Annotated in this window: 59 protein-coding genes, 3 tRNA genes and 1 pseudogene (1 of these 63 only partly in view); 29 read left to right on the top strand and 34 right to left on the bottom strand. The window is 70.7% G+C overall.

The genetic code is table 11. The annotated features are described in order from the left end of the window. The 7 genes from ACFQUZ_RS08650 to ACFQUZ_RS08620 all read left to right on the top strand — a co-directional run. Positions 1-142 carry the 3' end of a MerR family transcriptional regulator gene (locus tag ACFQUZ_RS08650; protein WP_377439819.1) on the top strand. It extends 818 nt beyond the left edge of the window, so only the last 142 of its 960 coding nucleotides appear in the window; its start codon lies beyond the left edge, outside the window; its stop codon occupies positions 140-142. Positions 143-284: 142 nt separating this feature from the next. Then, positions 285-1,139: a polysaccharide deacetylase family protein gene (locus ACFQUZ_RS08645; protein WP_377439817.1), complete on the top strand. Its 855-nt coding sequence runs from the start codon at positions 285-287 to the stop codon at positions 1,137-1,139. A 188-nt stretch (positions 1,140-1,327) separates the two neighbouring features. After that, positions 1,328-1,400, top strand: a tRNA-Glu gene (locus ACFQUZ_RS08640). A 32-nt stretch (positions 1,401-1,432) separates the two neighbouring features. After that, positions 1,433-1,506 (top strand) — tRNA-Asp (locus tag ACFQUZ_RS08635). A 103-nt stretch (positions 1,507-1,609) separates the two neighbouring features. Further along, a tRNA-Phe gene (locus tag ACFQUZ_RS08630) sits at positions 1,610-1,683 on the top strand. A gap of 157 nt (positions 1,684-1,840) precedes the next feature. Next, a complete protein-coding gene (locus ACFQUZ_RS08625; RefSeq protein WP_377439814.1) occupies positions 1,841-2,419 on the top strand; it encodes an ArsR family transcriptional regulator in 579 nt (192 codons plus the stop codon). 58 nt (positions 2,420-2,477) lie between these two features. Beyond that, entirely contained in the window at positions 2,478-2,642 is a 165-nt protein-coding gene (locus ACFQUZ_RS08620; RefSeq protein ID WP_377439811.1) for a hypothetical protein, read from the top strand. Positions 2,643-2,698: 56 nt separating this feature from the next. Here ACFQUZ_RS08620 and ACFQUZ_RS08615 read toward each other — a convergent pair whose 3' ends face one another. Beyond that, on the bottom strand, positions 2,699-3,895 hold the full coding sequence (locus ACFQUZ_RS08615) for an RtcB family protein (RefSeq protein WP_377439808.1): 1,197 nt from the start codon (positions 3,893-3,895) through the stop codon (positions 2,699-2,701). A 576-nt stretch (positions 3,896-4,471) separates the two neighbouring features. On the opposite strand from ACFQUZ_RS08615, the gene ACFQUZ_RS08610 reads away from it, so the two are divergent. Beyond that, on the top strand, positions 4,472-4,996 hold the full coding sequence (locus tag ACFQUZ_RS08610; RefSeq protein ID WP_377439806.1) for an SRPBCC family protein: 525 nt from the start codon (positions 4,472-4,474) through the stop codon (positions 4,994-4,996). Positions 4,997-5,048: 52 nt separating this feature from the next. Here ACFQUZ_RS08610 and ACFQUZ_RS08605 read toward each other — a convergent pair whose 3' ends face one another. Continuing rightward, positions 5,049-5,756: a DUF2786 domain-containing protein gene (locus ACFQUZ_RS08605; RefSeq protein WP_377439804.1), complete on the bottom strand. Its 708-nt coding sequence runs from the start codon at positions 5,754-5,756 to the stop codon at positions 5,049-5,051. A gap of 159 nt (positions 5,757-5,915) precedes the next feature. Between ACFQUZ_RS08605 and ACFQUZ_RS08600 the strand changes: the two genes are divergently transcribed. Beyond that, entirely contained in the window at positions 5,916-6,365 is a 450-nt protein-coding gene (locus tag ACFQUZ_RS08600; protein WP_377439801.1) for a hypothetical protein, read from the top strand. Positions 6,366-6,434: 69 nt separating this feature from the next. On the opposite strand, the gene ACFQUZ_RS08595 is transcribed toward ACFQUZ_RS08600, so the two are convergent. After that, positions 6,435-6,824 carry a hypothetical protein gene (locus ACFQUZ_RS08595; protein WP_377439799.1) on the bottom strand — a complete coding sequence of 130 codons (390 nt, stop codon included), beginning with the start codon at positions 6,822-6,824 and terminating at the stop codon, positions 6,435-6,437. A 139-nt stretch (positions 6,825-6,963) separates the two neighbouring features. Here ACFQUZ_RS08595 and ACFQUZ_RS08590 point away from each other — a divergent pair, with 139 nt between their 5' ends. Then, positions 6,964-8,319, top strand: coding sequence for an ABC transporter substrate-binding protein (locus ACFQUZ_RS08590; RefSeq protein ID WP_377439796.1), 1,356 nt, complete (start codon positions 6,964-6,966; stop codon positions 8,317-8,319). Positions 8,320-8,388: 69 nt separating this feature from the next. Here the strand turns inward: ACFQUZ_RS08590 and ACFQUZ_RS08585 are convergent, their stop codons facing one another. Both ACFQUZ_RS08585 and ACFQUZ_RS08580 read right to left on the bottom strand, forming a co-directional pair. Beyond that, the gene (locus ACFQUZ_RS08585; protein ID WP_377439794.1) at positions 8,389-9,141 is read right to left on the bottom strand and encodes an enoyl-CoA hydratase/isomerase family protein; all 753 of its coding nucleotides are present in this window, start codon (positions 9,139-9,141) and stop codon (positions 8,389-8,391) included. Next, a complete protein-coding gene (locus ACFQUZ_RS08580) occupies positions 9,138-9,995 on the bottom strand; it encodes a 3-hydroxyacyl-CoA dehydrogenase family protein (RefSeq protein WP_377439791.1) in 858 nt (285 codons plus the stop codon). Before ACFQUZ_RS08580 ends, ACFQUZ_RS08585 begins: the two co-directional genes overlap by 4 nt. 198 nt (positions 9,996-10,193) lie before the next feature. Between ACFQUZ_RS08580 and ACFQUZ_RS08575 the strand changes: the two genes are divergently transcribed. Both ACFQUZ_RS08575 and ACFQUZ_RS08570 read left to right on the top strand, forming a co-directional pair. Further along, positions 10,194-10,472 (top strand): hypothetical protein, encoded by a 279-nt coding sequence (locus tag ACFQUZ_RS08575; RefSeq protein ID WP_377439789.1) that lies wholly within the window; start codon positions 10,194-10,196, stop codon positions 10,470-10,472. Between the two features lie 119 nt (positions 10,473-10,591). Continuing rightward, positions 10,592-11,248: a TetR family transcriptional regulator gene (locus ACFQUZ_RS08570; protein ID WP_377439786.1), complete on the top strand. Its 657-nt coding sequence runs from the start codon at positions 10,592-10,594 to the stop codon at positions 11,246-11,248. A 40-nt stretch (positions 11,249-11,288) separates the two neighbouring features. Here ACFQUZ_RS08570 and ACFQUZ_RS08565 read toward each other — a convergent pair whose 3' ends face one another. Continuing rightward, entirely contained in the window at positions 11,289-12,068 is a 780-nt protein-coding gene (locus ACFQUZ_RS08565; RefSeq protein ID WP_377439783.1) for a class I SAM-dependent methyltransferase, read from the bottom strand. A 92-nt stretch (positions 12,069-12,160) separates the two neighbouring features. On the opposite strand from ACFQUZ_RS08565, the gene ACFQUZ_RS08560 reads away from it, so the two are divergent. Further along, positions 12,161-12,541 (top strand): PPOX class F420-dependent oxidoreductase, encoded by a 381-nt coding sequence (locus tag ACFQUZ_RS08560; RefSeq protein WP_377439781.1) that lies wholly within the window; start codon positions 12,161-12,163, stop codon positions 12,539-12,541. A 150-nt stretch (positions 12,542-12,691) separates the two neighbouring features. Here the strand turns inward: ACFQUZ_RS08560 and ACFQUZ_RS08555 are convergent, their stop codons facing one another. Together ACFQUZ_RS08555 and ACFQUZ_RS08550 are read right to left on the bottom strand one after the other, a co-directional pair. After that, on the bottom strand, positions 12,692-12,901 hold the full coding sequence (locus ACFQUZ_RS08555) for a BldC family transcriptional regulator (protein WP_007073996.1): 210 nt from the start codon (positions 12,899-12,901) through the stop codon (positions 12,692-12,694). A 267-nt stretch (positions 12,902-13,168) separates the two neighbouring features. Continuing rightward, positions 13,169-14,008 carry a hypothetical protein gene (locus ACFQUZ_RS08550; protein WP_377439778.1) on the bottom strand — a complete coding sequence of 280 codons (840 nt, stop codon included), beginning with the start codon at positions 14,006-14,008 and terminating at the stop codon, positions 13,169-13,171. A 233-nt stretch (positions 14,009-14,241) separates the two neighbouring features. Here ACFQUZ_RS08550 and ACFQUZ_RS08545 point away from each other — a divergent pair, with 233 nt between their 5' ends. Next, a complete protein-coding gene (locus tag ACFQUZ_RS08545; protein WP_377439776.1) occupies positions 14,242-15,330 on the top strand; it encodes a Glu/Leu/Phe/Val dehydrogenase in 1,089 nt (362 codons plus the stop codon). A gap of 313 nt (positions 15,331-15,643) precedes the next feature. Then, positions 15,644-15,859, top strand: coding sequence for a DUF3073 domain-containing protein (locus ACFQUZ_RS08540; protein ID WP_377439773.1), 216 nt, complete (start codon positions 15,644-15,646; stop codon positions 15,857-15,859). A gap of 376 nt (positions 15,860-16,235) precedes the next feature. Here ACFQUZ_RS08540 and amcA read toward each other — a convergent pair whose 3' ends face one another. The 5 genes from amcA to ACFQUZ_RS08515 form a co-directional block, all read right to left on the bottom strand. After that, a complete protein-coding gene (gene amcA / locus ACFQUZ_RS08535) occupies positions 16,236-16,463 on the bottom strand; it encodes a multiple cyclophane-containing RiPP AmcA (protein ID WP_377439770.1) in 228 nt (75 codons plus the stop codon). Next, positions 16,432-17,535 (bottom strand): cyclophane-forming radical SAM peptide maturase AmcB, encoded by a 1,104-nt coding sequence (amcB, locus tag ACFQUZ_RS08530; protein WP_377440077.1) that lies wholly within the window; start codon positions 17,533-17,535, stop codon positions 16,432-16,434. The genes amcA and amcB overlap by 32 nt, the downstream gene beginning before the upstream one ends. A 126-nt stretch (positions 17,536-17,661) precedes the next feature. Next, positions 17,662-18,816: a phosphoribosylformylglycinamidine cyclo-ligase gene (gene purM / locus ACFQUZ_RS08525; RefSeq protein WP_377439768.1), complete on the bottom strand. Its 1,155-nt coding sequence runs from the start codon at positions 18,814-18,816 to the stop codon at positions 17,662-17,664. Between the two features lie 90 nt (positions 18,817-18,906). Next, the gene (purF, locus tag ACFQUZ_RS08520; RefSeq protein WP_377439765.1) at positions 18,907-20,478 is read right to left on the bottom strand and encodes an amidophosphoribosyltransferase; all 1,572 of its coding nucleotides are present in this window, start codon (positions 20,476-20,478) and stop codon (positions 18,907-18,909) included. A 180-nt stretch (positions 20,479-20,658) separates the two neighbouring features. After that, positions 20,659-21,012: a sterol carrier family protein gene (locus ACFQUZ_RS08515; protein WP_377439762.1), complete on the bottom strand. Its 354-nt coding sequence runs from the start codon at positions 21,010-21,012 to the stop codon at positions 20,659-20,661. Positions 21,013-21,170: 158 nt separating this feature from the next. Here ACFQUZ_RS08515 and ACFQUZ_RS08510 point away from each other — a divergent pair, with 158 nt between their 5' ends. Beyond that, a complete protein-coding gene (locus ACFQUZ_RS08510; protein WP_377439760.1) occupies positions 21,171-23,153 on the top strand; it encodes a hypothetical protein in 1,983 nt (660 codons plus the stop codon). 52 nt (positions 23,154-23,205) lie between these two features. Here ACFQUZ_RS08510 and ACFQUZ_RS08505 read toward each other — a convergent pair whose 3' ends face one another. From ACFQUZ_RS08505 to ACFQUZ_RS08485, 5 genes are all read right to left on the bottom strand, one after another. Beyond that, positions 23,206-23,961, bottom strand: a complete 756-nt coding sequence (locus ACFQUZ_RS08505; protein WP_377439758.1) for a 2-phosphosulfolactate phosphatase — start codon at positions 23,959-23,961, stop codon at positions 23,206-23,208. Beyond that, a complete protein-coding gene (gene purL, locus ACFQUZ_RS08500; RefSeq protein ID WP_377440075.1) occupies positions 23,958-26,642 on the bottom strand; it encodes a phosphoribosylformylglycinamidine synthase subunit PurL in 2,685 nt (894 codons plus the stop codon). The genes ACFQUZ_RS08505 and purL overlap by 4 nt, the downstream gene beginning before the upstream one ends. Positions 26,643-26,683: 41 nt before the next feature. Next, positions 26,684-27,367, bottom strand: coding sequence for a phosphoribosylformylglycinamidine synthase subunit PurQ (purQ, locus tag ACFQUZ_RS08495; RefSeq protein ID WP_377439756.1), 684 nt, complete (start codon positions 27,365-27,367; stop codon positions 26,684-26,686). Continuing rightward, positions 27,364-27,627, bottom strand: coding sequence for a phosphoribosylformylglycinamidine synthase subunit PurS (gene purS / locus ACFQUZ_RS08490; RefSeq protein WP_377439753.1), 264 nt, complete (start codon positions 27,625-27,627; stop codon positions 27,364-27,366). Before purS ends, purQ begins: the two co-directional genes overlap by 4 nt. Before the next feature lie 162 nt (positions 27,628-27,789). After that, positions 27,790-28,395, bottom strand: a complete 606-nt coding sequence (locus tag ACFQUZ_RS08485) for a TMEM165/GDT1 family protein (RefSeq protein WP_377439749.1) — start codon at positions 28,393-28,395, stop codon at positions 27,790-27,792. A gap of 127 nt (positions 28,396-28,522) precedes the next feature. Here ACFQUZ_RS08485 and ACFQUZ_RS08480 point away from each other — a divergent pair, with 127 nt between their 5' ends. Next, positions 28,523-29,029 (top strand): YbjQ family protein, encoded by a 507-nt coding sequence (locus ACFQUZ_RS08480; RefSeq protein WP_377439746.1) that lies wholly within the window; start codon positions 28,523-28,525, stop codon positions 29,027-29,029. Between the two features lie 313 nt (positions 29,030-29,342). On the opposite strand, the gene ACFQUZ_RS08475 is transcribed toward ACFQUZ_RS08480, so the two are convergent. The 9 genes from ACFQUZ_RS08475 to ACFQUZ_RS08435 form a co-directional block, all read right to left on the bottom strand. Further along, positions 29,343-29,705: a cupin domain-containing protein gene (locus ACFQUZ_RS08475; protein WP_377439743.1), complete on the bottom strand. Its 363-nt coding sequence runs from the start codon at positions 29,703-29,705 to the stop codon at positions 29,343-29,345. A 221-nt stretch (positions 29,706-29,926) separates the two neighbouring features. After that, positions 29,927-30,688: an ABC transporter permease gene (locus tag ACFQUZ_RS08470; protein ID WP_377439740.1), complete on the bottom strand. Its 762-nt coding sequence runs from the start codon at positions 30,686-30,688 to the stop codon at positions 29,927-29,929. A gap of 13 nt (positions 30,689-30,701) precedes the next feature. Continuing rightward, positions 30,702-31,505, bottom strand: coding sequence for an ABC transporter ATP-binding protein (locus ACFQUZ_RS08465; protein ID WP_377439737.1), 804 nt, complete (start codon positions 31,503-31,505; stop codon positions 30,702-30,704). Positions 31,506-31,655: 150 nt separating this feature from the next. After that, positions 31,656-32,498 (bottom strand): DUF4097 domain-containing protein, encoded by an 843-nt coding sequence (locus tag ACFQUZ_RS08460; RefSeq protein WP_377439735.1) that lies wholly within the window; start codon positions 32,496-32,498, stop codon positions 31,656-31,658. A 108-nt stretch (positions 32,499-32,606) separates the two neighbouring features. After that, positions 32,607-33,128: a hypothetical protein gene (locus ACFQUZ_RS08455; protein WP_377439732.1), complete on the bottom strand. Its 522-nt coding sequence runs from the start codon at positions 33,126-33,128 to the stop codon at positions 32,607-32,609. A 124-nt stretch (positions 33,129-33,252) separates the two neighbouring features. Next, on the bottom strand, positions 33,253-34,677 hold the full coding sequence (purB, locus tag ACFQUZ_RS08450; protein ID WP_377439730.1) for an adenylosuccinate lyase: 1,425 nt from the start codon (positions 34,675-34,677) through the stop codon (positions 33,253-33,255). 110 nt (positions 34,678-34,787) lie between these two features. Then, positions 34,788-36,395, bottom strand: a complete 1,608-nt coding sequence (locus ACFQUZ_RS08445; protein ID WP_377439728.1) for a sugar ABC transporter permease — start codon at positions 36,393-36,395, stop codon at positions 34,788-34,790. Between the two features lie 232 nt (positions 36,396-36,627). After that, complete coding sequence (locus ACFQUZ_RS08440; RefSeq protein WP_377439726.1) at positions 36,628-37,875, bottom strand: MFS transporter; 1,248 nt, start codon at positions 37,873-37,875, stop codon at positions 36,628-36,630. After that, positions 37,876-38,457 carry an ArsR/SmtB family transcription factor gene (locus tag ACFQUZ_RS08435; protein ID WP_377439724.1) on the bottom strand — a complete coding sequence of 194 codons (582 nt, stop codon included), beginning with the start codon at positions 38,455-38,457 and terminating at the stop codon, positions 37,876-37,878. A 75-nt stretch (positions 38,458-38,532) separates the two neighbouring features. Between ACFQUZ_RS08435 and ACFQUZ_RS08430 the strand changes: the two genes are divergently transcribed. Both ACFQUZ_RS08430 and ACFQUZ_RS08425 read left to right on the top strand, forming a co-directional pair. Beyond that, the gene (locus ACFQUZ_RS08430) at positions 38,533-39,051 is read left to right on the top strand and encodes a GrpB family protein (RefSeq protein WP_377439721.1); all 519 of its coding nucleotides are present in this window, start codon (positions 38,533-38,535) and stop codon (positions 39,049-39,051) included. An 84-nt stretch (positions 39,052-39,135) separates the two neighbouring features. Beyond that, a complete protein-coding gene (locus ACFQUZ_RS08425; RefSeq protein WP_377439719.1) occupies positions 39,136-40,557 on the top strand; it encodes an ATP-binding protein in 1,422 nt (473 codons plus the stop codon). A gap of 20 nt (positions 40,558-40,577) precedes the next feature. Here ACFQUZ_RS08425 and ACFQUZ_RS08420 read toward each other — a convergent pair whose 3' ends face one another. Beyond that, positions 40,578-41,870, bottom strand: coding sequence for an acetyl-CoA C-acetyltransferase (locus ACFQUZ_RS08420; RefSeq protein WP_377439716.1), 1,293 nt, complete (start codon positions 41,868-41,870; stop codon positions 40,578-40,580). A gap of 61 nt (positions 41,871-41,931) precedes the next feature. On the opposite strand from ACFQUZ_RS08420, the gene ACFQUZ_RS08415 reads away from it, so the two are divergent. After that, the gene (locus tag ACFQUZ_RS08415) at positions 41,932-43,338 is read left to right on the top strand and encodes a 3-oxoacyl-ACP reductase (RefSeq protein ID WP_377439715.1); all 1,407 of its coding nucleotides are present in this window, start codon (positions 41,932-41,934) and stop codon (positions 43,336-43,338) included. A 2-nt stretch (positions 43,339-43,340) separates the two neighbouring features. Beyond that, positions 43,341-44,198: a MaoC/PaaZ C-terminal domain-containing protein gene (locus tag ACFQUZ_RS08410; protein ID WP_377440072.1), complete on the top strand. Its 858-nt coding sequence runs from the start codon at positions 43,341-43,343 to the stop codon at positions 44,196-44,198. Positions 44,199-44,204: 6 nt separating this feature from the next. Here the strand turns inward: ACFQUZ_RS08410 and ACFQUZ_RS08405 are convergent, their stop codons facing one another. Genes ACFQUZ_RS08405 through ACFQUZ_RS08395 form a run of 3 tightly spaced genes read right to left on the bottom strand, consistent with a single transcriptional unit; the run spans position 44,205 to position 45,540 of the window. Beyond that, positions 44,205-44,858 carry a response regulator gene (locus ACFQUZ_RS08405; RefSeq protein ID WP_377439712.1) on the bottom strand — a complete coding sequence of 218 codons (654 nt, stop codon included), beginning with the start codon at positions 44,856-44,858 and terminating at the stop codon, positions 44,205-44,207. Next, positions 44,855-45,160, bottom strand: a complete 306-nt coding sequence (locus ACFQUZ_RS08400) for a sensor histidine kinase (RefSeq protein ID WP_377439709.1) — start codon at positions 45,158-45,160, stop codon at positions 44,855-44,857. Before ACFQUZ_RS08400 ends, ACFQUZ_RS08405 begins: the two co-directional genes overlap by 4 nt. Next, complete coding sequence (locus ACFQUZ_RS08395; protein ID WP_377439706.1) at positions 45,157-45,540, bottom strand: hypothetical protein; 384 nt, start codon at positions 45,538-45,540, stop codon at positions 45,157-45,159. Before ACFQUZ_RS08395 ends, ACFQUZ_RS08400 begins: the two co-directional genes overlap by 4 nt. 124 nt (positions 45,541-45,664) lie before the next feature. Between ACFQUZ_RS08395 and ACFQUZ_RS08390 the strand changes: the two are divergent. Then, a pseudogene (locus ACFQUZ_RS08390) lies at positions 45,665-46,258 on the top strand (DedA family protein); the annotation flags it as partial. Here the strand turns inward: ACFQUZ_RS08390 and ACFQUZ_RS08385 are convergent. Further along, entirely contained in the window at positions 46,212-46,880 is a 669-nt protein-coding gene (locus tag ACFQUZ_RS08385; protein WP_377439703.1) for a TetR/AcrR family transcriptional regulator, read from the bottom strand. The pseudogene ACFQUZ_RS08390 and the gene ACFQUZ_RS08385 overlap by 47 nt on opposite strands. A 59-nt stretch (positions 46,881-46,939) precedes the next feature. Here ACFQUZ_RS08385 and ACFQUZ_RS08380 point away from each other — a divergent pair, with 59 nt between their 5' ends. Genes ACFQUZ_RS08380 through ACFQUZ_RS08370 form a run of 3 tightly spaced genes read left to right on the top strand, consistent with a single transcriptional unit; the run spans position 46,940 to position 50,190 of the window. Then, positions 46,940-47,392, top strand: a complete 453-nt coding sequence (locus ACFQUZ_RS08380) for an SCP2 sterol-binding domain-containing protein (RefSeq protein ID WP_377439701.1) — start codon at positions 46,940-46,942, stop codon at positions 47,390-47,392. Positions 47,393-47,394: 2 nt separating this feature from the next. Next, positions 47,395-48,606, top strand: coding sequence for an acyl-CoA dehydrogenase family protein (locus tag ACFQUZ_RS08375; RefSeq protein ID WP_377439698.1), 1,212 nt, complete (start codon positions 47,395-47,397; stop codon positions 48,604-48,606). A gap of 12 nt (positions 48,607-48,618) precedes the next feature. Beyond that, positions 48,619-50,190, top strand: coding sequence for an AMP-binding protein (locus tag ACFQUZ_RS08370; protein ID WP_377439696.1), 1,572 nt, complete (start codon positions 48,619-48,621; stop codon positions 50,188-50,190). 539 nt (positions 50,191-50,729) lie between these two features. Here ACFQUZ_RS08370 and soxR read toward each other — a convergent pair. Beyond that, positions 50,730-51,179: a redox-sensitive transcriptional activator SoxR gene (soxR, locus tag ACFQUZ_RS08365; RefSeq protein WP_377439693.1), complete on the bottom strand. Its 450-nt coding sequence runs from the start codon at positions 51,177-51,179 to the stop codon at positions 50,730-50,732. 96 nt (positions 51,180-51,275) lie between these two features. Here soxR and ACFQUZ_RS08360 point away from each other — a divergent pair, with 96 nt between their 5' ends. Genes ACFQUZ_RS08360 through ACFQUZ_RS08345 form a run of 4 tightly spaced genes read left to right on the top strand, consistent with a single transcriptional unit; the run spans position 51,276 to position 54,221 of the window. Continuing rightward, positions 51,276-51,914, top strand: a complete 639-nt coding sequence (locus tag ACFQUZ_RS08360) for a DsbA family protein (protein ID WP_377439690.1) — start codon at positions 51,276-51,278, stop codon at positions 51,912-51,914. Next, the gene (locus ACFQUZ_RS08355; protein ID WP_377439687.1) at positions 51,911-52,426 is read left to right on the top strand and encodes an alcohol dehydrogenase catalytic domain-containing protein; all 516 of its coding nucleotides are present in this window, start codon (positions 51,911-51,913) and stop codon (positions 52,424-52,426) included. The genes ACFQUZ_RS08360 and ACFQUZ_RS08355 overlap by 4 nt, the downstream gene beginning before the upstream one ends. Beyond that, positions 52,423-52,839 carry a zinc-binding dehydrogenase gene (locus tag ACFQUZ_RS08350; RefSeq protein WP_377439684.1) on the top strand — a complete coding sequence of 139 codons (417 nt, stop codon included), beginning with the start codon at positions 52,423-52,425 and terminating at the stop codon, positions 52,837-52,839. The genes ACFQUZ_RS08355 and ACFQUZ_RS08350 overlap by 4 nt, the downstream gene beginning before the upstream one ends. Continuing rightward, the gene (locus tag ACFQUZ_RS08345) at positions 52,836-54,221 is read left to right on the top strand and encodes an MFS transporter (protein WP_377439681.1); all 1,386 of its coding nucleotides are present in this window, start codon (positions 52,836-52,838) and stop codon (positions 54,219-54,221) included. The genes ACFQUZ_RS08350 and ACFQUZ_RS08345 overlap by 4 nt, the downstream gene beginning before the upstream one ends. Here the strand turns inward: ACFQUZ_RS08345 and ACFQUZ_RS08340 are convergent. Continuing rightward, the gene (locus tag ACFQUZ_RS08340) at positions 54,145-54,690 is read right to left on the bottom strand and encodes a GNAT family N-acetyltransferase (RefSeq protein WP_377439678.1); all 546 of its coding nucleotides are present in this window, start codon (positions 54,688-54,690) and stop codon (positions 54,145-54,147) included. The two genes, ACFQUZ_RS08345 and ACFQUZ_RS08340, sit on opposite strands and share 77 nt — an antisense overlap. Between the last annotated feature and the right edge of the window lie 17 nt (positions 54,691-54,707).

The raw sequence follows: 54,707 nt of genomic DNA, 5'->3' as shown, positions 1-54,707 counted from the left end.
GCTGGCCGCCGGGCCGGGCTGGGATCCGGCTGCGCTCCCGGCGGGGGTGATCCGCCCGCAGACGCTCGGCGAGGCCGTCTCGCTCTCGGTCGCGGTGTTCCAGTCGGTCGATCGGTCACCCGGCCGGCCGGCGGCCGGCTGACGATCCGCGGTCCGCGGCGACACCGGGTCTCGGCACCGTCACGGCCCGTGCCTGACAGTCGTATCGGTGGACGACATTGTCGTCGCGGTCCGCTAACGTGTGGCGCGGCCAAGTCCCGATATCCCCTCTCGGGAGTCTTGTCATGCGAACTCGCGTGCCAGTCGCGCTCACCCTGTCGCTGGTGCTGTTGTTCGGTGCCTGCACCGGCGACGATGGCTCCGCCTGGGTGATGCCGGTGGGCAGCGGCGTGCCGGCGGTTTCCCGGCTGACGTCGCCGGCGTCGGTCGCACCGACAACGCCACCGACCGCCACGCCGTCGACGGCCACGCCGGCACGTCCGGGCGGAGCCGGTGGTCCGACCCCTCCGGCGAAGCCCAGGCCGAAGCAGACCATTCCCGTCGGTGCGGCCGGTCTGCCGGTGAAACGCACCACCGGGGTACGTGCCGTCGCGCTCACCTTCGACGACGGGCCACACGCGACCTACACCCCGCAGGTGCTCGACGCACTGCGGGCGGCCGGCGTCAAGGCGACCTTCTGCGTGGTGGGCGTCAAGGCCCGGCAGTATCCGGCGCTGGTGGCCCGGATCGTCCGGGAGGGGCACAGCCTGTGCAACCACAGTTGGTCGCACGACCTGGACCTGGCATTGCGCTCGCCCGAGAAGATCCGGGCCGACCTGAGCCGCACCAACGCGGCGATTCGCCGGGCCGTGCCGGGGGCCGCCATCCCGTACTTCCGCCAGCCTGGCGGCCGGTGGACAGCGCCTGAGTTGACGGTGGTGAAGGAACTCGGGATGACCCCGCTGCACTGGACGGTCGACCCGCAGGACTGGCGCAAGCCCGGCGCACCGGCGATCATCAACGGCCTGGAGCGCCGGACCCGACCGGGTGCGGTGATTCTGTTGCACGACGGGGGTGGCGACCGCAGCGGCACGGTCGGCGCCTGCCCCAAGGTCATCCCGCGGCTCAAACAGCGGTACGGCGTGGTCCGGCTCGGCTGACCGGATGCGGAGGAGCCCCGCGTCCGGGCCCGGCGGCCACCCGAGATTGCCTGGTCAGCGGTCTGTTCCTGGACCGGGGGATACCGGTTTGTTGGTGCGCTGGGGGATCACGTATGCTTTCCAAGCCTCCGGCGGGGCCGGATGGGAGCACAGCCGCTGAAGTTGTCATGTGCAATGATGGCGGGGCCGCCCTCATCGTCTAGCGGCCCAGGACGCCGCCCTTTCAAGGCGGTAGCACGGGTTCGAATCCCGTTGGGGGCACGAGTTACACCCCGGCATCTGCCGGTCAGCAAGGTCCTGTGGAGCAGTTGGAGTGCTCGCCGCCCTGTCAAGGCGGAGGTCGCGGGTTCAAGTCCCGTCAGGACCGCAAGCGCTGATCGCCGCGCGAGTTCGCGCGGCGTTCTGCGTTGTCGGGCCAGGTCCCGGCCAGCGGTGCTTCCCGCCGGCCGGGTACGATGTCCCGAGCACCCGGCCAGGTAGCTCAGTTGGTACGAGCGTCCGACTGAAAATCGGAAGGTCGGCGGTTCGACCCCGCCCCTGGCCACATAGCCTTTCGCCGGGCTACATCAGCGCCGACCAGCCGAACCGCTGGTCGGCGCTGTCGTTTTCGCCACTCCTGCCGCAAGATCCACGGCGACACGCTGGACCTTCTCCCAGGCGGACCACTTGCCGATATTACGTATGTTCGTAACGATGGCACCGTGTCCCGTGAATCCGATCCCTGGGCGGACCTGGACGACCGACTGCGGGCCGTCGAGGCGCACCTCGGCATCCGTGCCGACGAGCCGGTGACCGACCGACCATCCCGGAACGTTCCCGCGCGCCGAGCAACGCCACCAAAGCCTTCGTCGGCCACTCCGAAGGACGGGGTGTTCTGGGTGGTTGACGGCCTGCGGGAGCAGCTCGCCGATGTCGCGGGTGGCGGCGTGGTGCTTGCCGGAATCGTCGAGACGGCCGGTGGCAGCGGCGTCTGGCAGTACGGCCAGACGACCGAGGCGCTGCTGGCCGTCGACGAGGGCGCGGCTGACGGCATAGCCAGCCGGCTGTCGGCACTCGGCCATCCGGTGCGTCTCCGACTGCTGCTCGCCGTGCTGCGCGGGGAGACCAGCACCGCCTCGCTCGGCAAGCTCGACGGCATGGGGACGACCGGCCAGGTCTATCACCACATCCGCATCCTGACCGCCGCCGGCTGGTTGCGTTCTGTCGGCCGCGGCAGCGTGCGGGTCCCTCCCGAGCGGGTGGTGCCGCTGCTGGTCACGCTCACCGCGGCGCTTGAATGATAGCTATTACGTAATTACGTAGTACACTGGTCACGAACACGAGCGAGAGGGGACGGCAATGAGCTACGCGACCGCGATTGTGATCGGCATCCTGGCCGGCGTCGTGCTCGGATTGTTGATCGACAATGTCGCCCTCGGCATCCCGATCGGCGTCGCCGGGGCGTTCGTCTACACCGTAAGCACCCGTGGTCGGCGGCGATCCCGGCCGACCGATCGGAACTGACCGTCGGCGGGCCGGTCTCGCGGCGCGAGCGCCGCGAGACCGGCCCGCCGCACGAGCTACCCCTTGACGCAGATGACCTGCTTGAGGTGCGCGACCACCTCGACCAGGTCCTGCTGCTGCGCCATCACCTGGTTGATGTCCTTGTAAGCCTCCGGGATCTCGTCCACCACCCCGGCGTCCTTGCGGCACTCCACCCCGGCGGTCTGGCGTGCGATATCCGCCGTGGTATATGTCCGCTTCGCCTGCCCCCGGGACATCCGCCGGCCTGCGCCGTGCGAGGCGGAGCAGTACGCGTCCGGATTGCCCTTGCCGCGCACGATGTACGAGCCGGTGCCCATCGAACCAGGGATGATGCCGAGGTCACCCCGGCCGGCCCGGATCGCGCCCTTGCGGGTCACCAGCACCTCCACCCCGTCGTAGGTCTCCTCCGCCACGTAGTTGTGGTGGCACGAGATCGGCTCGGCGAAGGTCACCGAGGGAACCGACTCGCGGACCACCGCGCAGAGCACGGCCAGCATGACCGCCCGGTTGCGACGCGCGTACTCCTGCGCCCACCACAGGTCCCGGCGGTACGCCGCCATCTCCGGCGTACCGGCCAGGAACACCGCCAGGTCCCGGTCCGGCAGGTCGGCGTTGTGCGGCAGCCCGCGAGCCACCGCCATGTGCCGCTCGGCCAGTTCCTTGCCGATGTTGCGCGACCCGGAGTGCAGCATCAGCCACACCCGACCGTCGTCGCCGCCCTGCTCGACGCAGACCTCGATGAAGTGGTTGCCACCGCCGAGCGTGCCGAGCTGACGCTGCGCCCGGGTCTCCAGCGCGGCGACGCCCCCGTGCAGGTCGCCGAACCGCCGCCAGAACGCGTCCCACCCACCCTGCTCCAGGCCGCGGATCCGGCGCGGGTCGACCGCGTCATCCCGCTGGGCGAAGCCGACCGGGATCCGGGCCTCGATGGCGGACCGCAGCGGGGCGAGGTCGTCCGGCAGGTCCGCCGCGGTGAGCGAGGTGCGCACCGCGGACATGCCGCAGCCGATGTCCACGCCGACCGCGGCCGGCGAGACGGCCTGCCGCATGGCGATAACCGAGCCGACGGTGGCACCCTTGCCGAAGTGCACGTCGGGCATCACCGCCACACCCTGCACCCAGGGCAGCGACCCGATGTTGCGCAGTTGGCGGGCGGCCTGCGATTCGATGGTGTACGGGTCGGTCCAGACGCGTACCGGGGCGCGGGTGCCCGGCAGCGGGATGAAACTCATGGCGTGCCTTCCGCTTGTCGATGGGGTCGCTGAGGTCCGGGGTCGGCGCGTGCCCGATCTGTACGCCGAGCAGGCCGACGCCGGCCAGCAGGGCGAGGTCGGTGTGGATGTCCCCCGGCCCGTCCGGAGACCGGGTGTCGGATACCCGGGACGAGCGACGATGTACCTGCGGGATCCGCCGATCGTTAACGGGAGCCGCGACCGCGCCCCGGGTGGCTGTCGGGAGCCATGGCCGCGCCCCCGGGTGGCTATCGGGAGCCTTGGCCGCGCCACCGCTCGGAGCGGCACGGTTCGGAGCGGCGGTGATAACACCGATCGGCGGCCGGCAGCAACGGACGGCCCTGCTGTCGGGGCCGCCTGCCTCCGCGTCTGCTCGCCATGTCCTGCTCCTCGAACGGGCTCGGTCGTTGTCGGGCCACGGTAGGACGGGTGGCACGGTCGCGACAAGACGATTACGCGGCGGCCCGGATCTCGGCCGCGGCGGCGGCGATCCGTGTCGTTCTCTCCGGCCCCGTTGTCGTACCGAAATGATCGCCAAGATGTGCTTACGGGGGGCAGCCGGTATGGTCCGGGCCTATGGGACACGGCGCTACCGACTCCACCGAAGTCCAGCAGGACATCGAGGGCTTTGCAGTGCGCAGCACGCTCCACGTGCCGGCGCCGCCCAGCGAGGCGTTCGAGGCGTTCACCGCCGGCCTCCCGCAGTGGTGGGTCAAGGAATACACCTGGTCCGGGCCGGCGGCGTTGAGCGAGATCGGCATCGAACCGCGCGAGGGAGGCATGGCGTACGAGATCGGCCCGCACGGCTTCCGGGCGGACTGGGGCCGGGTCATCGCCTGGCAGCCACCCCGCCGGCTCGTCTTCACCTGGCAGATCGGACCCGACCGGGCTCCGGTGCCGGACCCGGCCCAGGCCAGCGAGGTCGAGGTGCGGTTCGTCCCGCAGGACGGTGACCGGACCCGGGTCGAGGTCGAGCACCGCGCCTTCGACCGGCACGGCGACAACGCCGAGGGATACCTGCGGGCGCTGACCGCCGGTTGGCAGGAGCTGCTCACCCGGTATTCCGGCATGGTGCAGACGCGCGGGCACTCGTATCGCTGACCGGCCGTCACCACGGTAGCCCGCCGCAGCGGCGGGCCGCCGCGCCGGCCCGTCAGCCGCCGATGCCCTGCCGTGCCGCCCCCGCACCGGTGAGACGTTCGCCGCCGAGGTCCGCCCGCCGACCGGCCGCCGCGCCCAGGTACAGCCCGCCGCCGCTGAGCCGGCGCTGCCGCATCGGCTCCGCGTCGGGATAGGCCTCGTCCCGCCGTCGCTCCACCCGAACCGACCGGTCCGCCAGGACGAGGGTGGTCGACGGCTCGGCCGAGGCGGCGACGGCGGCTTCTTCGGCCCGCCTGAGCCGGTGGGCGACGGACTGGGCGAAGCCGATCAGCCAGGTCCGGCGAAACGCGGCCGGATGCTCCCAGGGCGGCACGGACGCGGCCGCCAGCCCGTGCGCCGCCTGCACCAGCAGCGAGGTGTAGAGCAACTCCACCCTGGCGAGGTCGCTGTCGAACCCGAAGACGTGAACGCTCGTCCGGTGACCGGTGCGCAGCCGTACGGTACGGCAGCGCAGCCCGCCGGCCACCGCGGCGAGCAGGCTCGCCTTCTCCGCCGCGTACGGCCTGGACACCTCGATCTTCCGATCGGTGACCGGGTCGGCGGCCGACCGACGAGCCGCCAGCAGCGCCTGGTCGACGCCGTACCGGGCGATCAGGTCCGTCGCCTTGGCGGTGAACGCCGCAGCCTCGGCCGGCGTACAGCCGGGATCTTCCGCCTTGGTCAGCAGCTTGCGCACCTTGTCGAGGATCGCGTCGGACATGGAACAGGGGTACCACGCCGCACCGACACCCGTCGCCATCCGCCGTCACCGCGCATGGCGGGCCACACGGGCACACATCGGCCAGCGACGATGAGTATGATCCTCACCATCCGGATCTCGTCCACTACGGACGGTCGACTTCCCCACCCGGAGGCGCGCATGTTCCGATGGAAACGTCCCCGACTCCTGCTCGCCACGGCGCTCACGCTTGTGGTCGCGGCAACCCTCAGTCCGTCCCCGGCACACGCCACGGCCCCCGACGCGGTCGCGAGCGAGCCCGGCAACCTGGCGGCCAGCACCCTGGCGTCGTGCTACTCCGGCGCGGTCTACCGGGTGTTCGACCGAGGCGGCTGGGGCGGTGAGGTGGGCACCTTCAAGACGTCCACCCGGTGCCGCGACATCAACGTCCGCAACGGCAGCGTCTTCGGCACCAACGCCTGCGTGGTCTTCGTGGACAAGACGAACAACTGCAACTACTGGACCTATGTGCCGGCCAAGTCCGGCTGGTTCGTCGTCGCCACAAACGTCAAGGACGGCACCAACTTCCGGGTCCGCTTCTCGAACAACTTCTACCAGTACGACCCACTGATCTCCTACACCGCGTACTGACCGGCCCTGGCGACCGGCGCTCCCGTCTCCCGGCGGGGGCGTCGGTCCCGCTACCGCGCGGGCCGCGCCTCAGTCGCCCCGTCTGCGCAGGGTCGCCACCGCGGAGCCGGCCAACGTCAACAGACAGTCCGGCAGTTGCCCGTCATCGAGTGCCGCGGTGAACAGCGCCTCGGCGGTGGGCACGTCACAGTTCGCGTACGCGCTGACGAACCGGGCCACCCAGCGGGCGTCGTACTCCGCTTGGTCGATCCCGGGAAAGTCCAGCGTCCACGCGCCGCTCGGGGCGCCGTCGGGCAACATCGCCGCGGCCAGGCACCAGGCCACGTCGTACGCCCCCACCACGCCGGAACGGTCCAACACCGCGTCGAACGCGCCGGCAACCGCCGCGCTGTCCCCGGCCAACGCGGAACGCAACACCGCCGCGGCGTCGGCGAGCGTCTCCTCGGGCAGATCGGTCACGTCGCGACAGTATGTCGCGGAGTCAAGACGCGCAGCGAAACTCGACGTTCGGGCCTGGCAAAGAATAGGCCGGCATCACACCCGGCCCGGTCGGCACGCTAAGGTGCGCACCGGACCATCGGGAGAAAGGATGGCGACCATGCTCGTTTCCCGTCGGGCGCGCAGCGTTGCGCTGGCCGCCTGCGCCCTTCTGGCGCTCACCATCGCCGGATGCGGGCAGGACGACGACCCCACCGACCAGGCGTCCGCCATCCGTCTCTACGGCACGGACGGCAACATGCAGAACTCCTTCGGCAAGGAGTTCGACGGCCAGGCCGGGATCCTCGACGGGATGAAGGGCACCACGCCTCTTACCCCTCTGCCGCCCGGCTTTCAGGACCGGTTGCGCGCCATCGATCCCAAGTTGAACGACTTCCTGTACGCGGCCGAGTCGTACGACGCCGTGGTGATCAGCGGGCTGGCCGCGCAGCTCGCCGGCTCCACCGAGCCCGCGGAGATCGCCCGGCAGATCAACGCGGTCACCAACACCGGTCAGCGGTGCGACAGCCCGGAGACCTGCCTCAAGCTGGCCCGGTCCGGCGTGGACATCGAGTACCGCGGGATCTCGCTCACCCGGGGTGGATTCACCTCCGCCGGTGAGCCGTCCACGGCCAGCTACGGCACCCTGCACTTCAACGAGTCGAGCCAGTTGGACGACGGTAAGACCGAGTTCGTGGGCGCCGGCGACGAGTCGACCGCCAGCAACACGCCGCCCCCACCGCCGAAGAAGCAGGTCGGTGGCAAGGACGATCCGCGCGACGGGTCGCCTCTCAAGATCGGTGGCCTGCTGCCCCGGACCGGTGACCTCGCCCTCGCCTATCCCCCGCTCGCGGCCGGCACCCAACTTGCCATCCGGGAGCTGAACGCCGCGGGTGGGGTGTTGGGGGACCCGGTGACGTGGATCGACGGGGACGACGGCACCGACCCGAAGACCGCGAAGGAGACAGTCGCCAAGCACGTCAGTGCCGGCGTACATGTGATCATCGGGGCCGGCGCGTCCGGAATCTCGCGGGCGGTGCTGCCCGACATCATCGCTGCCGGCGTGATCCTCTTCTCGCCGTGCAACACCGACGCCGGACTGACCACGGTGGAGGACGAGGGCCTCTACTTCCGCACCGCGCCCTCGGACATCCTGCAGGGCCGGGCGCTGGCCGATGTCATCCTGCGGGACGGACCGCAGAAGATCGCGCTGGTGGCCCGGAAGGACACCTACGGCGAAGGGCTGCAGAGCAACGTGCGCACCGAACTGGAGCGCACCGGCATCCGCCCCGACCAGATCAAGCTGCTGGCCTACGAGCCGCCGCCGGCCGGCAGCGGTGGCGCCACCGTGGACTTCGCGGCCGGGGCAAAGGAGATCAAGGACTTCGGCGCGGAAGCCGTACTGATAATCGGCTTCGGTGAGTCGGCCCAGGTGATCAAGGCGATCGCCGCGGCAGGCATCAAGATCAAACACTGACCCAGGCCCTGACGGCGCCCACCCGCCTCCGGATGGGCGCCGTTACCGTTCGTCCCGTGGCCCCCGGCGTCAGCGGTCCCGCCGCCGCTCCAGGAACTCGGTCATCCGGCGCCGTTTCTCCTCGTCCTCGAAGAGCACCGCCTGACTGACCAGGTCAAGCTGCGGGTGGGCGGCCGCCGGCGCGTCTACCGCGAGTTTCGTCAACCGCAGGGCGAGCGAGGATGCCCTGGCCATCTCGTCGAGCAGTTCGTGCGCCGCGCCGAGTAGCTCGGTGGGTTCGTCCACCACCCGGTTCACCAGGCCGATCCGCAGCGCCTCGGCGGCGTCCACCCGGCGCCCGGTGAACAGCAGCTCCTTCGCCCGAGCCTCACCCACGAGCGCGGGCAACCGGTGGGTCGCGCCAGCGCCGGCGATGATGCCCAGCCGCACCTCCGGCTGACCAAAGAACGCGCGGGCGGTGCACACCCGCAGATCGCAGGCGTACGACAGTTCGGCGCCCCCACCCAGCGCCGGTCCGTCCACCGCGGCGACGGTGGGCAGTGGCAGGGCCCGGATGCGGGCGAACAGGGCGGAATTGATCGCCGCGAGCGCGTCGGTCCGGTTCCGTTCCCGCAACTGCGCGATGTCGGCGCCGGCCGCGAAGATCCCGTCCGCGCCACCGGTGAGCAGCAGCAGTCGCGGCTCCCGCTCCACCGCGGCGCAGACCTCGTGCAGCTCCGCCACCATGTCGGCGTCCACCGCGTTCCGCTTGTCCGGCCGGTCCAGGGTCACCACCACCCGGTCCGGCCGCTCCTCGACCCGTACGCTGGCCCGCTCGCTCACTGCCGCTTCCCACCTTCCCAGCGATAGAACCCGTGACCGGTCTTCTTGCCCAGCCGTCCCTCGGCGACCATCGACTCCAACAGCGGCGGAGGCGCGAACCGGTCGCCGTACGCCCGGTGCAACGTCCGCGCGATGTCCAGCCGCACGTCGAGGCCGACCAGGTCGGTCAGCTCCAACGGTCCGACCGGATGCCGGTAGCCCAGCACCATCGCCTTGTCGATGTCGGCCGGACTGGCCACCCCGTCGGCGACCATCCGGATCGCCTCCAGGCCGAGCGTGACGCCGAGCCGGGAGGTGGCGAAGCCGGGCATGTCGCGTACCACGATGGGGTCCTTGCCCAGCCTGCCGGCCAGCGTGACGGCTGCCTCGGCGGCGGCCGGCGCGGTGGCCGGCCCGACCACCACCTCGATCAACGCCATGGCCCAGACGGGGTTGAAGAAGTGCAGCCCGAGGAACCGGTCCGGGGCCCGCAACCCGGTCGACAGCTCGCTGATCGGGATGCTGGAGGTGTTGGTGGCCAGCAGCGCGGGCCGCCGGGCCTCGGCCGCCGCGAGGACGTCGCGCTTGAGGTCCAGCCGTTCTGGTACGGCCTCGACGATGACCGCGGGCTCCTCGGCGACCTCGGCGACGTCCCCGCCGACGGTCAGCCGCGCCCGGCTGGCATCCGCGTCCGCCGCGGTCAGCTTCCCCCGCGCGACCGCCGCGTCCCACAGCCGGCGCAGCGCCGCCTCCGCTGCGCTGGCCCGACCGGCGTCCACCTCGACGAGGTCCACCCGAAAACCGGCTCCGGCGGCCACGTACGCGATGCCCAGGCCCATCGTGCCGGCGCCGATGACGACGAAGCGATCAGTCATGGGGGCGACCCTATGCACCCGGTGCCCGGTCCGCTCGGCCGGCCCACCATTCGAGCCGGGTGGCGGCCGGGTTCCTCGAATGTGACGGTGCGGGCCGGTCCGGTCCCGGGAGCGACAACACGGGTCCCTTCCGCCGCTTGTGATCGTCGGCGACTGGGTATCAGAGCGCACAACACACCCACCGACGAAGGGGTCGCCATGACCGAGGCCAACGGGACCGCAGCACAGGAAACCGTCGAGACGCGTGGCGACGAGCGCGTGGACCTGCTGCGCGCGGACGCCAACAACGACGGCCGGACCGACGTCTGGGTCGTCGACACGGACGGCGACGGCAAGGCCGACCTCTTCCAGTTCGACACCGACGGCGACGGCAAGGTCGACATCACAATGGTGGACATCGACGAGGACGGTACGCCGGACGAGGTGGTCGACGGCGACGGCGGACTGCCCCCGGCGCCATTGCCCCCCACCGCCTGACGAGGGCAGCCCCGGGCCACCTCCGCTGGGGAGCTGGCCGCCGCGCAGCCACACCGCCACGACGCACCTGCGAGCACGCCGGAGCTGACCAGGGCGGTTCGACGTGCCACCATGGGACGATGACCGCGTCCGATCTGTCCGTCCCGCCCGGCGTGCCCGCGGTGGGCCGACGCGAGCGCCGCAAGCGGGAGACCCGGGCGGCGCTTGAGCGGGCGGCACTGCGGTTGTTCGCCGAGAAGGGCTACGAGCAGACCACCGTCGAGGAGATCGCGGACGAGGCGGACGTGGCGGTCCGCACCTTCTTCCGCTACTTCGCCTCCAAGCAACACGTGCTCTTCGGTGACGTCGGTCACCAGCGGATCGGGGAGCTGCGGGCGGCGCTGGCCGCCAGTCCCGCCGACCTGCCACCGCTGGAGGCGGTCCGGACCGTGCTGGACGCCCTGGATCTGGACCGGGACGAGCAGGAGCAGATCCTGGTCCGGCTGCGGCTGATGGACCGGCAGCCGTCGTTGGTGGGCGTGTACCTGATGCTCAATCACGAGCTGCGGCAGATCCTTGTCGAGTTCGTGGCCGACCGCACCGGCCTTGCCCCGACCGACCCCTACCCTCTGCTGGTCGGCGGGGCGGCCGTCACGGCCTGGGACGCCGCGCTGTCCGCCTGGTCGGCCGGTGGCGGGACCACCTCACTCGCCGCGCTACGACGGGAACTGTTCGCGGCGCTCACCGCCGGGGTGCTGGCGGGTCCACCGGACCGGCCGCCCGACGGACCGGGCTGAGAGACGCGACAGGGTCGCCCAGGCCGGCCTGGATGCCAGGTCAGTCCGCCAGCCGCAGGGTGGCCAGATAGTACGGTGCGTCCGCGGTGTCAACGTCGGTCAGCCGCCACGGCGAGCCGTGCACGAGTTCCGCGAGTTCCTCGGGGGAGCAGACCAGGTAGTCGAACCACGGGGTGCCGAACTCCCGGTAACGCAACCGGAGCCGGAGCTGCCCGCCGAGCCTGCCCCGCGCCCGGTTGGCCCGGTGATACCCGGTGTGCAGCGGATCCGTGGTCCGGTACGGGTCGGAACCCTGCGCGATGATCTCAGCGCCGGGCCGGGCCAGCGCCCCGAGCGCGGCGAGGAAAGCGGGTGCCCGGTCCCGTCCCTCCAGCAGTCCGAGATTGTTGCCGAGCAGCACGAACGTGTCGTAGCGCGGTCCGATCGCGGCGTGCTCGTCCACGGTGGCCAGCACGAGGTCGCGTACCCCCCGACGGCGGCACATCTCGACGGCCCCGGCGGAGACGTCGAGACCGGTCACCGCGACGCCACGGCGCTGCAGCTCCAGCGCGATCCGGCCACCGCCGACGCCGATGTCCAGAACGGCGCCCCGCGCCCGGTCGACGGCCCTGTGGTCGTACGGCTGCCACTCGTCCGGTTCTGCCAGGTAGTGGTCGGCGGGCGCGCCGTAGATCAAGCCGTCGTCCCGTTCGATGACCTCGATGACCGGACGGGGCAGCCGGCCGCCGGCGAGCGGTCTCGGACCGGTCCCGCTCCGCACCGCGTACACGTCGCGTAGCAGTTCTCCGAAGACGTCCCCGACCCGCGGCTCACCCGGCATGACGCTGACGCTAACCAACCCGGGCGACCGCCGCGCACCGAGGCCCGCCGGGACCCGCCGCGCCGAGCGGGCGACCGGCCTACCCTTGACGGGTGGCCACGATCGACGACCTGGCAGCCGAGAAGTACATCTTGCTCACCACGTACCGCCGGGATGGCCGCGCGGTGCCCACGCCGGTCTGGGTGGTCCGGGACGGCGACGCCCTGGCGGCGTGGACCCCGACCGACTCCGGAAAGGCCAAGCGGATCCGGCGCAGCGCCACGGTGACGATCGCTCCCTGCGACGTGCGCGGCCGGCCCAGCGGTCCGGCGGTGCCCGCGCGGGCGTCCGTGGGCGACCGGGCCGCGCTGGACCGGGTACGCCGCGAACTGCGTCGCAAGTACGGGTTGACCGCCCGACTCACGCTGCTGGGCAGCCGGCTCCGGCGGGGCAGTTCCGGAACGGTGGCGGTGCGCATCGTCCCGTCAGACTGACCGGGGCCGCGCCGCCCTCCGCAGGCACGGATGGTCGTGGACACGCGTCAGGGGCGGAGGATGGTCTTCCTCCGCCCCTGACGTCAGGCACTTCGCTCGGCCACCTGGGGCGCTAGGGGGTGTCGCGCCGCCGGGACCGCTTCAATCCTCTCAGTCGCCCTGACGCTGCTGGGGAATCTGCCCCTGCAGCAAGGCCCGCACCTCCGACTCGCGGTAACGCCGGTGGCCACCCAGAGTGCGGATGGCGCTCAGCTTCCCCGCCTTCGCCCACCGGGTCACGGTCTTCGGGTCGACTCGGAACATCGACGCCACCTCGGCCGGTGTGAGTAGCGGCTCGGGTTCGTGCGTACGCGATGCCATCGGTCACTCCTCCACAGGTACCTATAGACATCGGCCGGGGTCCCGCCGGCCGACGCGTCTCCCATGGTCCGGCTAGTCCCCGATGTCCGACATGGGCCGAACGGCCGAAGGTCCCTGGATGGACGGATGAACCAAGACCGAATTATGCCCTTTTTCTTACCCACAATGGTTCTTATTCGGACTCATCTTTACAGGTAGCGACGTATCAGCTACGAGACTGATTCGTAAATGGCCACGCTTCTGGCGCGGGTTCGCGGGAATTTGGAGCTAATTGCACCTCTCGCGCAGCTGCACCGCCCGCCACCGGGCCACCAGCTTCTCGTACGCCGCCGTGGCGGCCTCCGCGTCGCCCCGGGACAGGCCGGCGAGGCCCTCGGCGACCAGTTCGGGTGAGTCGTCGGCGGCGAGCGTGTCGTCCGGCAGCAGGTCGACCAACCCTCCGTAGTCCAGCTCGACCATGGACCTCGGGTGGAACTCCTCGAGCCAGCGGGCGCTTTCCTCCACCGCCTCGGTGATCGGCGCGTCACCGACCGACTTCCGCAACACGGACAGTCCGCGGGAGGCCCGCCGGCGCGCCTTCGAGATCTCCGTGCGGTAGCGCAGCGTCCGGCGACCGGGCTCGATGGTGAACTCCCGCTCCTCGGGAGCGACGAACACGAACCAGCGCAACGGCACTCCCCAGGTGGCAATCTGCTCGTGGACCCGGGGCACCCCGTGCTCCAGCACCCGGGCACCGCTGCGCCAGTCGTCCACCACAGCCCGGGCCTGCCCGGCCAGGATCGGCGGCACGAACGCGTCGGCGAGCACTGACGGCACGCCGTCCCGGGCGCTGAGTGCGGCCTCAGCCACCCGAACCCGCAGATTCCACGGGCAGACCAGCAGATTGTCCTCCTCCTGGAGGACGTACGCCTCGTCCGGCAGGTCCGGCAGCCGGGTCCAACCAGCACCGAGGGCCTCGATCACAGCGGTGCGCTGGCGCCCCGGGCCGTCTTTGGGCGTCACCGCCCGGCCCTGCTGGACATACCGGCGCCAGAAGGTCTGGCGCTCCCGGTCGAAGGCGGTCAGCGGCTCATACACCCGAAGGTAGGAAGCGAAGAGCGACGGCACGGCGCGATCCTCCCACGAAAGTCCGGTTCCGCCCCGCTCGGTCGTCCCGACCCACCCATCGGGCCAACGAACAGCCGCCCGACAGCCCACCGCGCGGTGTCCACCCTTCGGACCGGCCACGACGCGACCGTCAGTTGCGCTCACCGAATACTAGGCTCGCACCACCGGCAGCACCCCACGCCGGTGACCCGGCAGGCCCGCCCCACAAGGGCGACCCCGACACAGGAGCAGTCATGGGTGTATTCAGCAGCACCGACGCCACCGCGACAGGACATGAGCAGGTCATCTTCTGCCAGGACAAGCACACCGGCCTGAAGGCCGTCATCGGCATCTACTCCACCGCCCTCGGGCCGGCCCTCGGCGGCACCCGCTTCTACCCGTACGCCAGCGAGGAGGACGCGGTACGCGACGTCCTCGACCTGTCCCGCGGAATGGCGTACAAGAACGCGCTCGCCGACCTGGACCTTGGCGGCGGCAAGGCGGTGATCTGGGGCGACCCGGAGCAGATCAAGACCGAGCCGCTGCTACGCGCCTACGGCCGCTTCGTGGAGTCGCTGGGCGGCCGCTACTACACCGCCTGCGATGTCGGCACCTATGTCTCCGACATGGACATCGTGGCCCGGGAGACCCGCTACGTCACCGGCCGCAGCGTCGAGCACGGTGGCGCCGGCGACTCCTCGGTGCTCACGGCCTGGGGCGTCTACCAGGGCATGCGGGCGGCGGCCGAGCACCAGTGGGGCACCCCCACGCTGGCCGGCCGACGGGTCGGCGTGGCCGGCCTCGGCAAGGTGGGCAAGCACCTGACCAAGCACCTGCTGGACGACGGCGCCAAGGTGGTGGCCACCGATGTCAGCCCGAAGGCACTCGACTGGGTGCGGAGCACCTACCCGCAGGTCGACCTGGTCCCCGACGGCACTGAATTGATCACTTCGGACATCGACGTGTACGCCCCCTGCGCGTTGGGCGGTGCGCTGAACGACGACACCGTGCCCGCGCTGCGCGCCACGGTCGTGGCGGGGGCGGCGAACAACCAGCTCGCCCATCCCGGGATCGAGAAGATGCTCGCCGACCGGGGGATCCTGTACGCGCCCGACTACGTGGTAAACGCCGGTGGCGTGATCCAGGTCGCTGACGAGATCGAGGGCTTCAACTTCGAGCGGGCGAAGCTGCGGGCCACCCGGATCTTCGACACCACCCGGGAGATCCTCACACTGGCGGACTCCGAGGGGGTGCCGCCCGCGGTGGCCGCCGACCGGCTCGCCGAGCGACGGATGGCCGAGGTCGGCCGGCTCCGCTCCATCCACCTGCGCCGACACTCGTAGGAGCAGGTCGTTCGGCCATTTCGGTGCTGCTGTCGCGTCCCCCGCCGGTTGGCGGGGGCGCGAGCTGTCGCCCGGAAAAGGTGATTTGCCCCGGCTGAGGTGTTTTGCTCGCCTAATGGCCAGCCCTCATTGCGCTCCTTACCGCCCAGAATCGGCGACCCGGCCACGGAAGGTGCGACGCGCGGGCGTGACGCAGGGAACCCGAGGTGCCGAACCGGGGCCCACCCATGTACCGTAAGAGCCACGAGAGATGCCTAACGTCATCGGGGCCCGCCTTCGGGCTGCCCCGAATTCTGTGCGAGGGGGTCGAGCCATGGGGCGCGGCCGTGCTAAGGCCAAGCAGACGAAGGTGGCCCGGGAGTTGAAGTACCACTCCCCGAACACCGATCTCGCCGCCTTGCAGCGGGAACTCGGCGGCGGCGGCAAGTCGGACCACGACTTCGACGACGACTACAAGCAGTACGTCGACGACGAGGACGAGGATCACGACGCGGACGACCAGGACTCCTGGCCGCCTCGCACCCGCTGACCCTCCGAAATCATGAGCACGCGGTAAGGCCCGCGTGCTCACGTATGTCGGTACAGGGTTCGTACGCATCGCCAACCAGCAGGTCACGTTTCACAAGTGCCGGCCGATCCGAGCCAGTCCAGCGACGCCCGGCAAGGCGGAGGTGCGTCCGGATACCGGCCGTATCCGGACGTGCCGACGCAGCCGGTCGTCGCCCGTGCCGGCCAGCACTTGTGAAACGCGGCCCAGAGGTCGGGCGCTGGGCTACGTCGCGACTCTGGCCAGCCATCGGGTGGCGCTATGCGTCGAGGACCGCTGTGCCCGCCCGAACGCCCCCGCTGCGGCGCGGCAGTCCGGTTCCCCGGGGGTCCTCGATCCGACCCACCACCCCTCGCTCCTACCGTGGCCTGTTGTTCCAGTTGTAGAACGTGGGGATGTTCTCGAAGTGGTTCCAGGCGCACACCGCGCCAGCCCCTTCGACGGCATCAACGACCTCGGCGCGCCGTCGACGCGCGGCCTCGGCCTCCCGCAGGAGTGCGTTCAGCCCCGCCCGCGCCCCGCGGACCCGGTCGGTGACACCACCAGCGGTGTCATCATGCCGCCGTCGGTTCGATTTCTCGGGCATGGTCCAACACTCCCTCCAGTAGGCGGATCTTGCTGTTGCGGCAGTGCTCGGTCTCCGTGCCATCGAACCGACCGTGCTCGAAGTACCTGTTCGCGGCATGGCCCCCACCGCAGAAACCGAAGTAGGGGCAACTCGACCGGCAGGACTCGACACCACGCAGAAACTCGGCCACCCAGGGCATCCCGGTGGCCCCGGCAAGGATCTCCGGTAGTGCCCGCGTCAGCACATTGCCACTGGTGAAGTCGCCGTACCGGGGGTCGGAGAAGCCAGCCAACTCCGGCGAGAGGAGCACCACAGCACCGTCGTGGCCGATTGTCGGGATCGGGTCCAGGCTGCGGGGCAACAGGTCCCCGTCCGTGCCGTCGAGGACCGCGGCGGCGTACCGCAGCGACCATTCCACCTCGCGCAGGTGGATCCGCGGATCCCGGCGCCAGGCCGCGACAAGCTCCGCCCAGAACTGCCGCACCCGCTCGGCGGAACGAGCATTGCTCCTGGTGTTGACCCCCTCCATCTCCTCGATATTGATCCCCAGCACCTCGCAGCCGAGATCCAGGAAGTAGTCGTACAGTTCGGCGGCCAGCCCCGGCGCCGGATCGGACACCACGCACAGCGCCGAGAACGGGATGCCATGCCGACGCAGCGTCTCGATCCCCCGCCGGATCTGCTGGTACGCCGGTCGACCGCCACGGCTGACCCGGTCACCGTTACGCCAGGCCGGACCGTCGACGCTCACGCTCACCCGGACCTGGTGCGCCACGAAGAAGTCGCACCACCGATCATCGATCAACGTGGCATTCGTCTGCACGTGCTGCTCGACCTGAGCATCGAAGGGCGCGAAGAGCGAGCCGAGATGATCACGGCCGGCCGTCAACGGCTCGCCGCCGTGCCACACCACGGAGAACCGGCCGGCGGACGCCCACCGGTTGGCGGGGCCGGCGACCGCCTCGGCCACCTCCACAGGCATGCGCCGATCCACCTGACGCAACGGTAGATAGCAGTAGGAACAGTCGAGATTACAGAGGGTGGTTGGCTGCATGACGACATACGCCGGCGTCCCGGCGATGCCTCGCATGCCGGAGGGCGCACGTCGCGCCACCTCCATCGGACCTCCCCCGTGCCTGAAGTGCCTCCAGGCTAGGTGCCGATGGCCAGTCGGGTGAACCCCTGATCAGGTAGAAGTATGATGCGCGGAGCGTGATCAACCGCGGGTGTGCTGGCCGATCATCTGCACCTGGCCGGTGCCCTCGATGACCTCGCCGACCTGCCACGCATCCACGCCCCGCCCGGCCAGGGTGGCAAGTGCCCGGTCCGCGTCCTCGGCCGACACGATCGCGAACATGCCGACGCCCATGTTGAAGGTCGCCTCCATCTCCGAGTCCTCGATCCGACCCTTCGCCTGCACCAGATCGAAGATCGGCTGTGGCCGCCAGGTCGACCGGTTGACCACGGCGTCAACGGTCTCGGGCAGGATCCGCACCAGATTGCCGGGAATGCCGCCGCCGGTGACATGCGCCAAGGCTCGGACCTCGGCCTCGGCGATCAGCTTCAGGCAGTCCTTCGCGTAGATCTTGGTTGGGGTCAGCAGTTCCTCCCCCAACGTCCGCTGCCGGCCGAACTCCTCGATTACCGTGTCCAGCCGCATCCGCCCGGCGCCCAGCAGCACGTGCCGCACCAGCGAGTATCCGTTGGAGTGCAGGCCGGACGACTTCATGGCGATGACGACGTCACCCACCTCGACCCGATCCGGTCCGAGGATCTCGCTCTCCTCCACCACACCGACCCCGGTGGCCGAGATGTCGTACTCATCCGGCCGCAGCACCCCGGGATGCTCCGCGGTCTCGCCCCCGAGCAGGGCGCAGCCGGCGTACCGGCAGCCGTCGGCGATCCCCGCGCCGATCTCGGCGACCTTGTCCGGCAGCACCTCGCCACAGGCGATGTAGTCCAGCAGGAACAGCGGCTCGGCCCCGCAGGCGACGAGGTCGTCCACGACCATCGCGACCAGGTCGATCCCCACCGTGTCGTGGATGTCGAGCTGCTGGGCTATGACGAGCTTGGTGCCCACCCCGTCCGTGGACGAGGCCAGGATCGGATGCCGATACCGGCCGGTGTCCAGCCGGAAGAGTCCCGCGAAGCCACCCAGGTCACCCATCACCTCGGGCCGACGGGTGTCCTTCACCTTCGACTTCAACAGCTCCACCGCCCGCTCGCCCGCGTCGATCGACACCCCCGCGTCCGCGTACGACGTGCGCTTGCGGACCGACCGACCGCCACTGCCCTTCCAGACCCGCCGCTCCTCACCCGACCCTCCGGTGGATTCGCCAGGTGCGCCGCCGCGCTCGGACACGTGCGTCACGATTTTCCCCTTTGTTGTCGCGGCCGGCCGGAAGCGCGATCGCCGAGGATTACTCGGCAGGGTGGCGGCCGGCGGCCGTACCGGTCGGTGCTATGGGCGATGCAGTGCGTCGGCGCCGCCGGGGCTGGCGACGAGTGATGCGACGCCGGCGGTGCGACGGTCGGTCGCCTCGCCCGGTGTCGCGGCGTCGGACGGACGGTCGGTGACCCGCCGTCCCACGCCCTCCAGGAGGTGTTTGCCGATCAGGTTGCCGGCCGGGAGGTCGATCGGATACTCGCCATCGAAGCACGCCCGGCACAATCGGGTCTTCGGCTGCTCGGTCGCCGCGATCAGGCCGTCAAGCGAGACGTACCCCAGGGTGTCGGCGCCTATGGACCGCCGGATGCCATCCGTGTCCAACCCGGTGGCCAGCAGCTCCGCGCGGGTGGGGAAGTCGATGCCGTAGAAGCATGGCCAGCTCACCGGCGGCGAGGAGATCCGGATATGCACCTCCAGCGCGCCCGCCTCGCGCAGCATCCGCACGATGGCGCGCTGGGTGTTGCCCCGGACGATCGAGTCGTCGACGACGACCAGCCGCTTGCCCCGCACGTTGTCGCGCAGCGGGTTGAGCTTGAGCCGGATGCCGAGTTGCCGCAGCGTCTGGGACGGTTGGATGAAGGTCCGGCCCACGTACGAGTTCTTGATCAATCCGGCGCCATAGGTGATTCCGGACGCCTCCGCGTAGCCAATAGCGCCGGGGATGCCGGATTCGGGCACCGGAATGACGAGGTCCGCCTCGACCGGGTGCTCCTTGGCGAGCTGCCGACCGATCTGCACCCGTGCCGCGTGCACGTTCCGGCCGGCGATGGTGGCGTCCGGCCGGGCGATGTAGACGTACTCGAAGACGCAGCCCTTGGGCTCGGGAGCGGCGAACCGGGCGGAGCGGAGACCGTCCTCGTCGATCGCGAGCAGCTCGCCCGGCTCCACCTCGCGCACCACGCTGGCACCCACGATGTCCAGCGCGGCGGTCTCGCTGGCCACCACCCAGCCCCGCTCCAACCGGCCCAGGACCAGCGGCCGGACGCCGTGTGGATCGCGAGCCGCGTACAGGGTCGACTCGTCCATGAAGACGAAGCTGAACGCCCCACGCAGCCGGGGGAGCACCTCCAGGGCGGCGGCCTCGACGGACAGGTCCGGCCGGTCCGCCAGCATCGCGGTGACGAGGGCGGTGTCGGAGGTGGAGGTGATCGGATCCGGGCCGGCGTCGGTCACCTGATCAGTCAGCTCCGCGGTGTTGACCAGGTTGCCGTTGTGGGCGAGCGCGATTGTGGTCCCCGCGTCGGTGGCCCGGATGGTGGGCTGAGCGTTCTCCCAGGTGGAGCCGCCGGTGGTGGAGTACCGCGCATGCCCGATGGCGACATGTCCGCGCAGGCTCGCGAGGGTCGGCTCATCGAAGACCTGGGCCACCAGGCCGATGTCCTTGTAGACCACGACGCTGGATCCGTCGCTTACTGCGATCCCGGCGGCCTCCTGACCGCGGTGCTGCAGGGCGTAGAGACCGAAATAGGTGAGCTTCGCCACATCCTCGCCCGGAGCCCACACTCCGAAGACGCCACACGCGTCCTGCGGGCCGGGCCGTTGGGGATCGAGGTCGTGGGTCAGCCGGCCGTCGCCTCGGGGCACCTGACGCTCCCTCTGTGGTCTGTTGGGATCCGGTCCGGGAACTACCGCCCACACAGTGTACGCGAGCAGGCGCGCCTCGGCGCCGGCCCAGCCGGCGCCGAGGCAAGGGCCGGGCCGCTGGTCATCGCCGTACAACGGTGCGGTGAGCAGGGGCATACCCACCAGGAGTGGTTGGGCTGCTCATAAAGGGAGGAATACCGACAAATCAGCGCGTATGCCGCTGGCGCGGATCCGGCCGTCCGCCACCGCCGTCGCCCATTCGAGCCGGCCGGTGGCAACCAGAACCCATGTCACCGGATCCATCTCGACGACGTTCGGCGGCGTCCCACGGGTGTGTCGTGGACCCGCGACCACCTGCACCGCACCATAGGGTGGAACGCGCACCTCGACCGATCGGCCAGGAGACCGACCGGACAGCTCCGCCAGCAGCACCCGCACCGCGTCCCGCAGGGCCGCCCGCTCCGGCGATCGACCGGCATCGAGCGCCGCCAACACGGCAGACACCGGTGAGGACTTATTGTGCGGAGAGGACACGACGGGACGATACGACCTGCCGCGGCGAGATTCGCGACCGCCCCTGGGTCGCGCCGATCCGGCTCGACAGGGCATAGTGGCCGACGGTGTACTCGAACTTGCGGTAACTCCTCCGGTCATTCGACACGATCGGCAGGTTGAGCGGGAAGGCGGTGGACGTGACAACACACCGACGAGCCTGGCGCCTACGGGCCGGTGTGGTTCTGGCGCTGGTCACCGGCGCGATGTTCACCCTCCCCGCCACACCCGCCCTGGCCGCCGCGCCGGACATCAACAACGTATCGGCCTCGCCCAACTCCGTCGAGTCCGGCGGAACGGTGCGGGTGACCTACACGCTCGAGTTCGACCCGGGCGACGGGCCCGCGGACGTCTCCGTCGCCTCGAGCAACGGCAGGCTCAACTGCGTCGACGGCTGCAACGCCGGGGCGGTCGCCTCGGGTGGCCAACGCACCGCGACCTTCCGCTACGGCAACGCCGGCAACTCGGACGAGCGGGCAACGATCACCGTCAAGGCCGTCTCCAGGGCCGACAACGACGAGAAAACAGAGTCCACCCAGGTCACGTTGGTGGGTAAGCCCGCCGCACCGCCGCCTCAGCAGACGCAGACGGTGAAGCAGGTGTGTGGCAAGGTCACCAACACCGCGTCGGGCGACGCCGTCCCGAACGCCAACGTGAGACTGGTCGACAGCAAGAACAACCAGCGCGACACCACCTCCAACGGCAGCGGCAACTTCTGCTTCAACGGCAGCTCGGACAACCCCATCGCCCCCGGCTCGCTGCAACTCGCCGCCTCGAAGGACGACATCACCACCACCAAGTCGCTGTCTGCCAACGCCGGCCAGTCGGTGAACGGTCAGCGCCTGGCGCTGGCCCTGGCGGAAGCCTCGCCCTCCGCCTCGGCCTCCGCCGAGCCGACGTCCAGTCTGGACGCGCTCCCGACGGGCGACCCCGAGGAGACCGCACCACCGACCCAGGCCGGTGCCCAGCCGGCATCCGACGAAGGCGCCGGTCTCGGCCAATGGCTGCTGATCATCGTCGGTGGTCTGCTCGTCGCCCTCGGCGTCGGTGCGATCGTGTTGCTCTGGATGCGCCGTAAGGAGAACGACGGCGACGAACCGGACGGCCAAGGTCCGGTGACCACCGGACCGATGGGAGCCGTACCGCCCAGCCGAGGCGCGTACCACGGCGCCGACGACCGCACCCAGCTACACCAGCCCGGCACCGACGCGACGATGGTCGCCGGTGGCGGCGCGCTCGCTGACGCACCGACCATGATGCACAATCGACCGCTGGTGGACGACGAGTTCCCTGACCCGTACGGCGCGCCATTGCCGAGCCAGCAGCCGGGATACGGCCAGCAGAACGACTGGGCGGGCGGCGGCTACCCCGATGCCACCCAGGTGGGCGGCTACAACGCCGGTTACGGCAACGCCCCCGGATCCGGCGCCGGTTACGGCAACGCCCCCGGATCCGGCGCCGGTTACGGCAACGCCCCCGGATCCGGCGCCGGCTACGGCAACGCCCCCGGATCCGGCGCCGGCTACGGCAACGCCCCCGGATCCGGCGCGGGTTACAGCAACGCCCCGGGATCCGGCGCCGGGTACGGCAACGAGCAGTACGGCGGGCAGACCGGACGGTATGACGGTGGCGGCGGCTACGGCGCCCCCGCTGACCCGTACGCGACCGGTGGTTACCAGCAGGGCGACTCGGGCTACGGATCCGGCCAGGCGGGGTACGACCAGCGGAACGCCGGGTACGACGGCGCCGGCTACGACCAGGGTGGCCAGGGCGGTGGGTACGGCGCCGAGGGCGGCTACGGGTATGGCCAGCAGCAGTCCGGGCCGGGCGGGTACGACGACCACGGCGGCTACGGCGGCGGCGGCTACGGTCAGGACCAGCACGGTGGTGGCTACGGTCAGGGCCAACACGGTGGTGGCTACGGCCAGGACCAGCACGGTGGTGGCTACGGCCAGGACCAGCACGGCGGCGGCTACGGCCAGGACCAGCGCGGCGGCGGCTACGGCCAGGACCAGCACGGCGGCGGCTACGGCCAGGACCAGCGCGGCTACTACGACCAGCCCGACGAACGGCAGGACCCGAACCGGGGCGGCCGGCGGTCCGTGGACTGGCTCGACAACTAGTACGGTGTCCAAGTCCTCGGTCGAGCCCCGGGAGCCTGACCGGATCTCGCGGTCAGGAAGCATCGGTGAAGGCATCGTGCCGCAGCACCGGGACGGTCGACGAACCCGTCCGAACGGCGATCTCGACGTCCTCGACGAAGCCGGCGGCAGCCAGTTCGCGGCCGGCGACCGAGCCGCGCACGGCGGCCGGCACATCGGGCACGCCCGACAGCGTCGCGAGCGCCACCGCTGCTTCCACTGACAGGCCGCCGGGGGCGGTGGACAGCGAGTCCAGAACGGCGGCGGAGCCGAGCTGATCCGCCACGCAGGGCCGGATGGTGCCGTCGCTCCAGCGCTCCCCCGCGGCGATGACTCCCACCGGGGCTTCGGACGCGCCGTACCCCTGGTGCAGTAGCCACCGTCCCACCGCGGCCGCGTTGCGCAGACCGGCGGCCACCACCGGTGCCCCGGTGGAGCCGGCAGCCGCGCATATCGCCGCACCGTGCGCTTCGGGCAGGACCAGCTCGTCCACCATGGGCGCCGACCGCAATGCGGCCGGGGACAGCGACCAGGGATGCTCCGGCCGTGCCGCTTCCCGGGGTACGGCGGCCACCGCGCCGATCCGCTCGGCGTAGTCAGCGGCCTGGTTGTGCCACGGGAATGGGTGTACCCGGATTCCCCGGCCCACCGCCACCTCGACGGCGGTGGAGAAGGACAGCACGTCCACAAGGACGAGCACGGCACACACCCGACTCAACTCGGCAGCCCCAGCCGGACCCCAGTCGAACCGCACACCGACCCCCGGTTGTCCGGAGGCGGGCTCGGTCATCGCGTGGCGTCGGGCGGTGCGGTGGGTCCGCCAGCGTCCTCGGTTCCGACCGGCGCGTCGGAGTCGTCGGCCGCCTCCAACTCAGCCGGCGCCGCATCAGCGACCTCCGGGCCCGGGGCACCAGCCGGCGCCGCATCAGCAACCTCCGGCGCCCGGGCAGCCGGCGCTTCGGCGACGTCCGCCTCGTCGGCAACGGCCGGGGCCGCCTCGTCAGCCGGGGCCTCGTCATCAGCCCGAGTCTCGTCGTCCTCGGTGGTCGGAGCCACCAAGGCGGCTCCGCCATCATCGGCGGCGGTCCGGCCGTCCTCGGGCTTACTGGTGGCGATGCCGGTGGGCACCGTCTCCGCGGATCGCAACTCCGCCTCGGTCGCGCCGAACAGACTCGGCAACGTCGCGGTGTGCGCCGCCCGCAGCTCGTCCAGGCCGATTCGGAACTGGCCGCGCACCTCCAGCGCCCGGCCGTTGGGGTCGGTCACGCCGATCGACGTGCAGGGCACCCCGCGCTCGGCACAGAGCGCGAGGAACGCCTTGTCCTGCCCCCTCGGCACGGTCACCAGCGCCCGGGCCGTCGACTCGCTGAACAGGAAGACGAACGGCATGGATCCGTCTGTGAACTCGGCCGGCGGCACGATCCGGGCGCCGACTCCGTATCGCAGGCAGGACTCGACAAGGGCCTGCGCCAGCCCGCCGTCGGAGAGGTCGTGTGCGGCGTGTACGTGGCCCACCCGGGCCGCCTCGGCCAGCAGGTCGGCCAGCGCGCGCTCGCGGGCCAGATCGACCACCGGCGGTACGCCGCCCAGGTGCCCGTGGGTCACCCACGCCCACTCCGAGCCCGACAGCTCGGTCGCGGTCTCGCCGAGCAGGAAGATCAGCTCGTCGGCACCGTGCTCCGGCCGGCGGAAGCCGATCGGCACCCGGTCGGCGACGTCGTCCAGGATGCCGAGCACGCCGACCACGGGGGTCGGGTGGATCGCGGCAGCACCGGTGGAGTTGTAGAAGCTCACGTTGCCACCGGTGACCGGGATGCCCAACTCCGCGCAACCGTCCGCCAACCCGCGCACCGCCTCGGCGAACTGCCACATCACCGCAGGGTCCTCGGGCGAACCGAAGTTGAGGCAGTTGGTCACGGCCACCGGTCGGGCACCGGTGACGGCCACGTTGCGGTACGACTCGGCGAGTGCCAGCCGCGCGCCCTCGTACGGGTCCAGCCGGGTGTAACGGCCGTTCCCGTCCACCGAGAGCGCCACCCCCAGGCCGGTCTGCTCGTCGATCCGGATTACTCCGGCGTCCTCGGGCTGGGCCAGCACCGTATTGCCGAGGACATACCGGTCGTACTGCTCGGTCACCCAGGTCTTGTCGCACAGGTTCGGCGAGGCGATCATCCGCAGCAGGGTTTCCCGCAGCTCGTCCGGCGTCCCCGGGCGGGGCAGCGTCTCGGCGCGGTCCGCCTGAAGCAGGATCCGGTCGGCAGGCTCGCGCAGCGGGCGGGCGTACACCGGCCCGTCGTCGACGAGCGTCGCCGGGGGCACGTCCACCACGGTCCGGTCGTACCAGGAGACCAGCAGCCGACCGGGTCCGTCCGATCCGGGCGGGGTGACCTCACCGATCGCGGTCGCCGGGACGCCCCACTTCTGGGCGGTGCCGAGCACCGCCGAGAGCTTGTCCGGCTCGACGATCAGCAGCATGCGCTCCTGCGACTCGCTGGCCAGGATCTCGTGTGGGGCCATCGACGGCTCGCGCAGCGGCACCCGCTCCAGCCAGACCCGCATGCCGGTCCCCGCGGCGGCGGCGGTCTCGGTGAGGGCGCAGGTCAGGCCGGCACCGCCGAGGTCCTGGATGCCCACCACGAGGTCGGCGTCGTACAGCTCGAGACACGCCTCGATCAGGAGCTTCTCCATGAACGGGTCGCCGACCTGCACGGACGGGCGGCGCGCCTGGCCGCCCTCGTCGAAGGTGGCGCTGGCCAGCACCGACACGCCGCCGATGCCGTCCCGCCCGGTCTTGGCGCCCAGCAGCACGACGACGTTGCCGGGGCCCGCGGCCGCCTTGTTCTGCAGGCGGTCGACCGGCAGGACACCCAGACACAGCGCGTTTACCAGCGGGTTGCCCTGGTAGCAGGGGTCGAAGACCACCTCGCCGCCGATGTTGGGCAGGCCCAGGCAGTTGCCGTAGCCGCCGATGCCGGCCACCACGCCGGGCAGCACCCGGGCGGTGTCCGGGTGGTCGGCCGCGCCGAACCGCAGCGGATCCATCACCGCCACCGGACGGGCGCCCATCGCGAGGATGTCCCGCACGATGCCGCCGACGCCGGTGGCCGCACCCTGGTACGGCTCCACGAAGCTCGGGTGGTTGTGCGATTCCACCTTGAAGGTCACCGCGAGCCGGTCGGAGATCCGCACGACCCCGGCGTTCTCTCCGATCCCGGCGAGCAGCCGGTCGGAGGGGGGCGCCTTCTCACCGAACTGCCGCAGGTGGACCTTGCTCGACTTGTACGAGCAGTGCTCGCTCCACATGATCGAGTACATCGCCAGCTCGGACTGGGTGGGCCGGCGGCCCAGCATCTGCCGGATCCGGTCGTACTCGTCGTCGGCGAGGCCGAGTTCGGGATACGGCTGCAACTCGTTCGGGGTGGCGGCGGCGCGCTCCACCGTGTCGGTGCCCTCGACGTCGACCGGCGGCATGACCGCCTCCCGACCCGGTGCCGCGTCGCCCAGCTGGATCGTCATGCCGGTGCTCCCGCCAGGTGCTTGAGGACGGAGGTGAACAAGCCCAGCCCGTCCAGGGACGGCCCGGTCAGCGCCTCCACGGCGTGTTCCGGGTGCGGCATGATCCCGACGACGTTGCCCGCCTCGTTGCTGATCGCGGCGATGTCCCGCAGCGAGCCGTTGGGGTTGCCGCCGAGGTAGCGGGCCACCACCCGGCCCTGCTCCTCCAACTCGTCGAGGGTGCGCCGGTCGGCGACGTAGCGGCCGTCCACGTTCTTGACCGGGATCAGCACCTCCTGCCGCTCGTGCATGGCGTTGGTCCAGGCGGTGCGGGTCGACTCGATCCGCAACACCTGGTCGCGGTTGCGGAAATGCAGGTGTTGGTTGCGGGTCAACGCGCCCGGCAGCAGATGTGCCTCGCAGAGGATCTGGAAGCCATTACAGATGCCGAGCACGGGGAGACCACCCCGGGCGGCGTCGACGAGGGTCCGCATCACCGGCGCGAACCGGGCGATCGCGCCGCACCGCAGGTAGTCGCCGTACGAGAAGCCGCCGGGCAGCACCACGCCGTCGACCCCGTGCAGGTCGGGGTCGGCATGCCAGAGCCGGACGGCCTCACCGCCGGCGATCCGGACGGCCCGCGCCGCGTCCCCGTCGTCCAGCGAGCCGGGGAAGGTCACCACGCCGATACGCGCGCTCATGATCCGCTGCTCACCGCCTCTTCAGGATCCTCGGACCGGATCCGGAAGTCCTCGATGACCGGGTTGGCCAGCAGCTTGTCGGCGAGTTCCCGGACCGTGTCCGGGTCCGGCCGCTCGGCGAACTCCAGCTCGATCCGGCGGCCGATGCGCACCGATTCAACGCCGCTGATACCCATGGTCGGCAGCGCGTTAGCGACGGCCTGGCCCTGGGGATCGAGGATCTCCGGCTTGAGCATGACGTCGACGACGACGCGAGGCACGAGGCACTCCTGACTGGGGACGCAGTGGGTGCCGGCCCTCCTACGGGGCGAGCGCCCCTGAGCCTACCTGGCAGAGCGGCCGGACCGGGAAACCCCCCGCCCGGCGGACCGCCGGTGGTCAGGGACGAATGGTGACGCTCTGCCTCGGCTACCTCAAGACCGTCAGCGGAGCGCGGTGACCGCGGTCAGCACCGCGAGCGCCACGCACACCGACGCCCCCAGGTAGCGGACCACCGTCAGCCGGATTCGGCGCAGCAGCCAACGGCCGAGCAGCACGGCACCACCGGACACCGTGACCAGAGCCAGCCAGGAACCGATCAGGACCGGCACGGCCGGCTGGCCGCTCGCCACCAGTCCGGCGGTGAGCAGTTGGGACAGATCCCCCCATTCGGCGGTGAACAGCACGAGGAAGCTCGCCCCGGCGGCCCGCCAGCCGCGCCGGCCGACCGCCACCTTGTCCGCGTACTGGCGCTCCTGCTCCTGCTGGGCGACGTCGGCCTGACGCGCCCCGCGGAGCAGGACCAGTGCGCCGATCGCGAACAGTCCGGCGGCGACCAGGGCGATCGGCTGGCGTGGCAACCGCGCGAGCAGGGTGCCAGCTCCCACGGCGACCGCCGACTGGACCGCGAAGGCGGCCGAGACCCCCAGCCACACCGGCAGGGCCGGATAACGTGTGGCCAGCACGAGCGTCGCCACGAACGTCTTGTCCGGCAGCTCCACCGTCACCACAAGGACGAACGCCGTCAACGCGACCAAGAGATAATCCATGGGAAACCGCACTCTACCGAGGCGATCGCGTCGATCCAGACGGATCGGGCTGTGTCGGACCTTCCGTCGCGGCCGTCCTGCACGGCGCTTGCCGTCCCCGTCGGGCGGTCTTGCATCATCCGGCGACGTGAACAAGCCTCGCGATCACCACGCCTCCGGGCCTGCGAGCATCAATCACGTGCTGGTCGTGACGATGGACCATCTTCCGGGGTACGAGATCCGCGAAGTCCTCGGCCAGGTCGTTTCCTCCCAGGCCCGGACCCGCAACGTCTATCGCGAGGGGGTGAAGAGCCTCCGTGGCGGCGCCTACGACCCCGCCGCGCCCGAGAACCTCACCCGGTGGCGAACCGACGCGGTGGCCCGGCTCGGCGAGGAGGCCCGCCGGCTCGGCGCGAACGCCGTGCTCGGCATGCGTTTCGAGCACCGTGAGGTGGGCGAGATGTGGATGGAGGTCTGCGCGTACGGCACCGCGGTGATCGCCTACCGCTCGCCGGTCGCGCCCACACCGGACCAGCCGCTGGTGGCCGCCGAAACGGCTCACCCCGCCGAACCGGTCGAATCCGGGGCGATCGCCGAAGCGCCGAGCGCCCCGAACCTGCGCACCGCGGGCGAAACCCCCACTCCGCCGGGCTGACGTCAGCGACGAGTACACCGTCATCGCCGCGCTCACGGCCATCCCCGCGATGGTCGCCACCCGGCGCCCGATCGTGGACACACTCGACTGACGCGGTTCAGTCAACCAGCTGACCGTTGTGCCGCGCCCAGTCGGCGGAAGCCTGGTGGAGATGCTCGAGAACGGCCCGGTTAGCGGGGTGACGCGCCGCGCCGGGTGACCGCGAAGATGTGCCGGTTGACGGGCGCGGCCAGCGGTCGCAGGGCGACTCCCGCGCGGAGGGCTTCCGTATGGATCTCGGAACTACACCGGTCCTGGTGTGATTCCGTGCACGTCAGTCCCCTTCCTGCAGCCAGTAGACGGAGACGGCAAGAAGCGGATCCGCTCCGTCGTTGCGAATCTGGTGCGGCACCCTGCTCTCGAACGCCGCGATATCCCCGGCACGGAGAACGTGCGTCCGGTCCGCACACGTCAGGGTGCCGGTTCCGGACGCGATGACCCAGATCTCTCGCGACCGGTGCACATCGAGGTCGTTGGACGTTCCCGGAGCGACTGACCAGCGGGCGACCTCGAACGGCGCGGGCGCCGTTGACGGGAACGGCAACAGCGCGCGATGAACCGGGCCGCCCTCGGTGAAGTCGTACCAGTGTTCGAAGCTGACGGGGCCGCTGGTCGTGCTGGAGTTCGTTTTCGACACGTATCCAGGTTGGCTGGCTGAAGCTGGTGCGTCTGGCGACAATCGGACGCGGCGTTGCCAAGATCGGACGCAACAGGACTGAAGCCACGACTCCGCACTCGGGTGCTCCCGTGATCCGCTTCAGCCAGCCGAAGCAATAGGTCGCGGCCTCCCCCGCGCCTCGGCCGGCCCACGACCGGGCGGGGCCGGCGAACGGCCGGCCCCGCCCGACGGCCGCCGCGCTACGTGATTTTCCGGCGGTAGGTGGCGGTGGCGAGGGCGTACGCGAGGATCAGGATGCCGACACACCAGGCGAGGGCGATCCAGATGTCGGTGCCGACCGGCTGCTGGGTGAACAGGTCGCGGATCGTATTGACGATGGCTGTTACCGGCTGGTGCTCGGCGAAGGCACGCACCGGGCCCGGCATGGTGTCGGTGGGCACGAAGGCCGAGCTGATGAACGGCAGGAAGATGAGCGGGTAGGAGAACGCGCTCGCCCCGTCCACGGATTTCGCGGTGAGACCCGGGATGACGGCGAGCCAGGTCAGCGCGAGGGTGAACAGGATCAGGATGCCGGCGACCGCGAGCCACGCCAGGACACCCGCGCCCGATCGGAATCCCATGGCGAGGGCGACGCCCACCACGACCAGAAGTGAGACGAGGTTGGCGACCAGCGAGGTCAACACGTGCGCCCACAGTACGGACGACCGGGCGATCGGCATGGACTGGAACCGCTCGAAGATGCCGCTCTTCATGTCCATGAACAACCGGAACGCGGTGTAGGCGATGCCCGAGGCGATCGTGATGAGCAGGATGCCGGGCAGCAGGTAATTCACGTACGAGTCCGATCCCGCGTCGATCGCGCCGCCGAGTACGTAGACGAACAGCAGCAGCATGGCGATCGGCGTGATCGCGGTCGTGATGATGGTGTCCACGCTGCGGGTGACGTGCGTCAGGGAGCGGCCCAGCAGGACGACGGTGTCGCCGAGGAAGTGCTTTGTCATCGTTGCTGTTCCTTTACTTGTCCGCGCCGATGGTGCGGTCACTGGCGATGCCGGTTGCGCCGACGATGGCGAAGAAGATCTCCTCCAGCGTCGGCTGTTTCTCGACGTACTCGGTCTTGGCGGGTGGGAGGAGCTGCTTGAGTTCGGCGAGGGTGCCGTTCACGATGATCCGGCCCTCGTGGAGGATCGCGATCCGGTCGGCGAGTTGCTCGGCCTCGTCCAGGTACTGCGTCGTGAGCAGCACCGTGGTGCCCTGACCGGCGAGTTCCTGCACGGCCTGCCACACCTCGATCCGCGCCTGCGGGTCGAGCCCGGTCGTCGGCTCGTCCAGGAAGATGACAGGTGGGTTCCCGATGAGGCTCATCGCGATGTCGAGACGGCGGCGCATGCCACCCGAGTACGTCGACACCCTCCGTGCGCCGGCGTCGGTGAGCGAGAAACGCCTCAGCAGGTCGTCCGCGATCCCGCCCGGGTCCCTGAGGTGCCGCAGCCGGGCGACCAGCACCAGATTCTCCCGCCCGCTGAGCACCTCGTCGACGGCCGCGAACTGCCCGGTGAGGCTGATCGACTCCCGCACCTGTGCCGCCTTCGTGGCGACATCGAAGTCATTGACGGTGGCCTCCCCGGCGTCGGCCTTGAGCAGCGTGGACAGGATCTTCACGACGGTGGTCTTGCCCGCCCCGTTCGAGCCGAGCAGGGCGAAGATGCTGCCTCGCGCCACGTCGAAGTCCACTCCGCGCAGGACCTTCAGCGCCTTGTACGACTTCTCCAGGCCCCGCACGTGGATCGCGGTTCCCTGGATCTCGCTGGATGTCATCTGGTCATCCGTTCTCTCGTTCGAGGTATCGGGTGGTCCCGGTGCGTCCCGGGGGCCTGCCGCGGCGGTGCCGGCACGGCTCGAAAATCGTGCGTGGCGCCGGACTTGCCGCGGTTTCACGCCGGTTTCAGCGCACCGGGTGGAACTGGATCAGGAACGGTGGATGGTGATGTCGCCGTAGGAAGTGCGACCGCGTACCTCGACGGTCTGGGCCGTGTCACCCGGTCCGGCGGCGTTCTCCAGCTCGTTGCGGACGCGCCCGAACCCGGTGTTCAGGTCCAGCCAGGCGGCGGTGCCCTGAGCGATGCCGATGTCCAGGTCGCCGGCCGCCGTTTCGAGCGTGGCCGAGCCTCGCGTGACCTCGCCGAGCCGGATGCTGCCGTTGGACGTCTTCGCGTCGACGCCGGCGCCGACGCGCTCGATGTCGATGGCGCCGTTGGCGTTGCGTACCCGCACGTCGTGGGTGACCAGCTCGATTGTGCTGTCGCCGTTGGAGTTCTTGACCGTCGCGGCGCCCTCGATCGCACCAACCTGGATCGTGCCGGAGCCCGTGGAGATCTCCTCAGCGTCGCCCGTGACGCTGTTGACGGTGACGTTCCCGAACCCGGTGTGCAGGCGCAGCGGGCCAGTCCGGTCGAGCCAGACGTTGCCGGTGGTCTTGAGCCGGCACACGCCGAGCGTGCCGGCACCGCGAATGTCGCCCATCAACAGGTGAGCGGAGACCGAGGAACCGCTTGGCAGCTCGATGGAAACGTCCACCGACCGGGTCTTCCTGGAGAAGTCGAACGTGCGCTTCGGGCCGGTGATCCGCAGCGTGCCGTCGCTGTGCTCGACCCGGACCTGCGCGGCGGCCTGGACGTCGGAGTCGTCGGACTCGTCACTCGGTCGAACCTCGACGACGGTGTTGGCCCGGTCGCTCGCGGCGACGCGGACGTGCGCGACGCCAAGTTCGATCATGACGGAGATCGGTCCCGGCGTTTCGTAAGCAGGCATGGTTGTCCCCTATTCATCGGTTGGTGAGTCGTCCCCGCAGGTCAGGGGGACGCGATGCGCGACGGCGCGGTGGTTGTCCGGCGCGTGGTCATGCGGTGTGCGGTGCGGTCAGTGCACCCAGCCGGTGAAGCCCTGCTTGGCGCGTTTCGAGCTGCCGCGCGGCTGGGGACGTTGCTCCCGGTCGGACCGCGCCAGGGCGGCGGTGGCCGCTCGGACCAGCCAGGCGTTGACCGAGCGTCCCTCCCTGGTCGCGGCCTCCTCGGCGGCCACCTTCAGCTGCTCGGGTAGCCGGACGTTGATCCGCACGGCCGGGCCGTCCTCGGCGATCAGCGGCTCTCCGTCGGCCGTCGCCGTGGCGTGCTCGGCGGCGCCCTCGACCGGTCCGGCGGGCGGTGACGTCACCACGAACTCCGGATCGCGCCCCCGCAGGCGCAGCTCCACGGAGCCCGGAGCCAGGTCGCGGGTTATCTCGTCGGCGGCGGCGGACAGTGCGTCCAGCAGGGTCATGCGGATGGCCGAATCGAGCGACCCGGCCAGGCGCTCGATCAACGCGCGCGCCTCGTCGCCGCCGGCCTCGGCAAGGGTGGCGAACTCGCGGCCGAGGCCGTGTACATACGACGTCAGTTCCATGGCACCACTATGGCACCAGGAAGGCGCCATGGCAACAGTATTTGGCTCAGAATGGCATCATCTTGGCTCAGGTTGGCTCAGTTGTGGCTCCGGCGTGCGCCTTCCATGGGTCCGCCCGAACCGGCTAGAGGATCGGTGCGGGGTGGTAGTCCGCCGCTCGGGGATGGGCGTCGACCACCGCCGCCATCCGCTCGACGACCGCCCGCACCTGGGCGGGGGCGGCGCCGACGAAGGCCGACCGGTCGGCCACCAGTTCGTCGATCTCAGCACGGCTCAGCCTCAGCCGGTCATCGGCCGCCAGCCGGTCGAACAGATCGTTGTCGGCGGCGCCCTTCTCCCGCATACCAAGCGCCACGGCGACCGCGTGCTCCTTGATCACCTCGTGCGCGACCTCCCGGCCGACCCCCCTCCGGACCGCCGCCACCAGGATCTTGGTGGTGGCCAGGAACGGCAGGTACCGGTCCAGCTCTCGCCCGATCACCGCCGGGTACGCCCCGAACTCGTCAAGCACGGTGAGGAAGGTCTGGAACAGGCCGTCGGCGGCGAAGAACGCGTCCGGCAGTGCCACCCGGCGAACCACCGAGCAGGAGACATCACCCTCGTTCCACTGGTCGCCGGCCAGCTCGCCGACCATCGACAGGTAACCCCGGATGACCACGGCAAGGCCGTTCACCCGCTCGCTGGACCGGGTGTTCATCTTGTGCGGCATGGCGCTGGACCCGACCTGACCCGGCTTGAAGCCCTCGGTGGCCAGCTCCTGACCCACCATCAGCCGGATGGTGGTGGCCAGCGACGACGGCGCGGCGGCGGCCTGGGCCAGCGCCGAAAGTACGTCGAAGTCCAGCGAGCGCGGGTAGACCTGCCCCACGCTGTCCAGCACCCGGGTGAAGCCGAGGTGACCGGCCACCCGCCGCTCCAACTCCGCGACCCTGCCGGCGTCGCCGTCGAACAGGTCGAGCTGGTCGGCCGCGGTCCCCACCGGACCCTTGATGCCGCGCAGCGGGTAGCGCTCGATCAGGCCCGCCAGTCGTTCGTACCCGATGAGCAGTTCCTCGGCGGTCGACGCGAACCGCTTGCCCAGCGTGGTCGCCTGGGCGGCGACGTTGTGCGACCGCCCGGTCATGACCAGGTCGGAATGCTCCACGGCGAGCCGCGCCAGCCGTGCGAGGGTGGCCACCACGCGGTCTCGGACCAGCTCCAGCGACCTGCGTACCTGGAGCTGTTCGACGTTCTCGGTCAGGTCGCGCGAGGTCATGCCCTTGTGGATCTGCTCGTGCCCGGCCAGCGCGCTGAACTCCTCGATCCGCGCCTTGACGTCGTGCCGGGTGACCCGCTCCCGCGCCGCGATCGAGTCCAGGTCGACGGTCTCCAGCACCCGCTCGTACGCCTCGACCACCCCGTCAGGCACCGGCACGCCCAGGTCCCGCTGCGCGCGGAGCACAGCGAGCCAGAGCCGGCGCTCCAGCCGAATCTTCTCCTCCGGCGACCAGAGCTGGGCGAGTTCGGCGGAGGCGTACCGGGCGGCGAGCACGTTCGGGATCGTCGTCACGACCACCATTGTCCGGCACCCCCGACCCGCCCGGCCCCCGGGCCGGAGGGTCCGCGCTCTCGGACCGGACAGGTCCGGACCGCTGGGCCCAGGGCAGGTCCGGGCCCCGGTCAGGCGTCGCGGTCGGTTCGGCCGGCTCGGATGGCCAGTCGGTCGAGGAGGAACACCTGCGCTGCCACGAATGCCACCAGGAAGAACAGCAACAGCGGAAGCGGCAGCACCTCGGCGATGAACGCGCGCATCCGCTCGGGCCGTTGGCCGAACTGGGCTATCCCCGCCATGAGCAGGTTGCTCGCCGGGGCGCGGTCCATGTCGGTAACGACCAGTTGCGACCAGAGCCAGCCCTGGGCATTGACCAGCCACGTGAGCAGCCCGGCGGCGGCCACCAGCGGCAGTGCCGGCACCAGCATGGTGGATGCGAACCGACCACCGGCCGTCCATCGTTCGTGCTGCCCACGGAAGAAGAGCGTGAACACCACAAGCGCGGGGATGCACAACCAGCCCGGTGACACCAGACCGGCGAAGGTGCTGATCTGGTCGGCCTCCTGCGTCCGCTGGAAGTGGGCGAGAGCGAGCGGGCCATCGCCCACGAAGAGCCACGGCGCGAACGGCAACAGGAGGAGTTCGCTGGCCCGGCCGAGCGGACGCAGGCCGCCGATGCCGAATCCCGCCAGGACGGCGAGGGACACCCCGACCACCGTCGAGACCAGCGGCGGAAGCCAGGTGTTGGCCCGGATCTCGCCGGTGGACAGCCCGGAAGGCAGTTCCGAATCGCCGAACAGGTCGCCCAACCAGGGCGAAAACACGTACGCCAGCACCCCGACGAACGCCAGCAGCCCGACGGCGGTCAGCGCGAGCGCCCCCGGGCTCCGGTCCTCGCCAGCCGGCTCGTCCGACCGGTCCCGCCATCCGGTGAAGGTGATCCGGGTCCGGGTGAGCAACAGCAGAGCGACCGCCGCGAGGCCGAGCACCGCCAGCAGCGCGAGGAGCAGCGTGCTTCCGGCCGCCCCGACGCCCATCCCCAGGCCGCGAACACCGCCGAGGATGGCCGTCGGCATCGGGCCGGTGTGGTCCGATCCGCCGGCGAGCATGGGGAGTTGCAAGGACCAGGACTGCACCGTCACGGCGACGACGGCGAGGCCGAGCACGCCTCCGACAGCCGCCAGGGCCGGCCCCTTCCGGCCGGGACGGCGCAGCACGCTGAGGAACAGCGTGGCGCTCACCGCCACCACCAGCCCAGCGGTAAGCAACGCCACCGTGCGGACCGAGGTGGCTGTCGGCGACTCCCGCCACGCCGTGGTGTCGGTGCCGAAACGGTGGCTGGTCCACGACGCGGCCACCGCGAGCGGCGCGTACGCGGCGAGCGGCAGGGCGAGCAGCGCCCGGGTCGCCAGGCGGGCCATCCGGCCCGCCCGGCTGGCGGCCAGCGCCAGCAGCGGCGCGACCACCAGCGCCAGCAGCAGCGGGACGATGGCGAGCAGCAGCGCGAACCCGACGTCACCGACGAATCCGCTGTCGAACGTTTGCTTGTAGTTTCCATCCCCCGAGGCCCCGACGGATCGGCCGAGGGGGTCGGCTTCCGTCCCGAAGCTCTCCGTCACGGTGTTGATCGTCGGCAGCACGTACGACCAGAGCAGGCCGCCGACGGCCGGGAACGTCAGCAGCAGCCCGACGACGATCTGAACTGTCCTGCCGGCGTCTCCGGTCGACCTGCTCACCGCCCCCCGGGGCCCCGGCGGGACGGTGGGGCCCGGACCGGCTGGCGGCACGGTGGGCTGCTGCACATCGGACGGCGGTGGTGTGGCAGACAAGGAACGCCTTACGGGTCGACTGTGATTCGTCCGGACAGGCTAGTGGCTGGGTGTGTCACGACAGCGGGCACGGTGCCGAACGGGTACGGCGACGAACGGTACGGCCCGGACCCGTCCGCTCCCGGTGGGTCCGCGCGGGTCACACAGGCGCGACGGAGGCGTCGGCCGGCTCGGCCTCGGCGCGCCCGGGAGACACCGACTCCAGCGTGCGGACGTCCCGGCTGGCCAGCATGCCGACCACCGCGACCGCCACCAGCCCCGCGAGGATCAGCAGCGTGTCGCGGGTCCCGATCATCCCCGCGACCGGGCCGACGGACACCTGGCCGATCGGGATGGCGACGAAGGAGCCCAACATGTCGTACGAGTAGACGCGGGCCAGCTTGTCGCTCGGGATGTGCTGCGCCATCGAGGTCTCCCAGGCCACCGCGAACTGCTCGATCGCGATCCCGACCACCAGTGCGGCGGTCAGCAACACCGGGATGGTCGGTTTCAGTGCCAGGCCGAGCAGCAGGAACGTCTCGGCGATCGTGCACACCACGCCGAGCAGCAGCAGGCGCCGCACCCGGATCCGCATGGCGATCAAACCGCCGATCACCAGCCCGGTGGCCTCCGCCGCGAGCACCAGACCCCAGGCGCTGCGCCCGATGGTCTCGTCGGCGACCGCCGCCCCGAGGACGTACACGCCGCCGACGAACGATGCGTTCAACACCATGAAGCCGAGCACAACGACCCACACCCAACTCCGGGAGGCGAACTCGGTCCAGCCTTCCCGGAGGTCCGCCACGATGCCGGTGCGGACCTTCCGGGTCGTCGCCGTCGTCACCCGAATGCCGGCGAAGGCCACCGCCGCGACGACGAAGGTGAACGCGTCAACGGCCAGACCCCAGCCCGGTCCGACGGCTGCGATCAGGACACCGCCGAGTGCCGTACCACCGATCATGCCCGCGTTCACGCCGAGTCGGACGACCGCACTCGCCGGCTGGATCAGTTCCGGCGGCACCGTCTGCGGGGTCAGAGCCGCGGATGCCGGCTGGGCGAGCGCGCTCACGATGCCGTTGGCCGCGCTGAGCGCCATCAGCAGCGGGATCGTCGCGTCACCGGTGAGCACCAGAGCGGCCACCGCCCCCTGGGTCAGCGCCCCGAGCACGTTGGAGCCGACCAGCACCACGCGGCGTGGAATCCGATCGGCGACCACCCCGCCGAACAGCACGAACGCCACGTTCATCAGGGATCGGGCGCCGACGACGAGACCCACATCGCGTACCGAGCCGGTCAGGTCGAGGACGGCGAAGGTCAGCGCGACCGGCGCTACCGCGTTACCCAGCATGTTCACCAGGCGACCGACGGCCAGATATCGGAACGCGGCATAGCGCAACGGCGCGAACATCTAATCCTCCATCCGGAACATGACGACGCTGGCGCTGACGTGGATCGCGCCGGGGGTACGCGGGAGCTGGGCGGCCCGGTGCAGCCGGGCGGCGGCATCAGCGATCTGGTCGCGGACCTCCCGCCAGACATCGGGATCGACCCAGAACTCACCGTCGGCGAGATAGTTGCCCATGGCACGCCTGCCCAGGGCGATCCGGCGACGCAGTTCCGTCAGGTGGGCGGTGTAGATCAACGGATCCAGGGCAGTCGACTCACCCTCACCGGGGTGTCGCGGCGGACGGGACAGATCGCGCTCGATGTTGTAGCGGTAGCGCTTGGCCACCCCGCCCCGGATGCGCTCCTCGCCGACGAGTTCGACGACCCCCACCGCGTGCAGTTGCCGCAGGTGATAGCTGGCGTTGGCGTGGGTGACGTCCAGTTCGCGCGCCACCTCGGCGGCGGTGAAGGCACCGCTGGTGAGCAGCGAGAGGATCCGTAACCGGAGGGGATGGGCGAGAGCCCGCAGGTTGGCGGTGCGATGGGCGTCGTCCGGCGTCTCGCTCGCGTCGTCCGGCGCCTCGTCCGCATCTCCCAAAGACATGTTGGGGACCATAGCCGGATCGATGTTCCACTGTCAAACAGTTATTGGAGAGAAGGTTCTGGCAAACTCACCCGCATGTCGATCAACGTGATCCCGTACGACCCGGAGTGGCCGCGCCGGTTCGAGGCGGAGCGGGCCGCGCTGGCCGAGACGTTGGCACCTTGGCTGATCGAGGGCGTGCACCACACCGGCTCGACCTCGATCCCAGGATTGGCCGCCAAGCCGATCATCGACATGATGGCCGGGGTCCGGGACCTCGCCGAGTCCCGAGCTGCCATTCCGGTGCTGGCCGGGCTCGGCTGGGCGCACGGTCGGCACCGGCCCGACGAGGCGCACTGGTTCCACAAGCCGCTGTCCGGCACTCCGACCCACGGCCTGCACCTCACCGAGCCGGGCAGCGCGCTGTGGCGGGAGCGCTTGACATTTCGCGACGCACTACGGGCCGATGCCGGACTCCGTGACGAATATCAGGCGCTCAAGCTGCGGCTGGCCGGCGAACACGACGATGTCGCGGCGTACACGGCCGACAAGCGGGAGTTCGTCGCCCGCGTCCTGGCCGCCTCCGGCGTGTCCCTTCGTCCGCGACCCCAATAGACCCTTACTGCCGGCAGCGATACTACCGCCAGTGATACTACCGCCAGTGATACCATTGCGCGGACACTCAACGCGGTGGTGGGCATGGTCGATTTCGTTGGTCGGGAACGAGAACTCAACACGCTCGACGAACTGTTCCGGACGGTGGCGTCCCAAGCAGGGTCGGCTCGACCGGGACAATGCCTGCTCATCCGGGGTCGCCGACGGATCGGCAAGTCGAGCTTGGTCGAGGAGTTCGTCGACAGATCGGGCGCTCCGTCGGTGTTCTTCACCGCGGCCGGCGCCTCGGCCGACGCGGAACTGACGGCGCTGCGGGACGCGATCGGCATGTCCTCGTTGCCGGACCGGGACGTTTTCACGGACGCGGTGCCCGGCAACTGGAGCGCGGCCTTCCGTCAGTTGGCCGGCATACTGCCGGACGATCAGCCGAGCATCGTGGTGATCGACGAGGTGCCGTACCTGATGGACAGGGTCGACGCGTTCGAGGGCGTACTGCAACGCGCCTGGGATCGGGAGTTGAGCCGACGCCCGGTACTACTCGTGTTGATCGGGTCGGACCTGTCGATGATGGAGTCCCTGGGTTCGTACGGCCGTCCATTCCATCAGCGGGGCCAGGAGTTGGTGCTCGGCCCGCTCAACCCGGCCGAGGTCGCCGAGATGCTGGCGCTAAACCCTGCTGAGGCGTTCGACGCGACGCTGGTCACTGGCGGGCTGCCACTGCACTGCGCGGCATGGCGGCAAGGTGACGACCTGTGGAAGTTCCTCGAGAATCAACTCACCAACCCCGTGTCCGCACTGCTCGTATCGGCGGAACGGTCGCTGGCTGCCGAGTTTCCCGGCTCGGCGAACGCGCGCGAGGTGTTGTCCGCGATCGGCACCGGCGAGCGCACGTTCACCAACATCGCCCGGGCCGCCGGCGGCATCGCCCACACCAGCCTCACCCGTTCCCTCGACGTGCTGCTCGCCAAGCGCATCGTGGCCGCGGAGTTGCCGCTGTGGACTCGGCCGTCAAAGGATCGGCGATACCGCGTCACCGATCCGTACCTGCGGTTCTGGCTCCGCTTCATCGGCCCGTACCTGCCGGAGATCGAACGGTTGCGCGGCGACCTCACCGTGCGACGCATCCGTACGGGATGGACGGCGTGGCGGGGCAGGGCGATCGAGCCGTTGCTCCGCGAGTCGCTCGCCCGGCTGCTCCCGGACGAAGCGCTGCCCGCGGCACCCGCCGTCGGCAGTTACTGGAACCGCTCCAACACAGTGGAAATCGACATCGTTGGCGCGGACCGGGAACCGATCGCCAGGGAAGTGCACTTCCTCGGATCCATCAAGTGGTTGGAACGCTCACCGTTCGACAATCACGATCTGGCCGCGCTCCAGGGGCACCGCGCCTCGCTCACCGACGAACCGTTGCCGCTGGTGGCGGTCAGCCGGAACGGAAGCACCGCGACCGGCCTCGCCGCCTCCTACGACGCCGCAGACCTGCTCACCGCGTGGCGCGCAAGGTAACCGTGGTGCCCGCGCCGGGGTCAGCGGTCCAGGATGGCTACCACGCCCTGGCCGCCGGCGGCGCAGATGGAGATCAGGCCGCGACCGCTGCCCTTCTCCGCCAGCAGCTTCGCCAGGGTTGCCACGATCCGACCCCCGGTGGCGGCGAACGGGTGGCCGGCGGCCAGCGACGAGCCGTTGACGTTGAGCTTGGCCCGGTCGATGGATCCGAGTGGGGCGTCCAGTCCCAGCCGGTCCTTGCAGAACTCCGCGGACTCCCAGGCGGCCAGGGTGGCCAGCACCTGTCCGGCGAACGCCTCGTGGATCTCGTAGAAGTCGAAGTCCTGGAGGGTGAGCCCGTTGCGCGCGAGCAGCCGGGGCACCGCGTACACGGGTGCCATGAGCAGCCCTTCGTCACCGTGCACGAAGTCGACGGCGGCGGTTTCCGCGTCGACGAAACGGGCCAACACCGGCAGGCTACGCGCCCGCGCCCACTCCTCGGTGGCCAGCAGCACGGTCGAGGCGCCGTCGGTGAGCGGCGACGAGTTGCCGGCGGTCAGGGTGGCGGTCTCCGCTTCCGCACCCCGGGCTCCGAACACCGGCTTGAGCGCGCCGAGCTTCTCCAGACTGGTGTCCGGCCGCAGGTTCTGGTCACGCTGCAGGCCGAGGTACGGGGTGAGCAGGTCGTCGAAGAAGCCCCGGTCGTACGCGGCGGCGAGTCGCTGGTGCGAGGCGAGCGCCAGCTCGTCCTGCGCGACCCGGTCGATGTGCCAGCGCCGGGCGGTGATCGCCGCGTGCTCGCCCATCGACAGTCCGGTGCGCGGCTCGGCGTTGCGCGGGAGCTCCGGCCGGAACGGGTGGTGCGGACGCAGCGCGGTGGCGGCCTTCAGCCGGGCACCGAGGCCACGGGCGGAGTTGATCCGCAGCAGCGCCTGGCGCAGGTCCTCGTTGACCGCGAGCGGCGCGTCCGAGGTGGTGTCGACGCCGCCGGCGATCCCGGCGTCGAGCTGACCCAGAGCGATCTTGTTGGCGACCAGGATGGCCGCCTCCAGGCCGGTGCCGCAGGCCTGCTGGATGTCGTACGCGGGAGTGTGCGGGTCGAGCCGCGAACCGAGCACCACCTCACGGGTCAGGTTGTAGTCCCGGGAGTGCTTCAGGACGGCACCGGCGACCACCTCGCCCATCCGCTCACCGGCCAGGCCGAACCGGGCGACCAGCCCGTCCAGCGCGGCGGTGAGCATGTCCTGGTTCGACGCGCGGGCGTACCGGCCGTTGGACCGGGCGAACGGGATCCGGTTTCCTCCGACGACCACGACTCGACGGACACCCTGCACGGCACGCCTCCTTCAGCGATTCGGGGCTTGCGTCTAACCTACTCACCAGTAGGCTACGCCTATGAGCGACCGGTACGCGAGCTTCGCCAACACCGCGCCGGGCCGGACCCTGGTCAAACGGCTCGGCCTGCCCGACCCTCCCCGGCTGCGCCGCTACCGGCTCGGCGACCCGCTGCTGCCCGGTCCCGCGCTGCTGGGTGCCGCGCCGGAGGGCCGGCTGGCCAAAGCCGTCGAGGAGATCCTCACCGGTGCCGGGGTCGAGGTGGGCCCGCCCGACGCCGAGTCGCGGCAGGCGGCGGAACCGGCAAGCGGCCCGACGGACGGCGAGCGCTCCCAGCGCCCGGCCGCGCTGATCTTCGACGCGTCCGGGATCGCCGACTCCACCGGCCTGCGCGCCCTGTACGACTTCTTCCACCCGCTGGCCCGGTCGCTCGGCCCGAGTGGACGGGTGATCGTCCTCGGCACCCCGCCGGAGGAGTGCGACTCACCCCGGGCGGCCACCGCACAGCGGGCCCTGGAGGGCCTCACCCGCAGCATCGGTAAGGAGTTCGGCCGCGGCACCACCGCCCAGCTCGTCTATGTCGCCACGACCGCGGACGGGCCGGCCGCCGCCACCCTGGTGAGCCTGGAGTCGACCCTGCGGTTCCTGCTCTCCGGCCGGTCGGCGTACGTCTCCGGGCAGGTGATCCGGATCGGCGCTGGCGCGGCCACCGCCCCGGACGACTGGGTCCGGCCGCTGTCGGGGCGGGTGGCGCTGGTCACCGGCGCGGCCCGGGGCATCGGCGCGGAACTGGCGAAGGTGCTCGCCCGGGACGGGGCACGGGTCATCGCCCTGGACATCCCGGCCGCCGGCGACGAGCTGATGCGGGTGGTGAACAGCATCGGCGGTGAGGCGGTGCAGCTCGACCTGACCGCCGCGGACGCACCGGTTCGGTTGGCCCGGCACGTCGCCGACCGGCACGGGCAGCTCGACATCGTGGTGCACAACGCCGGCATCACCCGGGACAAGACGCTCGGCCGGATGGACCCGGCCCGCTGGGACACCGTGCTCGACGTCAACCTGTCCAGCCAGGAGCGGATCAACGAGGTGCTGCTGGACCGGGACCTGATCCGCGCCGGCGGCCGGCTCATCGGCGTGTCGTCGATCGCGGGTATCGCGGGCAACCGTGGGCAGACCAACTACGCCACCTCCAAGGCCGGGGTGATTGGTCTGGTCCAGGCCATGGCGCCGGTCCTGGCCCCCCGCGAGATCACCGTCAACGCGGTGGCGCCCGGTTTCATCGAGACCCGGCTGACCGCCCGCATCCCGGTCATGCTGCGTGAGGCCGGCCGGCGGATGAACAGCATGGCGCAGGGTGGCCTGCCGGTGGACGTCGCCGAGGCCATCGCCTGGTTCGCCAGCCCCGCCTCCGGCGGGATCACCGGCAACGTCGTACGGGTGTGTGGGCAGAGCCTGTTGGGGGCGTGAACATGTCAGTGGTCGAGTTGCCGGCGATGCCGGCCGCCGGTCCGCTCTACCGGCGGGCGGCGCTGTCCCTGGTTCCAGGGCTGGGCGGGGCCCGCCGCGCGGGCGAGTTGCCCGACGTGGAACTGACCGTGCGGGACGTGCCCGTCGACCGGGACCACCTGGCCCGCTACGACCGGGTCTGCGGGTTCCGGCTCACCGACACGCTGCCGGTGACGTACCCGCACGTGCTGGCCTTCCCGTTGACCCTGCGACTGATGACGGCGCCGGACTTCCCGTTTCCCATGGTCGGCCTCGTGCACCTGACCAACCGGATCACGGTGCGCCAGCCGATCGACGCGGGCGACCGCCTCGACCTGTCGGTCCGCGCCGCCGACCTGCGCCCGCATCCGCGAGGACGGCAGGTCGACGTCATCGCCACCGCCACGGTCGATGGTGTCGAGGTGTGGCGCGACGTGTCGACGTATCTGAGCAAGGAGCGCACCCCGAACGGCGGCGAGCGGCGCGACCGGGGCGACCGTCCGGCGCCGCCGGCCCCGTCCGCGCACTGGCGGGTCGAGCCGCGAGTCGGCCCGGAGTACGCGAAGGTGTCCGGCGACCACAACCCGATCCACACCTCGCGACTCGGCGCCCGGCTGCTCGGCTTCCCGCGCCCGATCGCGCATGGCATGTGGAGCAAGGCCCGCTGCCTGGCGGCGCTGGAGGGGCGGCTGCCCGACGCGTACACGGTGGACGTGTCGTTCAAACTGCCGCTGCCGCTGCCGTCCACAGTCGCGTTCAGCGCGGACGCGGTCGACGCCGGCTGGTCGTTCGCCCTGCACAGCGCCCGCTCCGGCAAGCCCCACCTCACCGGAACCGTCTGAGGACGGTCAGTTCTCCCCCAGGTCGGCGTCGTGGACGAGTAGTGCGAGCTGCACGCGGTTGGTCAGGTCGAGCTTGGCCAGGGCCGAGCTGACGTGCGCCTTGACCGTGGCTTCGCCCATGGTCAGCCGGCTGGCGATCTCCGCGTTGGCGAGGCCGCGGCCCACCTCACGGACCACCGCCCGCTCCCGCGGGGTGAGCCGGTCGAGTTGCCGACGGGCGACATCGTGCCTGACCGGGCCGCGTTCGGCGAACGAACTGATCAACCGGCGGGTGACCGTCGGCGCCAGCATGGCGTTGCCGGCCGCCACGGTCCGGACGGCGATGGCCAGTTCCTTCGGCGGCGTGTCCTTCAGCAGGAACCCGACGGCACCGGCCCGCAGCGTCCGGTGGACATACTCGTCCAGGTCGAAGGTGGTCAGCATGATGACGGCCGGCGGGTCCGGCAGGGCACCGATCTCTGTCGCGGCGGTCAGCCCGTCGGTCTGTGGCATGCGTACGTCCAGCAGCACCACGTCCGGGCGGAGCCGGCCGGTCTGGCGTACGGCTTCGGCCCCGTCCGCCGCCTCGCCGACCACCGCGAGCCCCGGGTCGGCCTCCAGGATCAGCCGGAGCCCGGTCCGGACCAACTGCTCGTCGTCAGCGATGAGGACCCGGATCACGCCGGATCTCCCGCCGGCAGCTCGGCCTCCACCAGGAAACCGCCGTCTTCGGCTGGCCCCGCGGCCAACCGGCCGCCCAGCAGGTCGACCCGCTCCCGTAGCCCGACCAACCCCAGGCCCGCTCCGGGCAGGTCCGTGGTCCCGGCACCGTCCGTCTCCGGGGACGGACCATTGTGTACGCGCACCCCGACGGATCCGGCCAAATAGCGGAGAGTGATCGTGGCGTCCGTGTGGGGGGCGTGTTTCCGCATGTTGGTCAACGCCTCCTGGACCACCCGGTAGATGGTGCGCTGCACGGTCACGGGCAGAGTGCGCGGCCGCCGACCGCTTCGGCGACCGTCACCTGCGCGAGCAGAACGACGAACGCCCCGACCAGGTAACCGACGAGGTGCCTGCGAGACAGCCGGGTGGCGGCGTAGTACGAGGCCACCACCGGCGCCGGCCAGGCCGCCATCCCGAGCCAGCCGACGGCCGCCATGGTGAACAGCGGCCAGCGGCGGTTCCGGACCGACCAGGCCGCCGCGCCGGAGGCGAGCGCGACGGGCACGATGGCGAGGGGTGGCCAGCGCGAGTCCACCCCGGCCTCGCCCGTGCCGGCGAACCAGACGAGGGCGGCGAGCGTCACGGCGAGCAGGTGGGGTTGCCAGGCGAGTGCCGGCGTCCGCAGCCTGCCGAGGGTCATGCGTCGAGGATAGGAGTCAGGGACGCACCCCGACGGTGGCCAGGGTCGGGCCCTACTTAAGTCGGGGCCGGCGGCTGACCGAGGGCCGATGTCCAGCCGCACCGGGTCCACCACGATCGAGATCATGGAACCCGTACTCGACCTGCTGCACCAGACGATGGGCTCGCCGTGGGTCTACGCCGCCATCTTCGCGGTCGCGGTGATCGACGGCTTCTTCCCGGCCGTGCCGAGCGAAACCGCGGTGATCACGGCGGGGGTGTTCGCGGCGAGCGGTCAGCCCGAGTTGCTGCCGCTGATCGGCGTCGCCGCCGCCGGGGCGTTCGTCGGTGACCACATCTCGTACGCGATCGGGCGGTGGGGAGGAACCCGGTTGATCGACCGGCTACCCGCCGACAGTCGACGACGGACTGCCTACGAGCGGGCCCGACGGGGCATCACGGTGCGCGGCGGGCTGATCCTGGTGGTCGCCCGGTACGTCCCCGGCGGCCGGACCGCGGTCACCCTCACCCTGGGCACGATCCGGCACCCGTGGCGATCGTTCGCCCTCGTCGACTCGCTCGCGGCGATCAGCTGGGGGCTCTACTCCGCGCTGATCGGTTATCTGGGTGGGATGGCGTTCGAGCGCGATCCGCTCAAGGGGCTGCTGCTGGGCCTCGGCCTCGCGCTCGGCGTCACGCTTGTGGTCGAGCTGATCCGCTGGCGCCGGTCGGCCGCCAGGACTGACCGTCCATCAGTTGACCCGCACCGAGCCAGGCCACGTTCATCACCCGGGTGGCGGTCCACTCCGGGTCGGCGTCCGGATGGTCGGCCAACCAGTCGGCCATCGACTCCGTCGCCCCCACCAGCGCGTAGGCCATGACCTCAAGGTCGTCCTCGGGCACCGGGCGACCGCGGGCGACCAGTGCCCGATGGAGCATCCCGGCCACCACCTCGACCATCCGGGCCCGCATCTCGGCGAGTTGGCCGGCGAACGGCTGCTCGCCCCGGGCCTGCCGGTAGAGCACAGCCCAGCCGTCCCGGTGCGCTCCGACGAACCGGAAGAACGCCCGCAGGCCGCGCCAGAGTTGCTCGTCGGGCGCCAGGTCGGGGGCGACGGCGGCGGCGACCGCCTCCATGAGTCGGGTGCCCTCCCGGTGCAGGCAGGCGATGAACAGGTCCTCCTTGGCGCCCAGGTAGGCGTACACCATGGGCTTGCTGATCCCCGCCACGTCGGCGATCTCGTCCATGCTGGCGGTGTGGAAGCCACGCCGGGAGAAGACCCGGACCGCCGCGTCGAGCATCTGCTGCTCGCGGAGCGCGCGGGGCAATCGCTTGAAGGTGGCCGGCACCCTTGCCAGCATACCTACTCGTGCGTAGGGTTACGCACGAGTAACCACGTTCGCGTACGGAAGGTACAACGATGACCGACTTCGATCCGGCCAACTTCGCCTCGGTCGGCCCCAAGGAGTTCGCCCAGCTCGTCAAGTCCACCCCGGACGCGAAACTCGCCGAGATCATGCAGAGCGATGCCCGCGGCAAGATCCTCAACGAGGTCTTCGGCCGGATGCCGGCCCTGTTCCGGGCGGACCGCGCCGGCTCCACCAACGCCGTCATCCACTGGGGCATCACCGGTCGCCCGGACGGCGGCACCGACACCTACGAGGTGGTCATCGAGAACGGCACCTGCACCGTCTCGGAGACGCCGCAGCGGGACCCGAAGCTGAGCCTCACGATGGGCCCGGTGGAATTCCTCAAGATCGTCTCTGGTAGCGGCAACCCGGTCATGATGTTCATGTCCGGCAAGCTGAAGGCCAAGGGAGACCTGGGCCTGGCCGCCAACATCGCCAACCTGTTCGACATCCCCAAGGCCTGACCATGGCCGAGTTCTCGCTCGACCTGACCGAGGAACAGCGGGACCTGCGGGACTGGGTGCACGGCTTCGCCACCGAGGTCGTGCGCCCGGCCGCGGCTGAGTGGGACGCCCGCGAGGAGACTCCGTGGCCCGTCATCCAGGAGGCCGCCAAGATCGGATTGTACGGCTTCGAGTTCCTCGCCAACTGCTGGGCCGACCCCGCCGGGCTGTCGTTGCCGATCGCCAGCGAGGAACTCTTCTGGGGTGACGCCGGCATCGGGCTGAGCATCTTCGGCACCTCCCTCGCGGTGGCCGCCATCTACGGCGCGGGCACCCCGGACCAGCTCGTGGAATGGGTGCCGCAGTGCTTCGGCACACCGGACGAACCCGCCGTCGCCGCGTTCTGCAGCACCGAACCCGAGGCCGGGTCCGACGTGGGAGCCATGCGCACGCGCGCCGTCCACGACGAGGCCGCCGACGAGTGGGTGCTGACCGGGCAGAAGGCGTACGCCACGAACGGCGGCATCGCCGGCGTACACGTGGTCACGGCGGTGGTGGATCCGGCCCTCGGCTCCCGAGGCCAGGCCGCGTTCGTGGTGCCGCCGGGAACCGCGGGCCTGGCCACCACCCGCAAACTGGCCAAGCTCGGCCTCCGCGCCTCGCATACCGCCGACGTCTTCCTCGATGAGGTACGGGTGCCCGGACGCTGCCTGCTCGGTGGCCGGGACGCGTTGCTGGAACGCCTGGACCGGGCCCGAACCGGTAAGCGGGCCGCCACCCAGGCGGCGATGCGGACCTTCGAGATGACCCGGCCGACGGTCGGGGCCCAGGCGATCGGCGTTGCCCGGGCCGCGTACGAGTACGCGCTCGACTACGCGAAGAGCCGGGTGCAGTTCGGCCGGCCGATCGTCGAGAACCAGGCCGTGGCGTTCGCGCTCGCCGACATGAAGACGGAGATCGACGCCGCCCGGCTGCTGGTCTGGCGGGCCTCCTGGATGGGCCGCAACAACCGGCCGTTCACCGCCGGGGAGGGCTCGATGTCCAAGCTCAAGGCCGGCGAGGTGGCCGTCTCGGTCACCGAGAAGGCGGTGCAGATCCTGGGCGGAGCCGGGTTCCTGCGCGAACACCCCGTCGAACGCTGGTACCGCGACGCCAAGATCTACACCATCTTCGAGGGCACGTCGGAGATCCAGCGCCTGGTGATCGCCCGCGCCATCTCGGGCCACCGTTTGTAGGAGAGGGCACCGGTGGAGCTGCCGTTCGTCGTCGCCACCCTGACCCGCCGCGGCCTGCTCAGCCCCGGTTCGCCGGTCCGGATCGCCGCCCAACTCGCCGCGCTGCGCACCTGGGGCTGGAGCCTCGCCGGGGAGTTGCGCCAGGCCACCGCCCGCGACCCGGACCGTACGGCGATCATCGACGACCATCGGGGCGAGATCAGCTACCAGGAGCTGCTCGACCGGTGCGAACGCCTGGCCAAGGCGCTGCGTGGCAGCCACGGCATCGAGCCGGGCCACCGGGTCGGGGTGCTCTGCCGCAACCACGCCGGAATGATCGAGGCCACGGTGGCCACGGCCCTGCTCGGTGCCGACCCGGTCCTGGTCAACACCGGCCTGTCCGGTCCGCAGTTGGTCACCGTCGCGCGGGAGCAGGAGCTGCGCGTCCTGCTGCACGACGCCGAATTCGCCGAACTGGTGGCGGCGCTGCCACCGGCCGTCGCGCGGATCGAAGAGCGGCGCCAGGAACGGCTGATCGCCACGGCCCCGCCGGCCGTGCTCACCCCACCATCCCGGGACGGCCGGACCATCGTGCTCACCTCCGGCACCACCGGCACACCGAAGGGCGCCCGGCGGCGCACCCCCACCGGCTTCGGGCCGCTGGTGTCCATCATCGACCGCATCCCGGTGCACTGCCACGACCGGGTTTTCATCGCCGCGCCGCTCTTCCACACCTGGGGGTACGCGGCCCTGCAGCTCTCCTTCGCGCTGCGGGCCACGGTGGTGCTGCACCGCCGGTTCGACCCGGTGGCCACGCTGCGCGGCATAGAGACCTACCGGTGTGGCGTGCTGTTCGCCGTACCGGTGATGCTGCAGCGACTGCTGGAGGCGGCGCCGCCGGCGCGTCCCCCACTCAGGGTGGTGGCGGTCAGCGGCTCGGCCCTGCCCGGCGCCCTGGCCACCGGTTTCATGGACCGGTTCGGCGACGTGCTCTACAACCTGTACGGATCGACGGAGGTCTCCTGGGCGTCGATCGCCACCCCGGCGGACCTCCGCCGGGCACCGACCACCGCCGGCCGCCCACCACACGGCACCAGGCTGGCCATCCTCGACCGGTACGGCGAACCGGTGCCGCCCGGGCAGGTCGGCCGGATCTTCGTCGGCAACGAGATGCTGTTCGAGGGGTACACCGCCGGCGGCGGGCGGCAGAGCCACGACGGGCTGCTGGACACCGGCGACCTGGGCCATCTCGGCCCGGACGGGCTGCTGTTCGTCGACGGCCGACAGGACGACATGATCGTCTCGGGGGGCGAGAACGTGTTCCCCGCCGAGGTGGAGGACCTGCTCGCCGGGCTGCCGCAGGTGCGGGAGGTCGCCGTGATCGGCGTACCGGATGCGCGGTACGGCCAGCGGCTGGCCGCCTTCCTCGTGCTGCGGCCCGGCGAGACCCTCGACCCGGACGCGGTGCGCGAGTACGTCCGCCGCTACCGGGCCCGCTTCTCGGTGCCCCGGGACGTGGTGTTCCTGCCGTATCTGCCGCGCAACGCCACCGGCAAGGTGCTCACCCCGGAACTGCGCCGCCAGCACGGCGGCCCGACGAGGTAACGGCGTCCCTCGTCGCTGCCGCCGCTCCGCAGCGGCGGCGTTCGGCGAAGGCGGCAGGACTTTGCCGCGAGACCGTGCTGTGGGCTGGCTCGTCCTTACGGGGGCCACTAATCTTCACGCAGGGTAACGATAGCGTCAAATCTTCCCGGATATACGTTGCGTGACGGTGAATCGGTCCTCGCCTCGGGTCTCGGTCGCCCTTTGCGCTGCTGTAGCCCACGCAACACCAGCACCAAGCTCACATTATTGTCCGCGGCCGATTCTTGTGAATCGGCAGTTGGGTCGCTCTAAGTAGCTGTTGCGTGGGCTACAGCAGCGCAAAGGACGGCAGAAGACGGTAGGCGGACGCACGCCTCCATCACATTGAGTAAACGAACATTCAGGGTTCGATGAGTCGGTGATCCCGCCAGCCCGCCCAGCAGCCACGACCCTGCCAGATCGCCGGAGGTGAGTACGCTCTGGAGTCGATGCCGGACCTGGCATCGTGCCACCCCTGGCAAGGGAGCCTCACCGATGCGCAACCCCCAAGACTACCGCGCTCAGCGGAGACGGCGCGCGCCCTGGCCATCGGCGCCGAGGATGTCGTCCGGGTTGGAGTAGGGGCAGGACTTCAGGGACAGGCAGCCGCAGCCGATGCAACTGGAGAAGCGATCCCGCAACCCGATGAGGAACTCGATCCGCTCGTTGAGGTCGTCCTGCCACTCTCGTGAGATCCGGGCCCAGTCCCGCTTCGTCGGCAGGCCGTCACGGGGCAGTTCGTCGAGCGCCGCCTTGATCCGATCGAGACTCACCCCGACCCGCTGCGAGGCCCGGATGAACGCCAGGACACGCAGCGTGTCGCGGCGGTACTCACGCCGGTTGCCACCCGTCCGTCGACTGTGGATCAGGCCGAGGCTCTCGTAGTAGTGCAGGGTCGAGACGGCCACTCCGGCCCGCTCGGCGACCTGTCCCGGCTTGAGCCAGAGGACGTCCTTGGGGATCTGCGGCATCGGTTCGGCTCTCTCCCGGCATGAGGGTTGACGTCAAGTCGACTTGATGTAGTCGACTTTACGTGAACTCAACTTGACGAGGGAGCGAGGAACCTGATGGTCACGGTGGACGTGTGGGCTGACGTGCGGTGCCCCTGGTGCTGGATCGGCCACCGCCGGCTGAGCGCGGCGGTCGCCCGCGTACCGGGCGAGGTGCGGGTGCGTCGGCGCAGCTTCCTGCTGGAGCCGGACGGCCCACCGAGCCCGGGTAAGCCCCTGGCGGAGGTGGCGGTGACCGAGTGGGGAATGCCCCCCGAGTGGTGGCGGGAGCGGACGGCGGTGATCGAGGCCGAGGGGCGGCGCACCGGCCTGGAAATCAACTCCGACTCGCTCCGGGCCTTCGACTCCCGGTTGCTGCACCGGCTGCTGAAGCTGGTGGCGGCCGAGCGGGGCGAGGACGACCAGGAAGCCGCGTGGGACGTGGCCTTCGACGCGCATTTCCGGCGCAACCTGGACCTGTCCCGCCGGGACGGCACCGTGGAGGTGGCGACGCAACTGGGGCTCGGAGCGGTCGCCGTCGACCGCCTCGTCGCGGGCGATGAGTTCGCCGGCGGGGTGCTCGACGACCACCGGGACGCCGAGCGCGCCGGCGTACGAGCCGTGCCGACCGTGGCGATCGGTGACCGGATGTTGTCGGGCAGCCGGTCGATCGACGAACTGGTCGGCTTCATCTCGGGTGACGGGGCCGCGCGGTGAGCCCTCGGATGAAGGCGGCGGCCATCGACTCCTTCGGCCCGCCAGAGTCGCTTCGCATGCACGACCTGCCCCGCCCCGACACCGAGGCGGATCGGGTGCTGGTCCGGGTGGTGAACGCCGGGGTGCAGGTCACCGACGCCGCTATCCGGGCGGGATGGACGCCGCCCGGCGCGACCATCGCCTTCCCGCAGATCCTCGGCAACGAGTTCGCGGGCACCGTCGAGGCCGTCGGTCCGGCCGTCCGCGGATTCTCGGTCGGCGACGCGGTGCTGGGCTTCAACACCCTGGGCTGCTACGCCGAGTACGTCTCGGTCCCGGCGTCCCAGATCGTGCACAAGCCCGAGCCGGTCGGGTGGCAGGCCGCCGGGGCGCTCTCGGCGTCAGGTCAGACAGCGCACACCGTACTGGAGGAACTGTCCGTCTCCGCTGGCGAGACCGTGGTCGTCCACGGCGCGGCCGGCGGCGTCGGAAGCATGTTCACCCAACTGGCCGGCTCGCCGGCGCCCGAGTGATCGGCACGGCCAGCGAAGTCAACCACGAGTACCTGCGTGGGCTCGGAGCGACGCCGGTCGCCTACGGGGACGGTCAGGTGGAGCGGATCCGAGCGGTCGCCGACACCATCGACGTGGCGTTCGACGCCGCTGGCCACGATAACCTGCGGGACGCGGTCGAACTCGTCGCCGACCGCACGCGGATCGCGACCATCGTCGACATGCGACTCGCCGCCGCGCTTGGTTGCCGCGTGCTACGGAGCCAACGGTCGGCCACCCGGTTGGCGACGCTGGCCCTGCTGGTCGCCGATGGTCGCTTGCGCGTGCATGTCCGGCGCGTCTACCCACTGGCCGAGGCGCCGGACGCCCACCGGGACGTGGAAAGCGGTCACGGCCGTGGGAAGGTCGTCCTGGCGGTTGGCATGCCGCGGTGAGCGTCGACCAGCAGCCACGCCACGACCGGCTGTGGACGGCGCGCAGGTGGCCGTTCGTCACGAGCATGTTGGCGTTGATGACCTTCATCGCCTTCGAGTCCTTCGCGATCACGACCGTGCTGCCGGTGGCGATGGCGGACCTCGACGGTACGCGGTGGTACTCCCTGTCCTACGCGGCCACGCTCACCACGGCACTCGTCGGGATGATCGTGGGCGGCAACTGGGCCGACCGCAGCGGTCCACGCCTTCCCCTCGCCGTGGGCGGGACACTGTTCGTCGTCGGGATCGCCATGTGTGGGCTGGCGCCCAACGCCGCGGCCTTCGTCCTGGGGCGGTTGCTCCAGGGCGTCGGCGGCGGAATCGACTCGGTGGTGCTCTACGTCCTCATCGCCCGGCACATCCGGGCCGAACTGCGCCCCCGGATGTTCGGCCTGCTCACCACCGCGTGGCTGCTGCCGTCCATGATCGGTCCAGTGCTCGCGGGGCTGCTCACCGAACTCACCAACTGGAGGGTGGTGCTCGGCATCGTCCTGGCCGGAGCGGCCGCCTCGTTGGCCGGCCTGATGGTCGTCACGCGGGACACCGCACCTCGGACCCGTACGCCCAGGATGGCCATCCCGCTGTTCGGCCGACCCGGTGTCCTCGCGGTGGTCGCCGCCGGACTTCTCCTCGTCCTGCACCTCAGCGGGCAGCATCCAACCCGGCAGTCCGTGATCGCGGTACCGATCGCTCTGGTGGCCCTCGTGGTGACGGCGAGTCGAATCCTGCCGCCCGGGACTCTGCGGCTTCGCGGAGCGCCGCAGCGGCTGGTCGCGCTCAGAGCCATGCTCGGCGCCGTCGTCACCGCGAGCGACGTGTACCTCACCTTCTATCTCCAGGGTGAGCGGGGCTTCCCGCCGGCCACAGCGGGTCTCGTCATCGCGATCGGGGCCACCGGATGGGCGGCGGGGGCCTGGATACAGGGTCGCCTCGGCGGCGGCGCGGACACCCACCGGTTGCTCATCCGCTCGGCCGCGCCGCTGGTCGCGTCGGGACCGGCCTGCGTCCTGCTCTACACCCTCGACCTGGCACACCTCGTCGTCGTCATCGGCGCCTGCGTCGCCATGGGCATCGGCATGGGGATCGCCTACCCGAGGATCTCCAGCGCGACGCTGTCCATGGCCGACGAAAGCGAACACGGACAATACAGTTCCGCGCTGCAAGCCGGCGAGAACATGGCCGCGGCCGCGCTGCTCGCGGTGTCCGCGACGCTGCTCAGCACCGTTGCCGGCACCACCGGTTTCGCGCTGGCGTACGGGCTTCTCCTCACCGGCGGGGCGATCGCGATCCTGATCGCGTCGACCCAGCCGCGGGAGGTGAGCGTCGAAGCCAGCGGTGCATGATGTGCAAACCCACGTAGCCGTGCGCCGGATGATGGAACGCCTCCGGCACGGTGGCGAGCACCGCGAAACCGAGCGACCGCCACAGCCGTACGGCCGAGGAGTTCGTCTCGACCACGGCGTTGAACTGCATGGCGCGAAAGCCCTCGGCGCGGGCCTGTTCGACGATGTACTCGCCGAGGGCCCGGCCGATTCCCTCCCCGGCGCGGTCCGGGTCCACCATGAAGCTGGCGCTGCCCACGTGCGAGCCCTGCGCGGGGTGGTTGGGGTAGAGCTTCGCCGACCCGACGACCGTGCCGGCACCGTCCACCGCGACCACGACGCGGGTCGGTGGTGGCGGCATCCACCAGGTCCGCGCCCGGTCCGCGGTGATGTCCCGGTCCATCGCGTACGTCTCGCCAGCGGCCACGATCCGGCGCAGGAACGGCCAGATCGCCGGCCAGTCCTCGGGGGTGGCTTCTCTGATCAGCACCCGTTCATGGTGCCGGA

The sequence above is a fragment of the Plantactinospora sp. GCM10030261 genome (assembly GCF_042666615.1).
Classification (GTDB): Bacteria; Actinomycetota; Actinomycetes; order Mycobacteriales; family Micromonosporaceae; genus KBS50.
The sequence above is the reverse complement of the archived record's forward strand: the minus strand, read 5'-3'. Positions and strand labels throughout refer to the sequence as shown.

Bases quoted from the DNA above. Each gene is read 5' to 3' on its own strand.
- ACFQUZ_RS08470 (WP_377439740.1), bottom strand. From the start codon at position 30,688: ATGACAAAGCACTTCCTCGGCGACACCGTCGTCCTGCTGGGCCGCTCC.
- ACFQUZ_RS08545 (WP_377439776.1), top strand. From the start codon at position 14,242: ATGGGTGTATTCAGCAGCACCGACGCCACCGCGACAGGACATGAGCAG.
- ACFQUZ_RS08555 (WP_007073996.1), bottom strand. From the start codon at position 12,901: ATGGCATCGCGTACGCACGAACCCGAGCCGCTACTCACACCGGCCGAG.
- ACFQUZ_RS08485 (WP_377439749.1), bottom strand. From the start codon at position 28,395: ATGGATTATCTCTTGGTCGCGTTGACGGCGTTCGTCCTTGTGGTGACG.
- ACFQUZ_RS08385 (WP_377439703.1), bottom strand. From the start codon at position 46,880: ATGCTGGCAAGGGTGCCGGCCACCTTCAAGCGATTGCCCCGCGCGCTC.
- ACFQUZ_RS08580 (WP_377439791.1), bottom strand. From the start codon at position 9,995: ATGACTGATCGCTTCGTCGTCATCGGCGCCGGCACGATGGGCCTGGGC.
- purL (WP_377440075.1), bottom strand. From the start codon at position 26,642: ATGCCGCCGGTCGACGTCGAGGGCACCGACACGGTGGAGCGCGCCGCC.
- ACFQUZ_RS08460 (WP_377439735.1), bottom strand. From the start codon at position 32,498: ATGCCTGCTTACGAAACGCCGGGACCGATCTCCGTCATGATCGAACTT.
- ACFQUZ_RS08540 (WP_377439773.1), top strand. From the start codon at position 15,644: ATGGGGCGCGGCCGTGCTAAGGCCAAGCAGACGAAGGTGGCCCGGGAG.
- ACFQUZ_RS08615 (WP_377439808.1), bottom strand. From the start codon at position 3,895: ATGAGTTTCATCCCGCTGCCGGGCACCCGCGCCCCGGTACGCGTCTGG.
- ACFQUZ_RS08610 (WP_377439806.1), top strand. From the start codon at position 4,472: ATGGGACACGGCGCTACCGACTCCACCGAAGTCCAGCAGGACATCGAG.
- ACFQUZ_RS08440 (WP_377439726.1), bottom strand. From the start codon at position 37,875: ATGTTCGCGCCGTTGCGCTATGCCGCGTTCCGATATCTGGCCGTCGGT.
- amcB (WP_377440077.1), bottom strand. From the start codon at position 17,535: ATGCGAGGCATCGCCGGGACGCCGGCGTATGTCGTCATGCAGCCAACC.
- ACFQUZ_RS08395 (WP_377439706.1), bottom strand. From the start codon at position 45,540: ATGACCCTCGGCAGGCTGCGGACGCCGGCACTCGCCTGGCAACCCCAC.
- ACFQUZ_RS08375 (WP_377439698.1), top strand. From the start codon at position 47,395: ATGGCCGAGTTCTCGCTCGACCTGACCGAGGAACAGCGGGACCTGCGG.
- ACFQUZ_RS08575 (WP_377439789.1), top strand. From the start codon at position 10,194: ATGACCGAGGCCAACGGGACCGCAGCACAGGAAACCGTCGAGACGCGT.
- ACFQUZ_RS08505 (WP_377439758.1), bottom strand. From the start codon at position 23,961: ATGACCGAGCCCGCCTCCGGACAACCGGGGGTCGGTGTGCGGTTCGAC.
- ACFQUZ_RS08380 (WP_377439701.1), top strand. From the start codon at position 46,940: ATGACCGACTTCGATCCGGCCAACTTCGCCTCGGTCGGCCCCAAGGAG.
- ACFQUZ_RS08360 (WP_377439690.1), top strand. From the start codon at position 51,276: ATGGTCACGGTGGACGTGTGGGCTGACGTGCGGTGCCCCTGGTGCTGG.
- ACFQUZ_RS08605 (WP_377439804.1), bottom strand. From the start codon at position 5,756: ATGTCCGACGCGATCCTCGACAAGGTGCGCAAGCTGCTGACCAAGGCG.
- ACFQUZ_RS08590 (WP_377439796.1), top strand. From the start codon at position 6,964: ATGCTCGTTTCCCGTCGGGCGCGCAGCGTTGCGCTGGCCGCCTGCGCC.
- ACFQUZ_RS08435 (WP_377439724.1), bottom strand. From the start codon at position 38,457: ATGTCTTTGGGAGATGCGGACGAGGCGCCGGACGACGCGAGCGAGACG.
- ACFQUZ_RS08600 (WP_377439801.1), top strand. From the start codon at position 5,916: ATGTTCCGATGGAAACGTCCCCGACTCCTGCTCGCCACGGCGCTCACG.
- ACFQUZ_RS08620 (WP_377439811.1), top strand. From the start codon at position 2,478: ATGAGCTACGCGACCGCGATTGTGATCGGCATCCTGGCCGGCGTCGTG.
- ACFQUZ_RS08410 (WP_377440072.1), top strand. From the start codon at position 43,341: ATGTCAGTGGTCGAGTTGCCGGCGATGCCGGCCGCCGGTCCGCTCTAC.
- ACFQUZ_RS08565 (WP_377439783.1), bottom strand. From the start codon at position 12,068: ATGCCGGGTGAGCCGCGGGTCGGGGACGTCTTCGGAGAACTGCTACGC.
- ACFQUZ_RS08465 (WP_377439737.1), bottom strand. From the start codon at position 31,505: ATGACATCCAGCGAGATCCAGGGAACCGCGATCCACGTGCGGGGCCTG.
- ACFQUZ_RS08455 (WP_377439732.1), bottom strand. From the start codon at position 33,128: ATGGAACTGACGTCGTATGTACACGGCCTCGGCCGCGAGTTCGCCACC.
- ACFQUZ_RS08430 (WP_377439721.1), top strand. From the start codon at position 38,533: ATGTCGATCAACGTGATCCCGTACGACCCGGAGTGGCCGCGCCGGTTC.
- ACFQUZ_RS08415 (WP_377439715.1), top strand. From the start codon at position 41,932: ATGAGCGACCGGTACGCGAGCTTCGCCAACACCGCGCCGGGCCGGACC.
- ACFQUZ_RS08425 (WP_377439719.1), top strand. From the start codon at position 39,136: ATGGTCGATTTCGTTGGTCGGGAACGAGAACTCAACACGCTCGACGAA.
- purQ (WP_377439756.1), bottom strand. From the start codon at position 27,367: ATGAGCGCGCGTATCGGCGTGGTGACCTTCCCCGGCTCGCTGGACGAC.
- ACFQUZ_RS08570 (WP_377439786.1), top strand. From the start codon at position 10,592: ATGACCGCGTCCGATCTGTCCGTCCCGCCCGGCGTGCCCGCGGTGGGC.
- ACFQUZ_RS08645 (WP_377439817.1), top strand. From the start codon at position 285: ATGCGAACTCGCGTGCCAGTCGCGCTCACCCTGTCGCTGGTGCTGTTG.
- amcA (WP_377439770.1), bottom strand. From the start codon at position 16,463: ATGCCCGAGAAATCGAACCGACGGCGGCATGATGACACCGCTGGTGGT.
- soxR (WP_377439693.1), bottom strand. From the start codon at position 51,179: ATGCCGCAGATCCCCAAGGACGTCCTCTGGCTCAAGCCGGGACAGGTC.